This window comes from Rhizobium sp. CB2179, from assembly GCF_057653455.1.
Window position 1 is genome coordinate 168,141 of the sequence record NZ_JBYGKR010000003.1, and the last position, 52,983, is coordinate 221,123.

59 protein-coding genes and 14 pseudogenes (2 of these 73 running past the window's edge) are annotated in these 52,983 nt (G+C 58.4%); 36 read left to right on the plus strand and 37 right to left on the minus strand.

Annotated elements, in window-relative coordinates; translation table 11 throughout:
• Window positions 1–851 carry the 3' portion of a hypothetical protein gene (locus AC244Q_RS29150; protein ID WP_128407352.1) on the plus strand. It extends 55 nt beyond the left edge of the window, so 851 of the gene's 906 nt are visible here — the last part of the coding sequence; its start codon lies beyond the left edge, outside the window; it ends in the stop codon at window positions 849–851.
• Between the two features lie 408 nt (window positions 852–1,259).
• On the opposite strand, the pseudogene AC244Q_RS29155 reads toward AC244Q_RS29150, so the two are convergent.
• Window positions 1,260–1,441 (minus strand): annotated as a pseudogene (locus AC244Q_RS29155) (hypothetical protein).
• 339 nt (window positions 1,442–1,780) lie between these two features.
• On the opposite strand from AC244Q_RS29155, the gene AC244Q_RS29160 reads away from it, so the two are divergent.
• Window positions 1,781–2,200 (plus strand): hypothetical protein, encoded by a 420-nt coding sequence (locus AC244Q_RS29160; protein WP_245460587.1) that lies wholly within the window; start codon window positions 1,781–1,783, stop codon window positions 2,198–2,200.
• Between the two features lie 921 nt (window positions 2,201–3,121).
• Here AC244Q_RS29160 and AC244Q_RS29165 read toward each other — a convergent pair.
• Together AC244Q_RS29165 and AC244Q_RS29170 are read right to left on the minus strand one after the other, a co-directional pair.
• Window positions 3,122–3,256: a YHYH domain-containing protein gene (locus AC244Q_RS29165; protein ID WP_128407353.1), complete on the minus strand. Its 135-nt coding sequence runs from the start codon at window positions 3,254–3,256 to the stop codon at window positions 3,122–3,124.
• A 491-nt stretch (window positions 3,257–3,747) separates the two neighbouring features.
• The gene (locus AC244Q_RS29170; protein ID WP_003553092.1) at window positions 3,748–3,942 is read right to left on the minus strand and encodes a hypothetical protein; all 195 of its coding nucleotides are present in this window, start codon (window positions 3,940–3,942) and stop codon (window positions 3,748–3,750) included.
• Between the two features lie 89 nt (window positions 3,943–4,031).
• Here AC244Q_RS29170 and AC244Q_RS29175 point away from each other — a divergent pair, with 89 nt between their 5' ends.
• Entirely contained in the window at window positions 4,032–4,268 is a 237-nt protein-coding gene (locus AC244Q_RS29175) for a spike base protein, RCAP_Rcc01079 family (protein WP_017996650.1), read from the plus strand.
• A 41-nt stretch (window positions 4,269–4,309) separates the two neighbouring features.
• Window positions 4,310–4,709: pseudogene (locus AC244Q_RS29180) on the plus strand (DUF1515 domain-containing protein).
• 1,084 nt (window positions 4,710–5,793) lie between these two features.
• Here AC244Q_RS29180 and AC244Q_RS29185 read toward each other — a convergent pair.
• Complete coding sequence (locus AC244Q_RS29185; RefSeq protein ID WP_003553088.1) at window positions 5,794–6,084, minus strand: hypothetical protein; 291 nt, start codon at window positions 6,082–6,084, stop codon at window positions 5,794–5,796.
• A 109-nt stretch (window positions 6,085–6,193) separates the two neighbouring features.
• Here AC244Q_RS29185 and ligD (AC244Q_RS29190) point away from each other — a divergent pair.
• Window positions 6,194–7,232, plus strand: a pseudogene (gene ligD, locus AC244Q_RS29190) (non-homologous end-joining DNA ligase).
• Between the two features lie 59 nt (window positions 7,233–7,291).
• Here the strand turns inward: ligD (AC244Q_RS29190) and AC244Q_RS29195 are convergent.
• From AC244Q_RS29195 to AC244Q_RS29205, 3 genes and pseudogenes are all read right to left on the minus strand, one after another.
• Window positions 7,292–7,393, minus strand: a pseudogene (locus tag AC244Q_RS29195) (hypothetical protein); the annotation flags it as partial.
• 216 nt (window positions 7,394–7,609) lie between these two features.
• Window positions 7,610–7,894 carry a hypothetical protein gene (locus AC244Q_RS29200; protein ID WP_012763461.1) on the minus strand — a complete coding sequence of 95 codons (285 nt, stop codon included), beginning with the start codon at window positions 7,892–7,894 and terminating at the stop codon, window positions 7,610–7,612.
• A gap of 105 nt (window positions 7,895–7,999) precedes the next feature.
• On the minus strand, window positions 8,000–8,281 hold the full coding sequence (locus AC244Q_RS29205) for a hypothetical protein (protein WP_080518594.1): 282 nt from the start codon (window positions 8,279–8,281) through the stop codon (window positions 8,000–8,002).
• A gap of 57 nt (window positions 8,282–8,338) precedes the next feature.
• On the opposite strand from AC244Q_RS29205, the gene AC244Q_RS29210 reads away from it, so the two are divergent.
• The 6 genes from AC244Q_RS29210 (at window position 8,339) to ligD (AC244Q_RS29235) (ending at window position 14,381) form a co-directional block, all read left to right on the plus strand.
• The gene (locus AC244Q_RS29210; protein ID WP_128408204.1) at window positions 8,339–8,815 is read left to right on the plus strand and encodes a hypothetical protein; all 477 of its coding nucleotides are present in this window, start codon (window positions 8,339–8,341) and stop codon (window positions 8,813–8,815) included.
• Window positions 8,816–9,594: 779 nt separating this feature from the next.
• Window positions 9,595–9,867 (plus strand): DUF6894 family protein, encoded by a 273-nt coding sequence (locus tag AC244Q_RS29215; protein ID WP_003553085.1) that lies wholly within the window; start codon window positions 9,595–9,597, stop codon window positions 9,865–9,867.
• A 133-nt stretch (window positions 9,868–10,000) separates the two neighbouring features.
• The gene (locus tag AC244Q_RS29220) at window positions 10,001–10,726 is read left to right on the plus strand and encodes a Crp/Fnr family transcriptional regulator (RefSeq protein WP_003553084.1); all 726 of its coding nucleotides are present in this window, start codon (window positions 10,001–10,003) and stop codon (window positions 10,724–10,726) included.
• Between the two features lie 286 nt (window positions 10,727–11,012).
• Window positions 11,013–11,393, plus strand: coding sequence for a hypothetical protein (locus AC244Q_RS29225; protein WP_012763459.1), 381 nt, complete (start codon window positions 11,013–11,015; stop codon window positions 11,391–11,393).
• Window positions 11,394–11,918: 525 nt separating this feature from the next.
• Window positions 11,919–12,884, plus strand: a complete 966-nt coding sequence (locus AC244Q_RS29230) for a sterol desaturase family protein (protein ID WP_128408203.1) — start codon at window positions 11,919–11,921, stop codon at window positions 12,882–12,884.
• A gap of 444 nt (window positions 12,885–13,328) precedes the next feature.
• Window positions 13,329–14,381, plus strand: coding sequence for a non-homologous end-joining DNA ligase (gene ligD, locus AC244Q_RS29235; protein WP_003553081.1), 1,053 nt, complete (start codon window positions 13,329–13,331; stop codon window positions 14,379–14,381).
• A gap of 767 nt (window positions 14,382–15,148) precedes the next feature.
• On the opposite strand, the gene AC244Q_RS29240 is transcribed toward ligD (AC244Q_RS29235), so the two are convergent.
• On the minus strand, window positions 15,149–15,439 hold the full coding sequence (locus AC244Q_RS29240; RefSeq protein WP_003554378.1) for a hypothetical protein: 291 nt from the start codon (window positions 15,437–15,439) through the stop codon (window positions 15,149–15,151).
• A gap of 299 nt (window positions 15,440–15,738) precedes the next feature.
• Between AC244Q_RS29240 and AC244Q_RS29245 the strand changes: the two genes are divergently transcribed.
• Together AC244Q_RS29245 and AC244Q_RS29250 are read left to right on the plus strand one after the other, a co-directional pair.
• On the plus strand, window positions 15,739–16,023 hold the full coding sequence (locus AC244Q_RS29245; RefSeq protein ID WP_003554377.1) for a helix-turn-helix transcriptional regulator: 285 nt from the start codon (window positions 15,739–15,741) through the stop codon (window positions 16,021–16,023).
• Window positions 16,013–17,335: a type II toxin-antitoxin system HipA family toxin gene (locus AC244Q_RS29250; protein WP_128408202.1), complete on the plus strand. Its 1,323-nt coding sequence runs from the start codon at window positions 16,013–16,015 to the stop codon at window positions 17,333–17,335. Before AC244Q_RS29245 ends, AC244Q_RS29250 begins: the two co-directional genes overlap by 11 nt.
• A 423-nt stretch (window positions 17,336–17,758) precedes the next feature.
• Here AC244Q_RS29250 and AC244Q_RS29255 read toward each other — a convergent pair whose 3' ends face one another.
• Window positions 17,759–18,136 carry a response regulator gene (locus tag AC244Q_RS29255; protein WP_003554372.1) on the minus strand — a complete coding sequence of 126 codons (378 nt, stop codon included), beginning with the start codon at window positions 18,134–18,136 and terminating at the stop codon, window positions 17,759–17,761.
• A gap of 473 nt (window positions 18,137–18,609) precedes the next feature.
• Between AC244Q_RS29255 and AC244Q_RS29260 the strand changes: the two are divergent.
• The 5 genes and pseudogenes from AC244Q_RS29260 to AC244Q_RS29280 form a co-directional block, all read left to right on the plus strand.
• Window positions 18,610–18,999, plus strand: a pseudogene (locus AC244Q_RS29260) (glycosyltransferase family 2 protein); the annotation flags it as partial.
• Window positions 19,000–19,214: 215 nt separating this feature from the next.
• Entirely contained in the window at window positions 19,215–19,484 is a 270-nt protein-coding gene (locus tag AC244Q_RS29265) for a hypothetical protein (RefSeq protein ID WP_012763454.1), read from the plus strand.
• 447 nt (window positions 19,485–19,931) lie between these two features.
• Window positions 19,932–20,682, plus strand: a pseudogene (locus tag AC244Q_RS29270) (IS5 family transposase).
• Between the two features lie 239 nt (window positions 20,683–20,921).
• On the plus strand, window positions 20,922–21,167 hold the full coding sequence (locus tag AC244Q_RS29275; RefSeq protein ID WP_003554365.1) for a hypothetical protein: 246 nt from the start codon (window positions 20,922–20,924) through the stop codon (window positions 21,165–21,167).
• Window positions 21,164–21,403: a DUF2934 domain-containing protein gene (locus tag AC244Q_RS29280; RefSeq protein ID WP_003554363.1), complete on the plus strand. Its 240-nt coding sequence runs from the start codon at window positions 21,164–21,166 to the stop codon at window positions 21,401–21,403. The genes AC244Q_RS29275 and AC244Q_RS29280 overlap by 4 nt, the downstream gene beginning before the upstream one ends.
• A gap of 16 nt (window positions 21,404–21,419) precedes the next feature.
• On the opposite strand, the gene AC244Q_RS29285 is transcribed toward AC244Q_RS29280, so the two are convergent.
• Together AC244Q_RS29285 and AC244Q_RS29290 are read right to left on the minus strand one after the other, a co-directional pair.
• Window positions 21,420–22,031: a PAS domain-containing protein gene (locus AC244Q_RS29285; RefSeq protein WP_003554362.1), complete on the minus strand. Its 612-nt coding sequence runs from the start codon at window positions 22,029–22,031 to the stop codon at window positions 21,420–21,422.
• A gap of 184 nt (window positions 22,032–22,215) precedes the next feature.
• A complete protein-coding gene (locus AC244Q_RS29290) occupies window positions 22,216–22,398 on the minus strand; it encodes a hypothetical protein (protein WP_003554361.1) in 183 nt (60 codons plus the stop codon).
• 412 nt (window positions 22,399–22,810) lie between these two features.
• Here AC244Q_RS29290 and AC244Q_RS29295 point away from each other — a divergent pair, with 412 nt between their 5' ends.
• From AC244Q_RS29295 to AC244Q_RS29310, 4 genes are all read left to right on the plus strand, one after another.
• Complete coding sequence (locus tag AC244Q_RS29295) at window positions 22,811–23,131, plus strand: hypothetical protein (RefSeq protein ID WP_003554359.1); 321 nt, start codon at window positions 22,811–22,813, stop codon at window positions 23,129–23,131.
• A complete protein-coding gene (locus tag AC244Q_RS29300) occupies window positions 23,124–23,447 on the plus strand; it encodes a hypothetical protein (protein WP_003554357.1) in 324 nt (107 codons plus the stop codon). The genes AC244Q_RS29295 and AC244Q_RS29300 overlap by 8 nt, the downstream gene beginning before the upstream one ends.
• A gap of 358 nt (window positions 23,448–23,805) precedes the next feature.
• Window positions 23,806–24,006, plus strand: a complete 201-nt coding sequence (locus tag AC244Q_RS29305) for a hypothetical protein (protein ID WP_003554355.1) — start codon at window positions 23,806–23,808, stop codon at window positions 24,004–24,006.
• A gap of 1 nt (window position 24,007) precedes the next feature.
• On the plus strand, window positions 24,008–24,214 hold the full coding sequence (locus tag AC244Q_RS29310; RefSeq protein ID WP_003554353.1) for a hypothetical protein: 207 nt from the start codon (window positions 24,008–24,010) through the stop codon (window positions 24,212–24,214).
• 50 nt (window positions 24,215–24,264) lie between these two features.
• Here the strand turns inward: AC244Q_RS29310 and AC244Q_RS29315 are convergent.
• Window positions 24,265–24,546 (minus strand): annotated as a pseudogene (locus AC244Q_RS29315) (MOSC domain-containing protein); the annotation flags it as partial.
• A gap of 156 nt (window positions 24,547–24,702) precedes the next feature.
• Between AC244Q_RS29315 and AC244Q_RS29320 the strand changes: the two are divergent.
• The gene (locus AC244Q_RS29320; protein WP_128408201.1) at window positions 24,703–24,951 is read left to right on the plus strand and encodes a hypothetical protein; all 249 of its coding nucleotides are present in this window, start codon (window positions 24,703–24,705) and stop codon (window positions 24,949–24,951) included.
• A gap of 236 nt (window positions 24,952–25,187) precedes the next feature.
• Here AC244Q_RS29320 and AC244Q_RS29325 read toward each other — a convergent pair whose 3' ends face one another.
• The gene (locus AC244Q_RS29325) at window positions 25,188–25,475 is read right to left on the minus strand and encodes a hypothetical protein (RefSeq protein WP_003554348.1); all 288 of its coding nucleotides are present in this window, start codon (window positions 25,473–25,475) and stop codon (window positions 25,188–25,190) included.
• 109 nt (window positions 25,476–25,584) lie between these two features.
• On the opposite strand from AC244Q_RS29325, the gene ligD (AC244Q_RS29330) reads away from it, so the two are divergent.
• The gene (gene ligD / locus AC244Q_RS29330; RefSeq protein WP_128405701.1) at window positions 25,585–26,649 is read left to right on the plus strand and encodes a non-homologous end-joining DNA ligase; all 1,065 of its coding nucleotides are present in this window, start codon (window positions 25,585–25,587) and stop codon (window positions 26,647–26,649) included.
• Between the two features lie 375 nt (window positions 26,650–27,024).
• Here ligD (AC244Q_RS29330) and AC244Q_RS29335 read toward each other — a convergent pair whose 3' ends face one another.
• From AC244Q_RS29335 to AC244Q_RS29370, 8 genes are all read right to left on the minus strand, one after another.
• Entirely contained in the window at window positions 27,025–28,095 is a 1,071-nt protein-coding gene (locus AC244Q_RS29335) for a GlxA family transcriptional regulator (RefSeq protein WP_003554342.1), read from the minus strand.
• A 319-nt stretch (window positions 28,096–28,414) separates the two neighbouring features.
• Complete coding sequence (locus AC244Q_RS29340; RefSeq protein ID WP_012763450.1) at window positions 28,415–29,140, minus strand: CbtA family protein; 726 nt, start codon at window positions 29,138–29,140, stop codon at window positions 28,415–28,417.
• Between the two features lie 11 nt (window positions 29,141–29,151).
• On the minus strand, window positions 29,152–29,340 hold the full coding sequence (locus tag AC244Q_RS29345; protein WP_003554337.1) for a CbtB domain-containing protein: 189 nt from the start codon (window positions 29,338–29,340) through the stop codon (window positions 29,152–29,154).
• 56 nt (window positions 29,341–29,396) lie between these two features.
• Window positions 29,397–29,723: a nitrile hydratase accessory protein gene (locus AC244Q_RS29350; RefSeq protein ID WP_012763449.1), complete on the minus strand. Its 327-nt coding sequence runs from the start codon at window positions 29,721–29,723 to the stop codon at window positions 29,397–29,399.
• A gap of 10 nt (window positions 29,724–29,733) precedes the next feature.
• Window positions 29,734–30,351 carry a nitrile hydratase subunit alpha gene (nthA, locus tag AC244Q_RS29355; RefSeq protein ID WP_017996632.1) on the minus strand — a complete coding sequence of 206 codons (618 nt, stop codon included), beginning with the start codon at window positions 30,349–30,351 and terminating at the stop codon, window positions 29,734–29,736.
• A gap of 27 nt (window positions 30,352–30,378) precedes the next feature.
• On the minus strand, window positions 30,379–31,119 hold the full coding sequence (nthB, locus tag AC244Q_RS29360) for a nitrile hydratase subunit beta (RefSeq protein WP_003554331.1): 741 nt from the start codon (window positions 31,117–31,119) through the stop codon (window positions 30,379–30,381).
• A gap of 29 nt (window positions 31,120–31,148) precedes the next feature.
• Entirely contained in the window at window positions 31,149–31,646 is a 498-nt protein-coding gene (locus tag AC244Q_RS29365; protein WP_003554329.1) for a DUF1097 domain-containing protein, read from the minus strand.
• 33 nt (window positions 31,647–31,679) lie between these two features.
• On the minus strand, window positions 31,680–32,654 hold the full coding sequence (locus AC244Q_RS29370) for a CobW family GTP-binding protein (RefSeq protein WP_003554327.1): 975 nt from the start codon (window positions 32,652–32,654) through the stop codon (window positions 31,680–31,682).
• 110 nt (window positions 32,655–32,764) lie between these two features.
• Between AC244Q_RS29370 and AC244Q_RS29375 the strand changes: the two genes are divergently transcribed.
• Window positions 32,765–32,947 (plus strand): hypothetical protein, encoded by a 183-nt coding sequence (locus AC244Q_RS29375; protein WP_128405702.1) that lies wholly within the window; start codon window positions 32,765–32,767, stop codon window positions 32,945–32,947.
• 228 nt (window positions 32,948–33,175) lie between these two features.
• Window positions 33,176–33,562 (plus strand): DUF983 domain-containing protein, encoded by a 387-nt coding sequence (locus tag AC244Q_RS29380; RefSeq protein WP_003554325.1) that lies wholly within the window; start codon window positions 33,176–33,178, stop codon window positions 33,560–33,562.
• 797 nt (window positions 33,563–34,359) lie between these two features.
• On the opposite strand, the gene AC244Q_RS29385 is transcribed toward AC244Q_RS29380, so the two are convergent.
• A complete protein-coding gene (locus AC244Q_RS29385) occupies window positions 34,360–34,674 on the minus strand; it encodes a BrnA antitoxin family protein (protein ID WP_003554323.1) in 315 nt (104 codons plus the stop codon).
• Window positions 34,671–34,916 (minus strand): BrnT family toxin, encoded by a 246-nt coding sequence (locus AC244Q_RS29390; RefSeq protein ID WP_128405703.1) that lies wholly within the window; start codon window positions 34,914–34,916, stop codon window positions 34,671–34,673. The genes AC244Q_RS29385 and AC244Q_RS29390 overlap by 4 nt, the downstream gene beginning before the upstream one ends.
• A 95-nt stretch (window positions 34,917–35,011) precedes the next feature.
• Here AC244Q_RS29390 and AC244Q_RS29395 point away from each other — a divergent pair.
• Window positions 35,012–35,084: pseudogene (locus AC244Q_RS29395) on the plus strand (spike base protein, RCAP_Rcc01079 family); the annotation flags it as partial.
• Window positions 35,085–35,371: 287 nt separating this feature from the next.
• Here AC244Q_RS29395 and AC244Q_RS29400 read toward each other — a convergent pair.
• Both AC244Q_RS29400 and AC244Q_RS29405 read right to left on the minus strand, forming a co-directional pair.
• Window positions 35,372–35,581, minus strand: a complete 210-nt coding sequence (locus AC244Q_RS29400; RefSeq protein ID WP_003554319.1) for a hypothetical protein — start codon at window positions 35,579–35,581, stop codon at window positions 35,372–35,374.
• Window positions 35,582–35,600: 19 nt separating this feature from the next.
• Window positions 35,601–36,297: pseudogene (locus AC244Q_RS29405) on the minus strand (SOS response-associated peptidase).
• Between the two features lie 401 nt (window positions 36,298–36,698).
• On the opposite strand from AC244Q_RS29405, the pseudogene AC244Q_RS29410 reads away from it, so the two are divergent.
• Window positions 36,699–37,130 (plus strand): annotated as a pseudogene (locus AC244Q_RS29410) (hypothetical protein); the annotation flags it as partial.
• Between the two features lie 84 nt (window positions 37,131–37,214).
• Here AC244Q_RS29410 and AC244Q_RS29415 read toward each other — a convergent pair.
• Window positions 37,215–37,541, minus strand: coding sequence for a hypothetical protein (locus AC244Q_RS29415; protein ID WP_128405717.1), 327 nt, complete (start codon window positions 37,539–37,541; stop codon window positions 37,215–37,217).
• Between the two features lie 104 nt (window positions 37,542–37,645).
• On the opposite strand from AC244Q_RS29415, the pseudogene AC244Q_RS29420 reads away from it, so the two are divergent.
• Window positions 37,646–37,771 (plus strand): annotated as a pseudogene (locus AC244Q_RS29420) (ATP dependent DNA ligase); the annotation flags it as partial.
• Window positions 37,772–37,928: 157 nt separating this feature from the next.
• Here AC244Q_RS29420 and AC244Q_RS29425 read toward each other — a convergent pair.
• On the minus strand, window positions 37,929–38,168 hold the full coding sequence (locus tag AC244Q_RS29425) for a hypothetical protein (protein ID WP_003554314.1): 240 nt from the start codon (window positions 38,166–38,168) through the stop codon (window positions 37,929–37,931).
• Between the two features lie 198 nt (window positions 38,169–38,366).
• Window positions 38,367–38,615 carry a hypothetical protein gene (locus AC244Q_RS29430; protein ID WP_003554311.1) on the minus strand — a complete coding sequence of 83 codons (249 nt, stop codon included), beginning with the start codon at window positions 38,613–38,615 and terminating at the stop codon, window positions 38,367–38,369.
• A gap of 134 nt (window positions 38,616–38,749) precedes the next feature.
• On the opposite strand from AC244Q_RS29430, the pseudogene AC244Q_RS29435 reads away from it, so the two are divergent.
• Together AC244Q_RS29435 and AC244Q_RS29440 are read left to right on the plus strand one after the other, a co-directional pair.
• A pseudogene (locus AC244Q_RS29435) lies at window positions 38,750–38,973 on the plus strand (spike base protein, RCAP_Rcc01079 family).
• Window positions 38,967–39,236, plus strand: a complete 270-nt coding sequence (locus tag AC244Q_RS29440; protein WP_245460408.1) for a hypothetical protein — start codon at window positions 38,967–38,969, stop codon at window positions 39,234–39,236. Before AC244Q_RS29435 ends, AC244Q_RS29440 begins: the two are co-directional and overlap by 7 nt.
• Before the next feature lie 540 nt (window positions 39,237–39,776).
• On the opposite strand, the pseudogene AC244Q_RS29445 reads toward AC244Q_RS29440, so the two are convergent.
• From AC244Q_RS29445 to ku (AC244Q_RS29455), 3 genes and pseudogenes are all read right to left on the minus strand, one after another.
• A pseudogene (locus AC244Q_RS29445) lies at window positions 39,777–40,374 on the minus strand (SOS response-associated peptidase).
• Between the two features lie 28 nt (window positions 40,375–40,402).
• Window positions 40,403–41,230, minus strand: coding sequence for a non-homologous end joining protein Ku (gene ku, locus AC244Q_RS29450; protein WP_003554302.1), 828 nt, complete (start codon window positions 41,228–41,230; stop codon window positions 40,403–40,405).
• 9 nt (window positions 41,231–41,239) lie between these two features.
• On the minus strand, window positions 41,240–42,133 hold the full coding sequence (gene ku, locus AC244Q_RS29455) for a non-homologous end joining protein Ku (RefSeq protein ID WP_003554301.1): 894 nt from the start codon (window positions 42,131–42,133) through the stop codon (window positions 41,240–41,242).
• Between the two features lie 76 nt (window positions 42,134–42,209).
• On the opposite strand from ku (AC244Q_RS29455), the gene AC244Q_RS29460 reads away from it, so the two are divergent.
• The 3 genes from AC244Q_RS29460 to AC244Q_RS29470 all read left to right on the plus strand — a co-directional run bounded on the left by AC244Q_RS29460 (window position 42,210) and on the right by AC244Q_RS29470 (window position 44,032).
• Window positions 42,210–42,464, plus strand: coding sequence for a hypothetical protein (locus tag AC244Q_RS29460; protein ID WP_003554299.1), 255 nt, complete (start codon window positions 42,210–42,212; stop codon window positions 42,462–42,464).
• 354 nt (window positions 42,465–42,818) lie between these two features.
• Complete coding sequence (locus AC244Q_RS29465; protein ID WP_012763447.1) at window positions 42,819–43,133, plus strand: EamA family transporter; 315 nt, start codon at window positions 42,819–42,821, stop codon at window positions 43,131–43,133.
• 149 nt (window positions 43,134–43,282) lie between these two features.
• On the plus strand, window positions 43,283–44,032 hold the full coding sequence (locus AC244Q_RS29470) for a sulfite exporter TauE/SafE family protein (RefSeq protein ID WP_128405705.1): 750 nt from the start codon (window positions 43,283–43,285) through the stop codon (window positions 44,030–44,032).
• A gap of 501 nt (window positions 44,033–44,533) precedes the next feature.
• Here AC244Q_RS29470 and AC244Q_RS29475 read toward each other — a convergent pair.
• The 6 genes and pseudogenes from AC244Q_RS29475 to AC244Q_RS29500 form a co-directional block, all read right to left on the minus strand.
• Complete coding sequence (locus tag AC244Q_RS29475) at window positions 44,534–45,976, minus strand: DUF1254 domain-containing protein (RefSeq protein WP_128405706.1); 1,443 nt, start codon at window positions 45,974–45,976, stop codon at window positions 44,534–44,536.
• A gap of 30 nt (window positions 45,977–46,006) precedes the next feature.
• Window positions 46,007–46,384 (minus strand): hypothetical protein, encoded by a 378-nt coding sequence (locus AC244Q_RS29480; protein ID WP_128405707.1) that lies wholly within the window; start codon window positions 46,382–46,384, stop codon window positions 46,007–46,009.
• A 111-nt stretch (window positions 46,385–46,495) separates the two neighbouring features.
• Window positions 46,496–48,298, minus strand: a complete 1,803-nt coding sequence (locus AC244Q_RS29485) for an adenylate cyclase (protein WP_128405708.1) — start codon at window positions 48,296–48,298, stop codon at window positions 46,496–46,498.
• Between the two features lie 229 nt (window positions 48,299–48,527).
• Window positions 48,528–49,805, minus strand: a complete 1,278-nt coding sequence (locus tag AC244Q_RS29490) for an alpha/beta hydrolase (protein ID WP_012763442.1) — start codon at window positions 49,803–49,805, stop codon at window positions 48,528–48,530.
• A gap of 100 nt (window positions 49,806–49,905) precedes the next feature.
• Window positions 49,906–50,923, minus strand: a pseudogene (locus tag AC244Q_RS29495) (Lnb N-terminal periplasmic domain-containing protein).
• 51 nt (window positions 50,924–50,974) lie between these two features.
• Complete coding sequence (locus AC244Q_RS29500; protein WP_012763440.1) at window positions 50,975–51,241, minus strand: hypothetical protein; 267 nt, start codon at window positions 51,239–51,241, stop codon at window positions 50,975–50,977.
• A 189-nt stretch (window positions 51,242–51,430) separates the two neighbouring features.
• Between AC244Q_RS29500 and AC244Q_RS29505 the strand changes: the two genes are divergently transcribed.
• On the plus strand, window positions 51,431–51,769 hold the full coding sequence (locus tag AC244Q_RS29505; RefSeq protein WP_012763439.1) for a DUF2147 domain-containing protein: 339 nt from the start codon (window positions 51,431–51,433) through the stop codon (window positions 51,767–51,769).
• A gap of 207 nt (window positions 51,770–51,976) precedes the next feature.
• A protein-coding gene (locus AC244Q_RS29510) for a DUF1254 domain-containing protein (RefSeq protein WP_128405709.1) crosses the window boundary here: on the plus strand, window positions 51,977–52,983 show its 5' portion. The gene runs 511 nt beyond the window's last position; the window shows 1,007 of its 1,518 coding nt (coding positions 1–1,007); it begins with the start codon at window positions 51,977–51,979; the stop codon falls past the right edge of the window.

Sequence of the window (52,983 nt, forward strand, 5' to 3'; positions counted from 1 at the left end):
TGGCCTTCGCGTTCGACCGTATGACCGTCGCCAGGTTCCGGGAAGTCTTCCCGAACGCGCGGTGGAGCGACACACTCCAGGCATGGACGGTGCCCGGCAAGACGGCGCGCCGCCGCATCGATCGCTGGCTTGCCTCGGAAGATGCTCGGCACTCGCCCTTCGAACAAGAAAGGGGGCGCGACGCCTATCAGTTCGAACCGATCCTCAGTTCATACCTGCAGGTCTACGACCGCGGCTTCCGAATCAAGACGCCGTTCTCCCGGACGGTCGTTGACGAGCTCCGTCAGATACCTTTCGCTCGCTGGAACGGCGACGACAAGGTTTGGGAAATTCCGTTCGCATCGTACGACGATCTTCAGCACCGGTGGGAGGCGATCGAAGAGGCGGCCAGGAGGGCAGAGCCCGAGGAGCGGCGCAAGCGTGCCGAAGCGCGTAAGGGCACCGAAGAGGAGGCGAAGGCACGGCGTCGCACTCAGGAGCGAAAGAAGCGTCGGTTGCCGGTGTCGAGCGACGACCTTCCTCCCATCAGCAGGCCCGTCGCGACCTCGGCATTCGGAATCGTTGTCATCACCGAAGTGACGGGCGAGATCGTCGATCCGGAAGAAGTCGTTGAACACCACCCCGATGCGAGCGATGAACACGTCTGGGCCGAATGGCGCGCCGCCACGCTCGAGGAACTGGTGCACACCTGGCCGCTACGAGATCCACCGGGAGAATATGAGAAGATCCGTGGCTGGTGGCAGCCGACGCTAGACGAACTGCGGGATGCCAGAAGAACAGCGAAATCCCGCGAGCGACGAAAGTCCGTTTCCCTGAGACCTGGCGAGGAAGCGTCCACAGGTCCTGAGTAACGTATCTTTCCCAGGCCTTTCGGGAAGCGACCTTCGAGGTCCGCCGGCCGCTTCCCGACTCCGAGCGTCCCGTCGCCTGGCGCTCAAGGAGTTCGTCACGATACGCCTCAACAGCACATCACTGTATCGGGGTGATGAAACTCGTATGAAGAGTTGCAGTACGGCCGCACCCAAAGTTCGTTTGATCGGGTGAAAAGCGAGACGGTCCGGGCGGTTAGGCTGTGGGCGGGCTGTGGATATCCTGTGTGCATAGAAAGATGAATGAACCCGTCGTTCCGGCTCCGTTCATGACGCGCTTGCTCGACCACTCCGACTCGGACGAAGTTCTCCTCAACCAATCTCTGGCCTCCGCCGCAAACGTCGCCGGGATGGTTAGGGCGCTCCCCATCGGGTCGAGCGCCCCTTTTTTTAACCGCTTCCTGGTGACACGCTCTCGTCGCACTTGTCGGGCAATGCTCCGGCGCCGGGCGTCTTGCTCTCGTCTTGCAAGTGCTCCTTGTCATGAGGACCCGCAGCCGGTTGATCCTGACCGTCGACTGGTTCTCGCCGGTCTCCTCGATCGCCTGCTGGGCTTTCGTGTCCTTGTCCATCTCGCTCTCCTTGCCGTGGTTAGAGAAAACCCGCCGCGCCAGAGAGAGTTCCTGTCGACAAGCAAAAGCGCGCGTATCGACGGTTAAATGAACGCGGATCGGCGCCTTGACGCCCGCCGGTTCGGGGAGGTGGGACGTTCCCGCCGGACGCCGCTTCAGTCACGCGGTCGGCGGTTGAAGGCTCGCGCTTCAACCTTCTTGACGAATACCCGAATTCACTCTGATCTGAGCGTATCCGATATGAACGAGATGCGCGGACCGCGTCGGAGGACACAGCCTCGCCGGCCGAACTGTCTAATTCCCGGCGAAACGGAAGGCCCTGACTGAGGACGCCCCGAGTTGACGCCGGGAAGTTTGCTCGCGATTGAACGTTTCTTCCCCTTGCCCCACCTTGCTTGGTTTCCACGGGCCACAACACTATCATTGTTGGTGCGACATCATGTTGGACAAAGTCAAGGAACCCGCAAAACGAAAACGGCTTTCGACATGTGGTGGTCGGCGCTTCCGTTGGAGGTCCGGCAGATCAACGACTTGGCATTTGCAAGACGTTGCTTCCGCGCCGGTCACGTCGCAGGAGCGAAGCCAGGCAAAAGTAAATTTACTTTTCTTGCGGGCCGGCTGGTCGTCTCCGTGTGGGCGACGAACAGCAAAGACGCGGCGAGGGACGCCGCCATCGAACTTGACTACCGGATGGCAAAGGCTGGCAAGCGGCCGCCAGCGACCGGTTGGAAGTTGACGCCCGTCGCTGACAACGCCTGAAATCCATCCCTTCAAACGCTTACGGCTCTGGACGGTAAAAGCCGCGGCCGATCAGGGACAGGTTCTCGTCGTGACCTGCAACTTATGCAGGGTGACACATAACTATCTGCCGGCGGATATCGAGGAACTATGCGGCAAGGTGATGCCATTCGGGATGATACAGGTAGAGGTTGACCATCGGGCCCCTGGCTTCTCGCAGTTCTTCCTCCCATCCCGACTTATGAATTATCAGCGTTTGTAGGACGCTTTCGGAAAACCCAAGATCGACGGCTAGATCAAGATCACTGTCCTCCCGTGCGGTGCCTCACTCGACTATCGAAGAGGTGGACGGCTTCTACGAGTGGATTCCGTTCGGCCCACCGTGCAACAGCGGCGAGCTGTTCGTCGTTAATGTCCATGTCCGCCCCCTGCTGAACTTAGCTGCCCGGAACGGGCGAATTGCAAAGGGTGCCCATTGCTGGGCACCCTCCGGTTACCAGAAAACGTGAAGGATAGCTGCTATACCGAACAGGCAGGCTGCTACGTTCACGTTGACCTTCACAGTCACAGAGGTGCGTTTCCACATGGGAAAGCCCTTTCTGGACCACGCCGGCGCAGCCCATGAGGGTTGCGGTTAAGCACCGTCGAAAGACTTGTACCCGGCTTTCACGGCAGCATCGGTCCATCGTAGACGACTGCAGACCGTCTCAGATGGGCCGCGTTCGACCTGGCACGGTTTCACTTGGCTGTCGGGCACCGCCCAAGGGAGCTGCTACATCGGACCAAACGGCCCCTGCGGTGGTGTCCAAATCGAGTATCCACCTGGTCGATCAGGACGGGGTCGGCATGGCGGCAGGGTGAAGATGTAAGGTATCACGGCAGTTCCGAATCGCGGGTCGGATTCAGACTGCCGGCAAATTCAGGCGCTGGACGCTTGCCACATCAATGGCAGTGATAGTCGCCTGTCTTGTGGTTGGTATGGCACCCGTTCTTATCGAGGCCGCCGCCGTGCGCAAAAGCGCTGACTGAAGACAAAGTGATTGCGGTCGCCGCGAGAGCGATTTTTAACGTTTTCATCGGTTGAGTTCCCCACCCAGTTACACCTTCAGTGAAGCACGCGCTCGACTAGAAGTCGAATCGATATCAACCGCTGATACACGGTGTGTTGATGGATGGTAAACGGTCGGCGGAGAAGATGCCCCGCTATCTCATCTGCCTGAAAGCTGCCCACCCGCACGCCGCACCAACAGCTATTCCCATCGCAAGGCCGATCCGACTAGTGCCGAATAAAGTTGTTCCGAGAACCACACCTAGACCGACGCCTATACCAATACCTAAAGCCATCGTTCGTTGCGGTTATTGGCCGCCCTCACTTTCGGTTGGTGATCTCGGCGGTCCTGGCTCGACTTGCCCCGGCGTAAAGAAAGCCATGTACGCCACCGCTATGATCATCGCGACAACGAAGATAGTCAGCACGAATTTGATCATGCCGTGCGTGGCTTTTTTATCTGTGTTGCTCATGCGACTACAACATAGCCGCAGTATAGAAGTTCCGGCCGTTCGACATGCTAGCTGGTTAGCTGCTTAACGACGTCATCGATCGACTCCCTGACGGGATAATAGCTCGGCGAGGCATCTTTCCCCAGCACACTGACGTAAATGTGGGTGCTGCTGGTGAACGCCCTGATGGCGACCACATGCTCCGGATTGATGAAGATAATCGGATCGTTAGTGCCCGCGTAGTGGAACGGCACAAGTCTCATCTTGTCCTCCCCAGGTTAGCCCCATCCGCACTGAACGACCAAATGCACTGTTTGTTGCTGCGCATCTGAATTTTAGAAGGACAAAAATGATGGACCCTTCGATTGCTCCGGCCTCGCGGGCCGCAGTGGTGACGCCGAACGATACCGCCATGGTCGGTGCGCGCGCCCTCTACATCGGTACGGCGGGTGACGTAGCCATTGCGCCGCGTCGGGACATGGATCCTGTCATCTTCAAGAGCGTGCCGGCCGGGACGATCCTGCCGGTTCACGCTGCCATCGTGGCGCTGACCGGGACTACGGCATCCAACATCATCGCGTTATTCTGATGGAGAACGGCAAGAACGTCCCGCTGAACGAGATCGGGATACTGGGTAGCGCCGCGAAGGTGTCGCGATCCATCTTCATCACCAACCATCCCGCCGATCAGAGGGCAGGGGCTCATGACAGGCAGACCAACCGAAAGGAGGGCGGTGACCATAGGCGGCTCGACGAGCAGGCAAAGCAGATCCATCTGCTCGACATGACTGTAACAGTCAGCAGCAACGTCGATGGGCAGATCCGCGAGGAAATCAAAACCCTAAAGGACACCGTCGAGAAGAACCACGAGGCTGTCGCCCCCACTCTTGAGGAGTGGAAAAAAATGAAGACCCTCGGCTATGGCATTCCAGGGGCTGATCGCGTTCGCGGGCCTGACCATTGGCGGCATCATTTCCTATGCCAGCGATGGGGCAGTGGCGGCGCTTCGGCATTGGTTGAAGATTAACTGATTGCTCGCGATTTGCTCGGCGGATCAAAAAGAAGCTCCGTCGAAACGGGGCAGTTTGGGAAAGGGCGGATCGCACAGGCTGAAGGAAGGGATGGCGGCCGGCCCCGGGATTGGGGCCACCTGTGCGATCCTGTGGCCTAACAATAAATTGCCGGAAATGTTCCGGTGCGGTTCCGTACAAGAGTTAGAGAGCGGATCACCCCCGACCTGGCGTGGCTGAGGTTTATTCCCGGGGCGCTGTTCAAATCATACGGTTGTGGTGATTTTTGTTTAAATGCACGGGAAGAACCGACGGCTGTCCCGGCGGTGCAGCTCATTGGGACGCCCGACCGCCTGATGCTCTTGCGAATGCCAGGCCGCACGGGGGGAGAACCCTTATGCCTAAAGGGGGTTACATCAGCGCGGAGGAGCCATGGCTCGGTAAACGAGTTTGATCTCGTTGATCAAAAAATGCCCCGCCGAGGCGGGGCAAGTTCGGTGGCCTTAGAGGAACACACCATTGCGTTCCTTCCAGTCTAACAACCAAGGGGCACGCCCGGTTCCCGGTACGCTTTTGTACCGATCCTCCAGGGCTTAACTGCCCAGAGAAAGAAAATCCCCGAAAGAACGGGGCTTAGGTAGGGGTGTGGTTTCTAGGCAGAAACGCATCGTGGCGTTGCTACAACTACATTGCATGATCGGGGTATTTTAGCAATTAATAATACTTCGATTCCCCAGCTCTTCGCTGAAATTAAGCATAATATGTGCGGTTGCGCGCTGAAGGAAAAAGTAACTTCAAATTACAGTTATGCTGAGTATTATTCGGTAGGCCCCTCAGCGATTACTTGCTAACCCCAAGCATAATGTCTCCTGTGCGTTGGGCGGCCTCCTACATCGCCTCGGGCTCCGTGCGGTCCCTTATCGACCATGTTTTCGCCGACCATGCAATTCTACCGTTCAAAAAAGCCCCGCTTTAGAGCGGGGCTAAGGTTGAGGTTTACGACCGGCCGCACGGCGAAGTGTCGGTGGCTGGAGTTATAACAAATCTCCGCACGGCCTACGCTCCTACGATCAACACCTGCCATTTGTTCCCGCCCCGACGATTTTTATCGGCCTTTTGGCCGACCATGCAATTCCAACAATTTTTCGTAGTGCTCCTCGACCCTCCGGCATGCCTCCCGGGATGTTGTCTCCCATCCGCTGTGAGGCACGATATGCTCTCGCACCCAAGGGACGTGAGTGGCGTTCCACTTCCACATCCCCATCTCGCCGTGGCTCGTTTGGTCTAGCTGGATGCGGCCGAAGGACTGCTCGCCGTCGAACCCGCTGAAGTCTTGGTGTCCTTCTCCCGGCCAGGTCTCGCGCCATTTGTATTTTGGTTGATACTGATCTGGCACCGGGTAGCCTCCGACCGTCGAGCGTGTCGCTAAATGTTCTCGACTTAGGCGGAGTCAATAACACGAATTGGGCAATTGCTTTTTAAGGCATTGCTGATGGGATGGCGGCATGACAAAGCCGCCGAAACCAAAGCCGCTCCTGCAGCATGCTGACAAGCCGGTTCGATCCCGGCCTCGCAAGCCACGAAATCCCGCACAGCCGAACCTTCCCCTCGACCCCATGCCGGATCGCATCGATCCATGCCTTGCTCTCCTGAAGCCGAAGCCGCCCAAAGGGCCGCAATGGGCCTTCGAAGTGAAATGGGATGGCTATCGCCTGGCAGTGCACATCGAGCCGACGGGCATTCGCATCTTGACGCGCGGCGGCCACGACTGGACGGATCGCTTCCCGGCAATCAAACAGGCGGCATTGTGGCTTCCCGTCGGTTCTGCAATCCTCGACGGGGAGGCTGTGGTTTGAGAAAGGCCGGTCGGATTTTGGCCTGCTGCAACAATCGCTCGGCGGGCGGGGCGGCAAGAAGAGCTCAAGCGACGCCATCTTCATGGCCTTCGATCTGCTCTATTTCGACGGCCATGATCTCAGAAATTCCGAACTCGACGTGCGCCGGCATCTGCTTGAGGATCTGGTGCCCGCCGGCGAGCAGGGCAATATCCGGCTCTCGGAGGAGATCGTGGCCGATGGCGATCAGCTGCTGGCAACGCTTGCGAACACGGGTTGGAAGGGATCATCGCCAAGCGGCGGGACGCACCCTATCGCTCCGGCCGGCTCGGTGACTGGCTGAAGATCAAATGCATGCAGAGCGACGGCTTCGCAATCGTCGGATACGAGAAGTCAACGGGATCGTTCGGAGGCATCGGCCGATTGCTGCTCGCCGCGCGCCAGGGAAACGAGCTCGTCTATTTCGGGGGAGTGGGGACCGGCTTTAACGAAACGATCCGCCGCCGAGATCCGCGAGCAAATGGACAAGCTGATCATTGGCAAGCCCGCGGTCGATACCGGCAGGAAGCGAAACGCAGTCTTCGTCCGGCCGGAGCTTGTTGCCGAGATTGAATATCGAGCCTGGACCCACGACGGCAAGCTCTGACATGCGTCATACAAGCGGCTGCGCAACGAGCAGGATTATGCGGCCGTTTATGAGATCGAATAAGATGTGAAGCAGGGCGATTCGATGGGCTGCGCCGTGGGATCACGAGGGAACAATCTTTACCCCCACCACATGGCGCGGAGCCGTGCGTCTTCGGCAAAAGCGGGAATGGCGCTTCCGGCACCAAGGGCGAGACCGGCGGCCGCACCGGCTGAACCAATCAGGAATGAACGGCGATTGACCTAAATTGATAATCCTCCTTGTCCCGATTCCCCGCTGCCATCCTCCAATGGCGTTATCGGGCACTTTGTGGAGATTACGAAAAAAAATTCGGTGAAAGCAAATGTGGATTGCCGGAGCAATAGGACGTTAATGGCCACATCCAGAGGCTGGGGAGTATGGCCAAGCGCATTTATGCGTAGCGATGTGATTTCATTGTCTCAAGTCCAATTGCTCGAGGCAAACGGCCGCAGCGGCTTGAATTCCACCGCCTGCACAGCGCCCGACGAGGTCATCATCTTCGCCCGCTTTTGGGCGAGATTCGCCCACCACTTCGAGGTGGTCCGGATCTGATCAATGCCATCAAGTATACGAAGCATGTGCCGGGCTTCCGCAGCCTCCATTGTTACGAGCGGTATGCCATCCAGTCGTGCCGGTGCATCAGTTGCATTATCGATTATGGCCCAACTGGTATCACTCGCGTTCAAACGATAGTTGCTCGCCATTTTGTCCCTCCGGTGAAATGGCAAGATTGATGCAAAATTCCCGATGCGCACATCTGGCAAAAGGGATTGGCTCCACCACCAAAAGGTGAATCGGCTGTTTGAACGTTAAATCGCCGGTCCAGCAGGGTCTCGTTTCAACCCGCGACGTGATGCGGTGCCGCGCAGTCGAAATGGCTCCGCACCGCAACCCGCCGCTAGCGAACCAACAACAGCAACCAAAAACCGCTGGAGCGAACTCAAAACTGGATAAAACTTGGGGGCAAGGTCAACGACAATCGCGAATTGGCTGACAACCACGCGCTCATGCTTGCCGCCAACGCCGACTTCGACAGCGGGCTGACGGTCCTGAAGAAAAAGCGCCCTTGACTCCTTCACCAAAAAGAACAAAATAGCAACATTCCTGCGGCAACCTGATATTCCTATTCCAGCGTGGAGTGATTTGGCATGCCCACCATTGTGTACAGAAACGATCAGAAAATCTCGCCACGCGATGTCATGAGATTCGCGGTCTACGCGGAGCACGTCAGCAGACAGTGCTATGACGTTTTCGAGGAAGACGGGTCGATGTCTCGATCAGAAGCTCTTTCCCGTCGAGCGCAGGCCGTGTCTGATTCACTCGATTTTGGAGATGAACCACACTTCTTGGCGGAGGCGACGAAGAAGGTTCTCGCCCTTCGAGATATGGTCTCTGGCATGTGCTTCGATACGTTCGGAGAGCGCGGCCATATGGGCAAGTCCATGGACCTTCTCGGCATGGCCCGGGACGTGGACGAAGTGCTTGAAAAGCTCGTTATCTACCATCTTTCGCCGGAGGAGTTGGAAGCGGCAGAGACGGAATGGGCACATGAATCCCAGTTCCATGCGAAGATCGAAGGGGACAATTTGACGCGCGATGGGCCGGGCACCGGGGCGAGCGCTTGAAATCCTGCCGCCTCATGATCCCCAGACTTTCGGCATGAGAGCGGCGGCCGGCAGTATGGACTGCAGGGCTGGCCAGAAAAGCCCACAGATATCAGCTGGCCGTGACGCGAAGGGGATCTCTGTAATAAAAAAAGCCCCGCCTGGGCGGGGCAGTTGACGGGCCTTAGAGGAACACACCATTGCGTTCCTTCCAGGCCAACAACCAAGGGGCAGGCCGGTTCCCGGTCCACTTTTGTACCGATCCTCCAGAGCTTAACTGCCCAGAGCAAGAAAAATCCCCGCAAGAGCGGGGCTTAGATAGGGGGGTGGTTTCTAGGCAGGAACGCATCGTGGCGTTGCTACAACTACTTTACATGGCCCTCCTACGTGAGCAATGAATAATATTACTTTCCACAGGTTCGCTCAGAAATTAATCAAATATCGTACGATTTCGCTCAGAAGGACAAAGTCTCTTCAAATTACACGCGCACTGAGTATTATTCGGTAGGCCGCTCAGCGATTACTTGCTAACCCCAAGCATAATGTCTCCTGTGCGTTGGGCGGCCTCCAACCTCTCGATTGGTTCCGCTGTCGCGAAATCCATGCCTTGACCTGGCCTTCCTTGAGTAGCTTCTGACGGATCTCTTCATCATTCGCTCGCAGTGACGCCGATGACCGCGCGCAATGCGCCTTCTTTAGAACGTGATTACATGCGATGATGGGACATCATCCGCCATCGACCCAGGCGCGGATGGCTAAGAGAACCCGATTGCTCTTGCCTGTACAGGAGCAATGGTTGGATGGCTCGCTACTTTTTCAACGTTCATGACGGTATCTCGATTCCGGACACTCTGGGCTCGGAGCACCCGGACCTGCAGAGCGCCCGTACCGAGGCTGTGGAGACCATAGCCGAGCGGCTGCGGGGCGCTCTGTTGACGAAGGGTGACGTTTCTGCGTGGCTTATGAACGTCACCGATGAGCGCGGCTTTACCGTCATTGTTCTATCCTTCACGGCAGCCGTCCAAATCGTGGATCATGTGAATGTCGCTGGGCAAGTGCCCGGCGCATTGTAGAAATGTCAAAACCGCACAGACGGCTCAGCCCCTCTTGGCCTGTACTAGTGCTTTGACCCATAAGCTTAACATTGCTGACGCGTCCCCGTGACGTCGACATGAGATCGGGCTCAATCCCGCCGGAGGCTGGGCCATGTCCGACTTTTCGCAGTCTGATGTTCGAAACCTACTTCTGAGAGCGCTCGAGCCCGAAGCGTTCGATCTGCTGCGGGCCGCGATGCAGCCGGTAGCGCTTCCGGCGAAATTGGAAGTTATCGCGCCGGATGTGCCAAGCGAGGCTGCCTACTTCCTGGAAAGCGGCTTGGCATCAGTTGTTGCCACCAACGCTGATGACGAATCCGTGGAGGTCGGGCATGTCGGATATGAGGGCATGGCTGGGGCTCATGTGCTGCTGAAGGTCAACCAAACTCCGAACAGGACCTTCATGCAGGCCGAGGGGCACGGAATTTCGGTGCCGGTATCCGCGCTTCTTTCCATGGCGGAACGGGTTCCGTCGGCCAACGACCTGCTTCTGAGATATGCGCATTGCTGCGATTTGCAGCTTGCCCATTCCGCCCTTGCCAATGCCCGCTACAACATGCCTGAACGGCTGGCGCGATGGCTGCTGATGTGCCACGACCGGCTGCGGGACAAGAATCTGCCTCTCACCCACGAGTTCCTCTCGCTTATGCTCGGCGTCCGGCGTGCGGGGGTCACCAATGAAATTCACATCCTCGAGGGCGTGCACGCCATCAAGGCCACGCGCGGGAATATTCGGATCCTGGACAGGCCGAAGCTGGAGGACATAGCCGGTGGCTCCTATGGTGTTCCTGAGCGCGAATACGAACGGCTCGTCGGATTTCCCATCAGGCAGGCTTGAGCTCAGAAAAAGCTGCAGCTTCTCTCATGCGTCGCTGCGACTGGTTAGGTGGGATTGCGATTTGGACCCGCGGGACGGGGACGAGCTGACATCAGCCATAGCAGATAGTTCAGCGATAAACATTTCCCGAAGTTCGCAATGCCTCGATTTGATATCTCTCTCAGAAGTACGCCGCCGTCTTGTTATAGATGTAGCGGCCACAAAACTGGGACGTGACAGCCGCCAACTTGTGGTTCATATGAATTGGATGACAATGTTGCTTGTCAAAACTCGGAGAGAATGGCGCATGCGTAGAATTCTATTAACTGGACTATCCGTATTGTTTCTCGGAGCGCAAGCTATTGCTGCTACCGCGATGACTGGAAAAGAGCTTCAAGCTCTGCTTTCGGACGGCAAGGTGATTGTGCTGGGCGGGCCAAAAGAAGGCTACAACGGCGAGCTTTCGGTTCTCAAGGACGGTACCGCACATGGTTCGGTCAAACTCGATTCCGGAGATGTGATCACCATTGACGGCGTGTGGCAGATTACTGGCAACAAGTTCTGCCGCACGTGGAAGGGCGGAACGGACGCTGGGAAAGAGGTATGTGAGACCTGGAATAAAACAGGTCCTAAGTCGGTTACCGTGTTGAACGGAAAAGAGAATATCGGCAAGAACTCCTGGAAGTAGTGTCGAGCAAAGGCGCGATCAAAGCTCGGCCGCCTCTAGCTCCACCTGAGCACCTGTTCCTGTTCGTAAGATTATGAGGGAAGTGCTCTAAGCACCACCAGCGACTCGGCACAGAAGGGGGCGGGATTGTCGGTGTCGCTCATCCAACCTCCTGGAATGTCGAAGCCGATGGGCCGAAACGCCAAAAAAAGCCCCGCCTTAGGTAGGACGGGGCGAGTTTGGGTTGCGGTGGGCCGCGCATTGAAGTGTAGGGTGGCTGCCATATCAAATCTCTGCACGACCCGACTCCTTACGATCGGCGGAGCCGAATTGTTCCCTCCCGTAGATTTTTTATCGGCCTTGCGGCCGGCGATGTGATTCCAGCAGTTTTCATAATGCTCCTCGACCCTCCGGCATACCTCCCGGGACTGCACTTCCACCGCTGGCAATACATCAAAAGGACGCCCCCTGATCGTCCTTTGAGCAATCTGGCAAACGCGCATCGTCAGGACTAAGCTGTACGAGTTCGTGTTTTGGAGCAGCGCCATGGAGCTGGTCGTCGAATACTGCCTGCACAAGCTTGGAGGCTTTTTTTACAAAACTTACTATCTGAATGGTGAGGCAATGGCGCTCAGCTTCGCCATTTCCATTGGCCTGGTTCTGACGGTTTTCGCGGTGGAACTCACCTATGTGGGGTTCGGCAATTCCGGTTTCCGTCGGGTTTTCTTCGAACGCAGCAAATCCACAATCACCGATATCGTCTATTTCGTCCTTCAGGCGACGGGAATGATTACGCTATTTGCGGCGCTTGCGTCATTTGGTCTGTCCTATGCCATCACCCGCGCGGCTCAGGATGCCCCCCACCTGGACCTTGCCGGGAGGCTGCCAAGCTGGGCACATGTTCTCTTGTTCCTAGTCCTGTCGGACTTCTTGAGCTACTGGCAGCATCGGTTGATGCACCGGCTGCCCGTACTATGGCGGCTGCACGAATTTCACCACGCAGCCGAAGAATTCAACGCGCTGACTTCGTCGCGGGAGCATCCGCTGGAGAAGGCCATAAACATGGCCATCATGGTCGTTCCGGCGCTGCTTATCGGCCTGCCAACGGCCGAATTTGCCTTCGTGACCATCACCTTTGGCGCCATTGGTCTGGTCAAGCACAGTGCCATTCCCTGGCATGGCTGGTTTGGCAAATACGTGATCCAGTCACCACGCGACCACTTCATCCATCACTCTCGAGTGCGGGAACATCACGACAAGAATTTCGCCAATTATTTCCCGATCTGGGATCATTTGTTCGGCACCTATTACGAGGGCGATGCAGACGGTGCAAAGCTCGGTCTGGACCGCGACTACTTCAACCAAACCGATCCGTTCCGCGAAAGCATCGCCACGGAAATCCGTTTCTTCCAACGCGCGGGGCAAGCGGTCAAGGCCAAGTGCGGCATAAGCCTCATAAGCGGAAAAGCTGCCTCGCCGCAGGGGCTGTCGGGCACGGAAGAGCGCCGGTAGCGCGAAGTTGGCATCGCTCTGTTGTGATAAGCGGCAGCTTTCGGGAATCCACGAACTGGCTCCGAATGACAGAAATGGGTCGATTCCAGCCGCCGCTTCCGCTCCAACGAACCCGGGTTTAATGCGTTGATGTGGAGCCGATCGCAAAGCCGTTAGAAGGGCCCGCATAATAAATACCCGTGCAGAAACCTATAGCCGATAAACTGTCGGCCCTCGGGCTCAAACATATCAACATGGTCGGTAGATACGCACCACACTGCCGGATTTGTCGCACGTGGGGAACTCCGACCGCTGCGCGATCCGTCAATCCCCGATGGGCATGGCGCGTGAAATCTTATGCAGGTATCTGCTCCGTTGCTACTCAGACCCCTTCTCGTCTTAGCCGAATGTCAATAACACTTATTAGGCAATTGCTTTTTAAGGCATTGCTGATTTGATGGCGGCATGACAAAGCCGCCAAAACCAAAGCCGCTCCTGGAGGATGCTGACAAGCCGGTTCGATCGCGGCCGCGCAAGCCGCGAAATCCTGCCCAGCCGAACCTCCTCCTCGACCCCATGCCGGATCGCATCGATCCATGCCTTGCTCTCCTGAAGCCGAAGCCGCCCAAAGGGCCGCAATGGGCCTTCGAAGTGAAATGGGATGGCTATCGCCTGGCAGTGCATATCGAGCCGACGGGCATTCGCATCCTGACGCGCGGCGGCCACGACTGGACGGATCGCTTCCCGGCAATTCAACAAGCGGCCCTGTGGCTTCCGGTTGGCACGGCAATCCTAGATGGCGAGGCCGTGGTTCTCGACGAGCAGGGCCGGTCGGATTTCGGCTTGCTGCAACAATCGCTGGGCGGGCGGGGCGGCAAGAAGAGGTCAAGCGACGCCATCTTCATGGCCTTCGATCTGCTCTATTTCGACGGTCACGACCTCAGAACTTCCGAACTCGACATGCGCCGGCATCTGCTCGAGGATCTAGTGCCGGCCTGCGAGCTGGGCAATATCCGGCTCTCGGAGGAGATCGAGGCCGACGGTGATCAGCTGCTGGCAAGCGCCTGCGAACACGGATTGGAAGGTATCATCGCCAAGCGCCGGAACGTGCCTTATCGCTCCGGCCGGCTCGGCGACTGGCTGAAAATCAAATGCGTCCAGAGCGACAGTTTTGTGATCGTCGGCTATGAGCGATCCACAGTTGCGCGAGCTGGGATCGGGCGGCTGCTGCTCGCCGCGCGCAAGGGAAACGAGCTCGTCTACGTTGGGGGCGTTGGAACCGGCTTCAACGAACGTTCCGCCGCGGAGCTCCGGGAGCAGATGGACAAGCTGATCATCAACAAGCCCGCTGTCGATACCGGGAGGAAGCGAAATGCCGTCTTCGTCCGTCCGGAGCTGGTTGCCGAGATCGAATATCGGGCCTGGACGCATGACGGGAAGCTACGGCACGCGTCTTATAAGGGGTTGCGCGAAGCCGCTGATCAACTGGCGATTTATGAGTTGGACGACATACGCTAAGGTCCAACACCGGCCAGTCGAATGCGTCTCGTCGCTCGGCAAACAGCCCCTCAGTCGTTGCTAGTAACTTCCACTTGATCGCTTCTGTTCGGCCTTTTGATTCTCTTGGCTAGCAAAACGGTCGACGAGATCCCACCGCTCAGCATCTTTAGAAAAAGTATATTGAAAAAGGTGAGGGAATACGCATTTCCGACAACTGTTGTCGAAGCGCCTGCACCGTAGATCGGCAAAGGGATGAGAATAATTAAAACAACGAAGGTGAGCAAATATACCAAGTCCGTTTTAAAAAAGTTTTTTAGATCGGCAACTATAATCTCTCGGCTCAATTGCGAGGAAATTATATAAACCGAAAACAATAGTGTCTTCACGACCGTAAAGGTGATCAGAGAAAACGAAAGACATGTGTAAAGGGCGACCTGTTCTGGATGGTTTTCGGCCAGCCATGGCAGTTCATAGTAGTATTTGGGTAGAATAACCAACATGTATCTTAGTTGCGGGGCGATGTAATCCAGTACGGATCCTCTGGTCAGCCAAAGAAACAAGATCGACATAGACAAATAGCCATATCGAGGGGCGGACCGCTAATATGGCTCTCATATCGTTTGATAAAGTTCTGATTTTGAAGGCGAAAGAAAAGATCAACCCCGGCAAAACTTTTAAACATCATTTACGTTCAGCCTTTTGCCCCGAAACAATGCCTGAAAAACTCGATCGGGGGCGGGCACTTCGTAGTGGGGGTGGGCGGATTCTGTCAAGTATAACGCCCGTCAACCATTCCCATCAACATCGCCGTCCTCGTCGAGGCTGCGCACCGGCAGATAGGTGTTCTTCTCCATCCACTCCCGAACGATAAACCTGATCGTGTCGTTGCGCGTCATGCCGAGTTCGCCGGATAGGTCTCGCAAAGCTGCGTCCGTATCATCTTCGAAGGTGATCGATCCTGCATTGCGCAATAGGAGCGCGGCGCGACGAAGCAGGATTTGTAAGTCCGGCCGGGAGATGTCCGCAATCCGGTCGGCGGCGTCCTCAAGCAGAGCAGCGGTATCAGGTGTTTTCATGTGCGCCTCCAGCCACGTCATCTTGCCGCTTGTTGCTGCCAAGCATCGAGCCCAGCCTCGGTGAGCATGTATTTGCGAGTCACGGGAGACTCCTTGCTTAATACCCGTCCATGCGCAAAATTCTGGACACAAACTGGCGATATGGCCATTTAAATGAACAAAACTTGACTTCACACCAAGCGCCATGGCATGATGTCCGCAAGGACGGGAGCAACTCTTGTCCACTCAGATGAACAACATGGGTCATAACAGTGCCCCGTCAGAGAAGCTACTCCAGAGTGACGCATCAGGCGCTCGCCATGCTCGGCAAGCTGATCCGCGTCGGGCGCGCCGAGCGCGGCCTGACCGCGCAGGAACTGGCCGACCGTGCCGGCATCAGCCGGACGACATTGTCCAGCATCGAAAAAGGTGCGCCCGGTCCTGAGATCGGCATCGTCTTTGAAGTAGCGTCCCTCGTGGGCATGCGCCTGTTCGACTATGACGAGCGCAGTCTCCAGATGCACAATACCCGTCTCGATGAAAAACTGGCCCTGCTGCCCAAGAGTGTCCGCCACACGGTGAAGGAGGTCGATGATGACTTCTAAGGCGGACGCCACGGAAGCCTTTGTCTGGATGTGGCTGCCGGGGGCAACGGAACCGGTGGTGGCGGGCCGCCTCGACCAGAATGGCGAGCGCCTGCTCTTCACCTATGGCGCCAGTTACCGCCGCCGCGAAAACGCCATTTCCGTCTATGAGCCGGAGTTACCGCTCCAGGAAGGCATTATCGCGCCGATCAACGGCCTGTCGATGGCGAGCTGCATTCGCGACTGCTCGCCCGATGCCTGGGGCCGCCGGGTTATCATCAACAGACTGACGGGCAAGAAGCCCGACGCTGCCGGCGTGCCTGAGATCAGCGAACTTACCTATCTGCTCCAGTCCGGCTCCGACCGGATTGGTGCTCTCGATTTTCAGGCCTCGGCAACTGAGTATGTCCCCCGCCATGCCGCACAGGCATCGCTCGGCGAACTCATGGAAGCTGCCGCCCTCATCGAAAAAGGCGTCCCCCTGCCATCGGCGCTCGAAATAGCCCTCAACCATGGCACCTCGATCGGCGGCGCGCGCCCCAAGGTGCTGATCAATGACGGGGCGAAGAAATTCATCGCTAAATTCTCGGCAACCAACGACACCTACAGCGTGGTGAAGGCCGAATTCATCGCGATGAAGCTGGCAGCCGCCTGCGGGCTAAACGCGGCGTCCGTGGCGATGACCCGCGCCGCGCAAAAGGACTTGCTGCTGATCGAGCGCTTTGACCGCACGCACACAACGGATGGCTGGAGGAGGCACGCCATGGTCTCGGCCCTGACCATGCTGGGCCTTGATGAGATGATGGCGCGCTATGCCTCTTACGAAGACTTGGCCGAGCTGATCCGTCGCCGCTTCACGGCACCCAAGGATACCCTCAAGGAACTCTACGGGCGGATTTGCTTCAACGTGCTGTGCGGCAACACCGACGACCATGCCCGCAATCATGCCGCCTTCTGGGACGGCCGAATGCTCACTCTGACGCCGGCCTATGATATCTGCCCCCAGAGACGCACGGGTAACGAGGCCACGCAGGCCATGCTGATCAAGGGCGATGGCCGCGCCAGCACCCTCGCCACCTTGCTAGCTAGCGCGCCGGATTATCACTTGAAAGAGGCGGAAGCTGCCGCGCTGATTGAAAACCAGGTCACGATGATTGCCGCAAACTGGCCAGCGGTCTGCGCGGAAGCCGAGCTGAGCCCCGTGGACCGCAACCTGTTCGCCGGACGTCAGTTTCTCAATAGCTATGCCTTTGAGGGGCTCGAAGGTCAAAAAGCGCTGAAGGATGCCTTTCGCGCCGCACGGGATGCGCTGATCGCGGCCGGAGGCGCTTGACGATGACAGCGCGACAGCAGCTCAAGAGAGGCGATTGGCAGGGCCTTTCTCCGCTCTCTTGGCCATGTGTCATGGGCTGCGGAGCAGACTGCCGCGGGCATCAACTTCTTGGTGGCCGCCATTCATGACGGGCTGATCGGAGCGTTCCCTCTTCCCTCGGCGCTATCTCGCTTAAATTTTCCTCACCCTTGTTGAGAGGACACCAGGGAGTTTGTTGCTGTATCCGGTCAGAACCTCCCTGGTGAATGTCGATCCATGTTGGGCGTCGTGGGGAGTTCCCCGAGGGGAGCCTTCGTTGAAAAATTCGAGCATAGCCGCTTCATATGATTGCGGAGTGGGGAGGTGCATCTTTGACCGACGAAGGAATAGTGTCGGCAGCATTGGGTTCGGGTGGAGGAAACCGATCAACCGCGCCTCAAGCGTTCAGCGGAAGGTGGGCCTGCTCGCGACGCAATGCTTTCTTGCATTCTTGGCTGCCATAGACAACGCGTCCACTATTCTTTCGGGGCTCGCCCGTTTGGTGACGACAGCTCGGCCCTCCGGGTTTTCGACAAGGCCGGGGTTCAGGGTGAAATACACCACACCAAGTCCGAACCCGGAAAAGAGGGCGCGGGCAATGGACGGCCCGGTCAGTCCATCCCCAAGCCGGATGTCGATGATGGCGATGTCTGCTTCGGAACCGAGCTCCAGAGCCTCTGACATGTTCCCCGCTATGCCAGTGATTTCGAATCCGGCGTCGATCGCGACATCCTCGATCACCAGAGCGATTCCCGGTTCGTCTTCAACGATGAGCAGACGCATGTTTCGTCTCCAGGGCGGCTACAATCGGCGCGGCGCTCTCTGGCGTCGCAAATCGAAAACACTCCCCGCTACAAGCCGTTCCATGTGTAGGACTTCAGTCTCAAGCATGCCCAACTAAGGTCCGAGATCCGGATGCCTCACCGAGATCGCGCGCCCGCTCCCCGGCAGCGACCAGCGTGAACGAAGTGTCGAAGGACCAGATCTTGACGCCAGGCCCGAACGCTTCAGTTTTTCACCAACGTGCGGCTGACAGATCTACCCTCTTCTACGAAAGTAGAGGGTCTACGTCGGATCAAAGTCCGTTTGCGCCCGCAGAACAAAGTTAGAGCGTAGGCTGGCAGACGGCGTTCCAACAATGTCGGCGGCGGGGAGTCGCGAGCTCCGAATTGAATGTACGAAACGGGAGAAATCAAAAAGCAGTCCCTTCACCTGTACGAAAGTAGCTTTCTGGATGACGTGGCGAGAGATCTGCAATGCTTTCAGATGAGGATCGACGCGACACGTTTCATTCTGACCGGCCTCTGGTCTCAGTAGTTATCCCAGCCTTCAATGCTTCCACCTATATTGAGCGCACGCTTCGGTCCGCCGTGCGCCAGACCTACGACGCCCTGGAGATTATCGTTGTCAACGGCGGTTCCACGGACCACACGGCAAAACTCCTCGAGCAGATGGCGATGTCGGACTCACGAATCCGCCTTCTGTCTACCCCCAACTGCGGTGTTGCCGCCGCGAGGAACACTGGGATCGAGGCGTCATCAGGTCGATTCGTGGCATTCCTTGATGCGGACGATCTCTGGCACCTAACGAAAGTCGAAAAGCAGGTGAGCGCTCTCAACCGGTTGCCCTCGCACTGGGCTGCGGTTTCGGCGGGCCGCATATTGAAGTGTATGGTAGGCTGCCATAACAATCTCTGCACGGCGTCGGTGGCATTCCACTTCTGAGCTCTCATGAAGCGCAGCACGCACTCTTCGCTGCGCTCCGCGCCTCCGGCCGGGCCGACAGGAAACACTACCGAACGCGTCTACTGTTCATCCGAGCAACGCCATGGCTATATTCCCTGGCATCCAGGAGACTACCAATGAGCCATAATACGCCAAATGGCGGTGCATCTGTGATCACTGCGACAGCAGTGACAGCCTTGTCCCTTGCTAACGCGATCTTCATAGCCAACACGAAGGTCATGCTCAAGAAAGGCCTGATCACAAGCCGGGAAGCCCAGGTCCTTGTGCTTGAGGTCGTAGAGCTCGTGCGGCGGTCAACGGATACGTCGCAGTCGATCGCTTTCGCGGACACGCTGTGCCGAGACCTGGAACGGTTCGCTCAGGATCTCGGCGGTTCAGACGGCTAGGTTAGCGTTAAGCGCAATTCTCAGGATCGAAGCCAGCAACAGGCGTCATCCACTCGCAAAAAATGCATATAGTTGGATGAGGTTAATGGCGCAGAGGGTGGGATTTGAACCCACGACACCCGTGCAGTATGCCGCTTTCGAGTGGGTACACTCAACCACTCTGCTTTGGTCGGTCGGCCAAAGCCGGAGGGGGCGACGTCCTGTTGCAAACCGGAGATCCCTGTAGCCTTGCCGATGATACGGACGTGAAGCAGCAACTATCCGTCTGGCGGTGAGGGACTTGGTATTGTTAAATGATCCTCCCATGATCGACTTCGTGACCATTACGGCGATTACCTGAATATGGTGTCGCAGGGATTGTTTAATTCGCGCCATCCAAACACCGCCGGCTACGGGCTGTTGAGGTTCAGGGTTTCTTCTGGGGCTTGTTTGTGATTCAAGCTGCAGATGGAACGATTTGTGCTGACGGACGCCCAATGGGCGAAAATGGAACCACATTGCCACGGCAAGCCGTCTGATCCCGGCCGAAGTGGCAGCAACAACCGGGCTTCATCGAGGCAATTCTTTGGATTGTGCGTACAGGAAGCCCATGGCGGGATCTCCCCACGGTTTTTGGAAACTGGAACACGATCTACAAACGGTATCGCGATTGGGTCAAAGCCGATGTTTTCACAAGGCTTTTTGAGGTCTGCTCAGATGAGCCTGACATGGAATATGCCATGGTTGACGCCACCATCGACAAGGTCCACCGCCACGGACAGGGCTCAAAAGGGGGACTCAGAGCCAGGCTATAGGTCGTTCGAAGGGCGGCATGACGACTAAGATCCTTGCGTTGACTGATGCACTTGGAAATCTCGTACGCTTTGTTCTTCTGCCCGGTCATCGCTTCGACACGGTGGGCATTGCTCCGCTCATCGATGGCATTGGTTTTGACGGGCTGATCGCTGACAAGGCCTTCGACAGCAACCAAATCGTCGCTGATTTAAACGAGCGTGGAGCTAAGGTCGTCATCTCCCAGCATCCACGACGAAAAGCACCTCTTCCACTCGACAGCGAAATCTACAAATGGCGGCACCTCATCGAGAATTTCTTCTGCAAACTCAAAGAGTTCAAACGCATTGCAATGCGAGCGGACAAAACCGACCAAAGTTTCAGCGCAATCATTCACCTCGCTGCAGCCGTCATAAACTCAAGATGATTCTCAACAGCCCCTAAGCAAGCATCGCGAATTTCGTCGCCGATACAATATTGCTGTTCGCTGTATAGCAACACACGCCACTTCTAAACGCCCTCTCCTTGATCGGGAGGGCGCTTTTTTCGTTTGTGACATAGCAGCCAAATGACGACATAACCGGACGAAAAAACGCTGAAAACTGGCGGAACTTCCGCCCCCATTATTTGTTCTTGCATTTGCAAAACACACTGGGGTTACTACCAATGACGCAAATCCGTGAACCGGAGCGCCGGAGCAGAATGCTGCGCGGCCGCCCCTATACCCTTGATGAATTCGCTACCAAATATGGCTTGAAGGACGAGCAGGCAAAAACCCTGTTCGCCCGATTCGGGCCGTCCTCGATCGAACTTGACTTGCTGATGGCAGCCAAGCGCCGCCTACGGGTTCGGCAGGACCGACTGGTCCCGCAGGATAGCATTGCCGAAGCATCGAATGGAATGGATAAATGAGCGACAGACGCCACGAATGGATCAGCAAAAGAGCTTACGCGATTTGGGAGGAACAGGGCCGGCCTGATGGCCGCGACGCCGAGCACTGGCGCCAGGCGGTTGCCGAACGCGACGCGCTCGAGCGCACGCAGGCTTCAGTTGATGGCCGCGAGGTGCTGGTGAAGTTTCGCCCGAAACCGCAATGTCCGGCAATGCCGCGCCATGCCTGGGGCAATCCATCGACTAAGGCCGGCTGAGCGGCGTAACGCGTTTTTACGCGGTTACTCGTGTGATCATCACACGACGAAGCACCACGCTCAAAGACGTTGGCTGTGAAACGAAGATGTCCGTCACTTCCCCGCAGGCGTTTTTTATGGGCTGGTAGACGAAGTCGACATATCTGTCGAAAGAGGCGCCGCCCGGCCCTTTGATCGTTAGAAGCGCACCGAGTGCGGAATGTGGTTCTCCGGTCTGCCCGATCTCGGTCAGAGCCGCGGCGAAGCCCTGTTCCACCGCTTCCGGCAGAACCTCTGCGACAGTCCTTCCTACCGCCTCCCGGAAACCGATCAGCTCCGAGTAAGCCAGGTTGACGTATTGGAAAACGTGTTCCGGTCCGCTCAACATCGCCATGAAACCCGGCGCGTTCTCGAACATCTGGCGATAGCGCTCGGACTCCGACACAAGGCGCTGGCGCGCTCGCACGATTTCCGTCGTCTCCATCACGGTGTCGATCATGCCGAGAACCTTGGCGTTCTCATCACGGATCGGACTGTAGCAGAAGGTGAAATACGCAGTTTCAGCCTGCCCGTGTCGCGTGGTTTCGAGCGGAAAGTCTTCGTGGTAGACGGTTTCGCCCGACATTGCCTTTTCGGTGATCGGCCGCAAATCCTCCCAGTTCTCGCTCCAGGATCGTCGAAGGACTTCACTCCCTGTTGATCTCCGTCCGCTCGATGCCAGCGGTGCAAAACCTCAACGCAGACGTCTGCAGCGCGTCACGGGGGTGTCGGCGCGATGCGGGTTTCGAAAGGCTAGGCGGCTCCGGAGGATCACCGGCGCCATCGCGCGATGGTCAGCCGCCGCCGGGAGAAACGCTTTCGTCTTCACGGTCGGGAAGTGCGCCCGTGCCAGGCGTCTTGCTTTCGTCCGTCTGTTCCTTAGTCGCGTGTGGACCGGCAGCCGGTAGCCCCTGCCCATCGACCTGCTTCTTCCCTGTCTCCTCGATCGCCTCCTGGGCCGTCTTGTCCTTGTCCATGCTTGTACTCCATGCCTCGGTAGGAGGAAATCCGCCGTGCTCTCGATGGTTCCGGCCAACGGCCCAATAGTTGCGGATCTGTTAGCGGCGTGCCAATCGGCGTCATCGGCATGGAACGTCAAGCAGGAGCTACAGAACGCCCAGTATCCGCAGGCACGGCCAGACTAGGGCGGGCAATGTGCGGCTATGCGATGATTCTTCCTTATGTCGAGCCGCAAAAGCGGTCTCTCCCGCGCCTGAGGAATTGAGACGCCCGCTGACAGGCCGACCGATCGGTTCTATGATGGCGGCGACAAGGACTGCCGCTTCCCGACCTCCTCGTCCCCCCTCCTTGGTAGACCGCTACGGTGCAGATATTGACTCCGGAGTGAATTGGAACAAATAAGGAACATTTCTTTGTCGGAGCGATGCCATGTTGGACAATGTCAAGAAACCCGCAAAAAAGAAATCGGCCTTCGACGCCTGGTGGTCTGCGCTTCCGCTGACTATTCGCGAGAGCAACGACGAGGCGTTTGCACGGCGATGTTTCCGCGCCGGCCAAGCCGTAGGCTCCCGACCCGCCAAAAACAAGTATAAGCTTCGAGCGGGCAGGTTGGTCGTGTCCGTCTGGGCGACCAACAGTAGGGACGCGGCGAGGGAAGCGGCCATCGAGCTGGATTACCGGGTCGCAAAAGCGGGCAAGCGGCCGCCGGGTTCGGGGTGGAAGTTGACGCCCGTCGCCGACCATGCCTGAGATCCATCCGGTCAAGCGGCTGCGGCTCTGGACGGTGAGGGCCGCCGCGGATCAGGGGCAGATACTTGTGGTGACATGCAATCTCTGCCGGGTGACCCACAACTATATCCCTAGGGATATCGAAGAGCTTTGCGGCAACCTTTCCCTCGACAGACTGCTTCAGAAGTTCAGGTGCGACGGCTGTGGCAAGAAGAACTACCTGCAAATGAAGCTACATTTCCCGCACGGGAGCGAGTACGGAACGCTGAAGGTCCGCAGGCTGAAGCGGATTCGCACGGTTGCGGTGCCGGTCTGGAACGACGAGTTTCTCAGCTAGCATGGACTGCACCCGACGCGCCGGATTTGCATGCGGTCAAGTGCTTTTTCGCGTAGGATGTCGTAGCCGTTCGATGCCCCCGAGATCCGGCGCCCCGTGCGCCCAACCAGCGTCGGAGATGCGACTGAAGTTTGATAAGGCCGCCGGTGTCACCTCGACGACAGGTTGACCGAGGCGATCGGAAGCCCCTTCTCGTCGAGACCTACCGCGGCTCGCCGTCGGGTGGAGGGAGGGTGATGGTCTCCTCGTTTGAACGCGACACCGAACCTTGGGTGGGCGCTCAAAGTTCCGGCGTGGCGACGAGGAGAAGGGAACATCCATTGACGACGAAGGTTACCTAGCAGAAGGAGTAAGCATCATGGGAATGAACAAGCCGAAGGACGGTGCACCGGGCACCACGGACCAGTCGCCGCGATGGGAAGGTCCCCAGGAAAACACGCCGCGAGGATATCTGCCCGCCAAGGACGATCCCGACCGTGCGGAAGACGCCAATGGCGAGACCAATGCCGACCCCGAGGTCAAGAAGATCTCGGACGGGCTGAAGCAGAAAGGCGAGTGAGATGTCCGACGTCGAGAAGGATGCCAAAGGCCAGTTCGCCAAGTCGATCGGCGACAGAAAAGCGACGGGCGTGGCCAGTGCCAAGCCGACAGTCCTCACCGGATCGGAAGATGCGACGGAGCACAAGACGCCGCCAGGTAAGAAGCCGGTGAAAGAATGGGATCTGAACTACGATCCCGGTGACATGAACGAAGGTCAGACGCGGTAGGCGAGGATGCCGGATGAGCGCGAGGTCGGGGACGACACGAAGACCCGGCGTTAAACGACCCCAAGCGGAATCAGCGGCGGGACGGGCAGCTCGACGACAACGGCGTCGCCGGGCGCGACCACGCCCCCCTTGAGAACTATCGTCATCACACCCGTCTTCCTGACGAGTTCGCCGTTCGGCCCTTTGCTGACAACGGTTTTGAGCAGCCCCGGCTGGAACGTGTCGATCTGGGAGCACGGGTTGCGCAGACCCGTAACCTCAAGTTCGACGTCCGCACCCAGCTTCAGCACCGTCCCGCGTGGAAGCCCCAGTAGGTCGACGCCGCGCGCGGTTCCGTACAAGAGTTAGAGAAGCGGATCGCCGGTGACTTGGCGGAGGTTCGCGGCAACCGTCCGCAACCGTACTGATGGTTGGCCTTGGGAGGTTAATGCACTACCGTTTCCTTATCGCGATCCGGGCGAGCTGTTGCGACGCTCAAGGAGAATGATATGGCTGACTTCAATCTCTCACTCCAGATGGACGACGTGAACGTGCTTTCGGATGCCATTCGGATTTGGTGCCGGCACAATCGCGCCTCGCCAACGGAACAATCAATGCAGCTGCTTTGCAGCGCGGCGGTCGACCTCTATAATCAAGGACACAGGACGCGCGAGGAGTTGGTCACGCTTCTGATCACGAAGTTTGATAGCCCTCACTCGCTGCAGGTAAACGCGCCAACGTCCACGTCTCATCATTGAAGGTAATATCGGCCGTGAATGCGGAACGCCGGCTTGCCGGTGTCGCTCAGCCCATCTCCTGGAACGTCGAAGCCAATGGGCCGAAGGCCAAAAAAGCCCCGCCTTAGGTAGGACGGGGCTAGTTTGGGTTCGGCGGACCGCATATTGAAGTGTATGGTGGCTGCCATAACAATCTCTGCACAGCCCGACTCCTTACGATCGGCGGAGCCAATAGTTCCCATGCCGAAAAATTTTTATCAGCCTTTCGGCCGACCATGCAATTCCAACAATTTCTCGTAGTGCTCCTCGACCCTCCGGCATGCCTCCCGTGACATTGCCTCCCATCCGCTATGAGACGCGATATGCTCTCGCACCCAAGGGATGTGGGTGATGTTCCACTTCCACATCCCCATCTTGCCGTGGCTCATTTGGTCCAACTGGATTCGGCCGAAGGACTGCTCGCCGTCGAACCCGCTGAAGTCTTGGTGTCCTTCTCCCGGCCAGGTCTCGCGCCATTTGTATTTTGGTTGATACTGATCTGGCACCGGGTAGCCTCCGACCGTCGAGCGTGTCGCAAAATGTTCTCGACTTAGGCGGAGTCAATAACACGAATTGGGCAATTGCTTTTTAAGGCATTGCTGATGGGATGGCGGCATGACAAAGCCGCCGAAACCAAAGCCGCTCCTGCAGGATGTTGACAAGTCGGTTCGATCCCGGCCGAGCAAGCCACGAAATCCCGCACAGCCGAACCGTCCCCTCGACCCCATGCCGGATCGCATCGATCCATGCCTCGCTCTCCTGAAGCCGAAGCCGCCCAAAGGGCCGCAATGGGCGTTCGAAGTGAAATGGGATGGCTATCGCCTTTCGGTTCATGTCGAGCCGACGGGCATTCGCATCCTGACGCGTGGCGGCCACGACTGGACGCATCGCTTCCCCGCAATCCAACAAACGGCCCTATGGCTTCCTGTTGGCTCGGCAATCCTCGACGGCGAGGCTGTGGTTCTCGACGAGAAAGGCCGGTCGGATTTCGGCCTGCTGCAACAGTCGCTCGGCGGCAGGGGCGGCAAGAAGAGGTCAAGCGACGCCATCTTCATGGCTTTTGATCTGCTCTATTTCGACGGTCACGACCTCAGGAATTCCGAACTCGACATGCGCCGGCACCTGCTCGCGGATTTGGTGCCAACCGGCGAGCAGGGAGATATCCGGCTCTCAGAGGAGATCGAGGCCGACGGCGATCAGCTGCTGGCAAGCGCCTGCGAACACGGGTTGGAAGGGATCATAGCCAAGCGCCGGGACGCGCCTTATCGTTCCGGGCGGCTTGGAGACTGGCTGAAGATCAAATGCATCCAGAGCGACAGTTTTGTGATCGTCGGTTATGAGCGATCCACAGTAGCGCGCGCCGGGATCGGCCGGCTGCTGCTCGCCGCGCGCAAAGGAGACGACCTCGTCTATGTCGGAGGAGTGGGGACCGGCTTCAATGAACGATCCGCCGCCGAGCTCCGGGAGCAGATGGACAAGCTGATTATTGGCAAGGCTACTGTGGATACAGGACGGAAGCGAAATGCAGTCTTCGTCGATCCGAAGATTGTTGCCGAGATTGAATATCGAGCCTGGACCCATGACGGGAAGCTGCGGCATGCGTCGTACAAGGGGCTCCGCGATGTGCAGGACAATGCGATTCCTTACCAACCACGCGGACGCCCGGGCGACCGTGGTTGAGGAATTCGATCCCCTCTGCTTCGAGGACGCGTTGAACGACCTGAACGTTTGCTGCACGACCGGCGATCGGTCCGTTTCCCAAACTCTCCATGTTCCGAATAGTGTTGACGTTCAAGCCGGTCTTCTCTGCGAGCTCTTTCTGCTCAATTTCCGCTGATTAATGACGGGACGAAGAAATTCATCGCTAAACTCCCGGCAATCAACGACACCTACAGCGTGGTGAAGGCCGAATTCATCGCGATGAAGCTGGCAGCCGCCTGCGGGCTTAACCTCCTTAAGCAGAAGGGTTCCTGTCGATGTTCAACGGCGGCGTGAATATCAGCCTGGATTTGAGCTCGATCGGCCCGGACGGAACCGGACGAAGGCGAGCTCGCCTCAAGTGTGTCGGCTTGCGCTCGTTGATGCCTCTTGAGGATGCGAGATTGCTAGTGCGAGGTCCATGGCTATCGTTTGTCGAGCAGGGCGCCGGTCGGAGGCCGGCTGGGAAATGGTTTTGGATGATACCTGGAAACGGCTTCGATAATCGTTCGGGCTCACGCCGATCGTCTTGGTAAAGACCCGCCTCATCGCGTTGACGTCTGCGAACCCGCAGATGGTGGCGATCCTCTGTAGCGGATGGACGGTGTCCTCGAGCAGCCGCCGTGCGGCGTCCGTCCGAGCGGCCGCGACGAAATCGGCCGGCGTGATTCCAAGCTCCTTGCGAAAGACGCGTGCAAAATTACGGATGCTCATTCCAATCTCTTGCGCCAAACTCTCGACGTCGAGGTTGCCGTTCAGATTTGCGAGCACGAACTCCTGAGCCTTCTGTATCAACGTCGTCTCGGACATCTGCCCGACAAGGTGCGCGCTGAACTGCGATTGGCCGCCAGGTCTTTTCATGAACATGACCATGTAACGGGCGACGATCATTGCTACGTCCTTGCCGTGATCCTCTTCAACAAGCGAAAGGGCGAGATCGATGCCGGCGGTGACACCGGCGGCGGTGATAAGCGACCCGTCCCGTACGTAGATGGCATCGGCGTCGAGATCGATCGCCGGATACTCGCGGCTAAACTTCGCCGCGCATTCCCAGTGTGTCGTCACCCGCTTTCCATCGAGAAGCCCGGCTTCGGCAAGCAGGAAAACTCCGGTGCAGATCGAGCCGAACCGCCGCACGCCTGGAACCCGGCGCCGAAGCCATGCAGTGACTTCTGGATCGATCTCGAGAAAAGCAGGATCTCCGGCGACCAGCAACGTGTCGATCTCCTCATCTTCGTCGAAGATGGTGCGATCCGCCATGAACCTCAGCTGACCGGTTCCGGCGATCGAGCGCGCTCCGGTTGACATGACCTGTATATCGTAGGCGCTCATGTCGCCCAGCCTTCGCGCAGCCTCCCAGAAAACTTCAGCAGGGCCGACGATGTCCAGCGACTGCACGCCTGGCGGCGCGAGGATGACAATCCGCATGACTACTCCGCTCCTAGTTGCCCGTCCAATGTCTGGTCATGCAAGATTTCTGCCAGTCTCGTCATGACTAGCCAGCGCCTGATCTGCCTGCTGTTGAGGTGGAAACTCTGACCGTCGCCTATGCGATGTTCTTCGATCTTCTCCGTCGCAGCCGCTTGGAGGGTCGCCTGGTTCACCGCGTAGAAAGCGATACAGTCCTCCATGAGCGGAGACTTCCGGAGCACGGCGCGAAACGCCCTTCGATGAACGAGGCAGTTCCCGCCGTTACAGGCGGTGAACTGCAACGCGTCGAGGTCCGCGTTCCAAAACGTGCCGGAGCTCATGCGGTACGTTCAAATCGACGGAAAAGCGCCCCGCTCACGGACCCAAGCAGAGCCCAGAAGACGAGGCTCGTCATCACCGCGGCAGCTACGAACTGATGCTCGAGGGACTCCGGGGCCAGCGGGTGCATTCCTTCCGGTGCGACCGGAGCGCCGATCAGGTGAGGGGCCGCGATGGTCGCAATGGCGACGGCTGCCGCCCATGGCTTTCGCTGGAAAGCAATTAGACCGATACCGACTGCTGTAGCCAACGCGGTTCCAATCCACCAGAGCTGACGGTCGGCCAGGGGCGCGGAAGGCGTTCCGGGTAACTCAGGCGGCAGACCTATCAAAGGCGCGAGCATGACGCAGGCGAAACCGGCCAATCCCCACAGCAAGCCGTCGCGCCAGGTGACGGGCTTCCCACGCATTGCGATAAGTCCGCACAGGACCAGGGCGTAGCCGATCGCGGTCAGCATGTTTGCTGCAACCGTGAAGGTCATCCGCTCCAGTCCGTCTGACGGCTCCCAGCCTGCTTCGTTGTGATCGTGATCGGCTTCGTGGGGGTGCGGTGTCGTCATGGGCGAAACGACTTCCGGCGTTTCCGTGGCTTCGCCCGCCTTTTCATAGACCTCGGCCTTGGCGATCAACTGGCTGGTTCCAGCGAATTGGGCGGCGCTGACGGCGCCGCCGACGATGACGCCCGTAAGGGCCGCCGTGAATACGATCGAGCGAAACAGCGACATGAGATTAAACCTCAGTGGCAGGGAAACGCATTGGCGTGACGGGTGTCATGCGCTGCGTTGTGAACGATTTCGATGTGCGAGAACCCGACGAATCCCACGATCACCAGACCGAAGAAGACCGCCGTCGCAGCCTGGAGGATTTTCGCGGCCGACGTCGTGAGGTTTGGCGCCGCGATGGCAGTGGAGGCTGAGATTGACATCCTGATACCTTTCAAGTGTTTGAGTAGAGCGCCAATTTGGCAAGTTTTGACTGGGATCAGGCCGCCAGAGCGGCCACGATCTCTTCAGGGTCGACGACACCAGCTTTCACGATGGCCTTCTCAAGGGCTGTCAGGAACTGGTCGTAGTAATTCCAGCTCGAGCGATCGATGGGATGCGCATCTTCCCAATCCTTGATCGTCGCGATCAGTTCGTCTCGGAAATCGTCCCATTCGAAGGCGCCGCTCTTTGCGAGGGCAAGCGCCATTCCGAACGAGGACCGTTCCCATTGAGAACCGAAGCAGAGGGAACCGTTGGCGCGGGGAGGGTTGTCGGGCTCCCCCATCATTTCCGTAACCGCGAAATGTTCGAACTGGGTCAACATCGCATCCGCCTCAAGCGGCCTTGGCGATGGCGACGCCCATCATGGCTTCGGGGGTTACGAGAGCCTCAAGCTCCGTCTCCGTCAGCCCTTCGGTGCCTGGCGGGCGTTCCGGGATAACGAACCAGCGGATCTGCGCGCTGGAATCCCAGACTTTGATCTCGATGGTCTCCGGCACGGGCAGACCGAACTCGTTTAAGACCGCGCGCGGCTCGCGAGCTGCGCGGCTGCGGAATGTCGGATCCTTATACCAGTACGGCGGCAGCCCCAGGACTGGCCAAGGGTAGCAGGAGCAGAGCGTGCATATGATGAGGTTGTGGACGTCTGCAGAATTGGCGACTGCGCGCATATGTTCGCCCTCCGCGCCCGCCATCCCTTCGGGAAGCTCGAGTTCGGCGATCGCTGCGGGGGTATTGGCCACCAGGCGGTCCTTGAAGGCGGGGTCGAGCCATGCGCGGGCGACGATCTTGGCGCCGTTGAACGGTCCCATCTTCGTTTCGAAGAAATCCAGGATGGTATCGACGGTCTTGTCCGTGATGATGCCTTTCTTGATCAGGAGGGCCTCGAGAGCTTTAACGCGCGCGGCACTGTAGGCTTCGCGATCTTCGCGGTATTTGAAGCGGTCGATCATCTGAGTGTTCTCCTATTGCTTTGCGCGTCAGGCGGCTTGGGCGGCGACGGCGCGTGGGGATTCCACGTAATGGGCGTAGAGATCCGCGTAGAGGCTGAAGTTCGTCTCGGCGTTGGTGGGCCAGAGTTCCTCGGGCTCGAAACGGATGCAGTAGACCGGCATCGCCGCGCCGATCCCGTCCGTTCCCGTGTCACAGAGGTAGACGTAGGCGCCGTCGTAGACAGTCTCGACGGTTCCCGTCTTACCCCGAAGAAAGCCAGGCAGCCTGGTGTGCTCGACCGATGGGACATTCCTGATCGAGACGAGGTCGCCAACGGTGAAATCGAAGGATACCTCCGCCTCGCGCTTGGGGCTGTCGCCTTCGACGAGATATTGAACGACCCGATCGTCGATCGCCTGGTCGCCGGCCGTCGGCACGGGTATCGAGGGATCAGCGTAGTATTCCTCCGTCAGGGCATCGAGTTCCTCGGCGGTGATGTAGCCCTTGTCGATGAAGTAGCCGGAAATGCCGCCGAGCCATTTCTCGTAGTATCGGTATTTGAAGTAGTCGAAGGGGTTGAGAGATTCCGCACCCTTGCGCAGGTCCGCCCAGGTCCAGATGCTTGAGAATGCGGACGGCGTCGCCGGAAGCGAGAGCTGAGAGGACAGGGCCATCATTGCGGTGTGGATACCGAAGATGCGGGTCTCCCATGTCTCCACGAAGACACGTGTTTCCGTGCTGACCGGGCCAAGGCCTTCAAGGCCGCCGAGATAGTGTTGGAGCTTCATCGAAATTTCCTCTTGAGCGATTGGTGTGGCTACGCGGTGGCGGGCTTGGTGGAGAGTAGCGACGTGCCGATTTCCGACAGAAGGCCAAAGGCGCCGCCGAGCAGCATTGCGGCCATGGCGACGAGGGTTGGATGGTTCATTCCTGACGTGACGACAGATGTATTGGTGGCGGCCGTCGTGCCGACCAACGACGCGAAGCCAAATACGATGGCCGGCGGGAAGTTCAGTATCTTGATGGAGGACACCATCACCATGGCCGAGGTGCCGAGGCCGACGAGTAAGGCGACAAAGATCGGATGCTGCGGTCCGTATTGGATCACCAGCAGCGTTAGCGACGCGATGATGATACCGGTCCAGTTGGACACGATGCTCTTGACGAGGCCATGCTGCCCGCCGCCGCAGGCATAAAAAGACGCCCATGCAATGAACGTCACCCACACCGGAACAGGAAAGACGGTAGCGGTGATATAGGTGTCTATGGCGCCCAGGACGCCAAGGCTGATCATTGCTGCTACGAGAGGGGGCATGTCGTGTCTCCTTGTGTGAAAGCGGGGAATGGGTCAGGACGCCAGGGCTTGGCGTGGTACGATGCAGCGCTCGAACCCCGCTCGCAGCATCTCCTCGTCAAGGTTGCGACCGATGAAGACGATGTCGCTTGAGCGAATCTCGGACGGTTGCCAGACCTTTCCCGGCCGGCCTTCCAAGGTCATGTGGATGCCATGCAAGACATATCGCCTGGCTTCCCCAGCGAAGCTGAGCACGCCTTTCATCCGAAACAGGTCGGCTCCGATGTCCTGCACCAGGCGGGTCAGCCAGCTATTGAGCGCCACCGGATCGAGAGGCTCTGGCTCGCGGAAAGCTACGCACCCGATAGTTTGATCGTGCTCGTGCTCCTGTTCTTCCAGGATCTGCGGATCGATTTCGAGCACGTTCTTCAAGTCGAACGCGCCGATGCCCACGACATCTTCAAATGCGACGCCGCAATCCTTGGTCGGGATGATCCGGGCCAGGGGATTTCGTCGCCTTAGATCCCGCTCGACTTGTAGAAGATGATCCTCGTCGACGAGATCAACCTTATTCAGCAGCAGGACGTCGGCAAAGCTGATCTGTTCGACTGCTTCTTCTTGCGCGAGTTGTCCTTCTATGTGTCGGGCGTCGACTACGGTGACGATCGCGTCCAGTTCCAATCGGGCGGACAGGACGTCGTCGAGGATGAAGGACTGGATGACGGGCGCCGGATCGGCTAGTCCCGACGTCTCGATGATGAAACGATCGATCTGGCGGCCCGACTGAAGCAGGGCTCTAATCGCCGCGATGAGGTCGTCGCGGACGGTGCAGCAAATGCATCCGTTGTTCAGTTCCACGATCTGATCGTTGGTCTGCACGACAAGTTGGCCGTCGATGCCCACTTCTCCGTATTCGTTGACGATGACGGCGACGCGCTCGCTGCTCTCGAACGAAAGAATCCGATTGAGTAGCGTCGTCTTACCGGCTCCGAGGAAGCCCGTGAGTATGGTGGTTTTCAACTTCGACATGGCTGCCGTCTCCGCGTCTGGCACAGCTTCGCCACTCCCGCGATTGCAGGCCGGCAGAGGGGTCGCTATGCAAGTTTTCGGTGTTACGAAGGGTGAATTGTCCCGATCGCTTGACCGGCATTACAGGTAAACTTGCGAAATTGCGCAATGCGGCGAGGGTTTCAATTTCGGCCAAAGGAATCGCAAAAGCTGCCAAAAAAAGCCGCTTTTTGCGGTTTGCTGATGAAATAATCAGCGTGCCTAAAATACATACAGGTCATGCCCTGGAGATGTTCAAGCGTTGGTGGGCTTAGCCAATTGCTCAAAATTAAGGGCGCGCTGGCAAAACCAATCGACACAGTGAGACGAGCGGACTCCGCTGTTCGTTCCCATGCAAGCTCTCCGGCAACCCTCGGCGGATCGAAGACCTTCTACGAAATGATCGATTGGAACCCGACGTCCCGCCAAGAGTTCGCTTCTACATTACCGCCTAAGTAGGGGGCACTAACCGCCTTTGACCGCGCGATCGAGGGAATCCGGAGATGAAAACGGAATACGACGAAACGACAGTCCCCGCTTTAACTGGTATCAAAGGGCGTTGCCCACGTTGCCAGCGGGGACATCTGTTCAATGGCCTTCTATCCCTCGCTCCGGCCTGTGAAGTCTGCGGCTTGGACTACTCCTTCGCGGACCCGGCGGACGGGCCGGCATTCTTCGCCATGAGCATCGTCGCGGTTCCCGCGCTTGCCTTTGCTCTATGGCTTCAGTTCACCTTCGACGTTCACCTCTGGGTCCATCTGGTCCTGACGGTTCCACTGACCGGGCTGGCATGCATATTGTTGTTGAGGCCTCTGAAAGGATGGCTGGTCTGCTCGCAGTACTTCCACAAAGCTGAAGAGGGTCGGATCGATCGAGAGTGGGGCAAATGAAGGCGAGCACGATCGCGAACCGCAGGGCTCCGTCGCAAGGTCGGAGTCTACGCTCGCCGTCGCCGCGATCCTCCTGATCGCCTTGGCGGGCTGGATCCTTCTCAGGCCGCACCCAGCGGCCGCACCTGCGAACAGGTTCCTTCTACTTGCCCATCCTCGACATGTTCCTATAACGAGCACAGCCGTGCTCATCGATCTGCTGGCTGGGCAAGAGCAAGAGGAAATCGGCTAATGAGGTCAGCAGTGGCCGGAAGATACTCGATGCTCGCACGAAAATGATAGTCCATCATTCCTGATTGAACTTCCCGCGACTCAGCAGGAGCCCGGCTAGCGAAGTGACTATGATGGCCGCGGCGGCGAATACCGTGCCGGGGCCAGTCAGATGATAGCTGCCAATGAATGTGCTCATTTGAAGAGCGGCACGCGCGGCATCGGCGAAATCGGAGTATCGATGAAGTTGACGCGGTCGTTGCCAGCCACGCCACCCCATGAACCCAGGCTTATCGTCATCACTTTTGATCGGCACTTCGCCGTCGAACGAATCGTGAAGTTTGCGAGCGATCAGCAGATGACCATCCCCTGTCTGGTCAGTACGTCCTATGATTGGGATTCAGGGCTCTTGTCAGAGCCGGCGCGGAAGTCGCCTTCCCTGAAAATCTCGCAGCCGGTCTTGCGCTCGATGATCAATCGCTTTTGCCGTGTGGCCTCACCCAGGAAGAAGCAGGACGGGTTATTACCACCCTTCGCGCCGAGCTCAAGCCTGCATTTGCGGGGCAATGATAAACGGCCGCGGAGTGCTATAGCCCTACCGCCTTCCGCAGTGTCTCATTTATCCGGCTTTGCCAGCCTTCGCCTTTGGCCTTGAAAGCATCGACGACTTCTGGATCGAGCCGAATGCTCACGGCGACCTTAGGATTATTGGACTTAGGCCGGCCGCCCAGGTTCTTCCTGATGGACTCGGCCAACTCGGGAAGGGCTTCGGCAAAAGGTTTGGCCTTGGCCAACTGTTCATCCGTCGCCTCTGGGGCGTCGGGATCGCTGGCGATTTGCCTCTGGATCTTCGCTTCTTCAGCGTCGGAGATTTTCAGAACACTATCTGCGATGCGGGTCATAGGATGCTCCTTTCCTTACGGCTGGCTTTGCGCATGGAGATTACCGAAATGGCTTCAGAGCCGAGGGTGACGAACACGACGGCAATCACGCCATCACGAAAGACACCGATGGCCATGAGGCGTTCGCCTTTGGCCGGGACGACAACGGAGCCTGCAAAGAAAGGCAGATCGAGATCGGCAAAGTCGAGCCCGTGCTTTTCGATATTGGTCCGGCGCTTTGCTTCGTCGTAGGTGATCTTCATGGATATTGTATATACGGAAACAGACCTAATTTTACAATAGGTTCCTGCATATACGGAAACTGGTTCTATATACGGATCTCGCAAGGAAAACTGCAATGGACCCTTCGATTGCTCCGGCCTCGCGGGCCGCCGCGGTGACCCCGAACGATACCGCCATCGCTTCCGCGGAATCGATCAAGCGCCGCCGAAGCGGCAATTTGGAATGGCGTCGACGCAGAATCCCTTCAGCCTCGAGGAGGTTAAGGCTGCGCAGAGGATGCATGACCCGCTACTATTTCGACATGCGTGCTGCAGAAGAGGTAATAACTAAGTGTACGTCTTTGGCAGTATTTGTGAATTTACACTGGAGTTGTCTTTGGTATTGTGCGCCCGGCCGCTCGGCGATGTTGCCTAACCCCAAGCAATCGAACTCCTGTGCGCCGGGCGGTCGTCCGACCTCACATATTCGAATGACGCTATTCTTTATTATCCATCAATTTCTCGGAAAGATGATGCACCAAGGCGTCATGATTCGGTGAGCTCTGGAGCGCATCGACAGCCGCAGCGAGGGCGAATTGCCCGCGACAGCTCTGAATGTCGCAATGATGTTGCGAACACCATTCGGTCACCGCATCGACCACAGTTTCGATATCGTGATCGGAAAGGGAGGTTAGCGCTTGAAACATCTTGGTGATCCTTTTCGTTTTAGACAACCTCTATCGCAGCAATCGTCTCTGGCCCGCCTCTTTTGTCATTGTTCAGCCGTCGCGCCACCGGCCACTGGCTCATCAGTGCGGCCGGAAAGGGCTTCATGAGGTCTGCAGGGTCTGGTTCTGTCGATAGCCAGCGGGCATAGTCGTTCCGATGCAGGATAACCGGCATACGATCATGGATCGTCGCCATCATCTCGTTCGGTGCGCAGGTCAAGACGGCGAAGTTGAGGATATCGATGCCTGATGGGTGGCTCCAGATCTCCGAAATACCGGCCAGAGCGAAGGGCAAGCCATCCTTCATGGCGATGGCGTATGGCTGCGACCGACGACCAGTCTCCAACGTCTCCCACTCGAAACCCGTTGACAGGTATCAGGCATCGGCGCGCCTGATAGGCGAGACCAAACTTTGCATTCACAGCAATGCCTTCGCACGGCAGATTAGCCGATGGCCTACGTTGGGATGGCTTCATCCAAGACGGTGTGAAATCCCAAACGGCCATCACAAAAGTCGACGCCGAGGCTCCCGGCTTCTGCGCGCTGCCGCTGATGATGATTGGATAAACTTCCTTGGGATAGCCGTTGTAGCGAGGGAAGCGGTCATCCAAGCCATCAACTTCGCCGCGATCAGCAAAGGTGAAATGGCCGATCAGCTCATCTAAGGATGAATCTACAAAAATACGGCGACACACAATGTTCAGTCCCTGTGATAGCCATAGGCTGGCCGCGCGGCGCGGTAGCAGCCACGCTTGCTGCGGCAGCCAGTGTCATGAGCTTCATGCCTTGGACTCCTCTTTCCGGATGCCAATCAACAAATACTGGTGGACTAGTTTCGGCCATCCATCCTGAACCTCAGATGAAAGGCAACGGGGAAAGGGAGGGACGCTCAAACACACCAGTCGTTGCGCCCCTTCTGGTTCCAGGTCGTGGCGAATCCCTCCCGAAGCAACGTCTTTCATGCGCTTCGCAGGGGCCCTGAAACGAGTGTCGCCTTTGTTCATCCCTTCATTCGGTGGGTTTCACCGTTCGCGCCGTAGATGAACAAGGGAGGGTGTCATGGGTTTCGTTGCATCGACCAAGTAATTTAAGCACTATGCACAAACTGCTTCTCTCCGCCGCCGGCTCGGTGGTCGCTGCTTTCCTCATGTCGTCGCCGGCGCATACGTTGACGATGAAGGAGTGCAGCACCAAGTACCAAGCCGCCAAGGCCGACGGCTCTGCCAAAGACGTGAAGCGCAACGAAATCCGCGCAAAGTTCTGTGGCGCCGACGCTGCTGCTGCTGACAAGGCTGACGAAGCAGCGTCACCGCCACAAGCGAGATGGAATCGGCAAAGCCGACGACCGCAGCGCCGAAGTGCGTCAAGTTTCCGAGGGAGATCGATAAGAAATATTCTAGCGAGACGGCCGATAAGCCCGCCTGCAGACCTCCCACCATCCGCCAAGGACGCCGGCACGCTCGGCGAGCTGAAGTGGATCCAGAAGGGCGTCGGCTATTGGAGCCTCGGCCACGCGAGCATCGAGGCGCCGCTGGTTGAGCTCAGGCTCTTTCCCGTTGCGCGACAAGCCAGCCGGCACATAAGCCGCCTGGTGACGAAACCAAAACAGGCGCTATTCCACAGTAAATGTCCCGCCCCTCTTGGAGTATTTCTTACCTCCAAGCGAATTGATCGTTGCACATTTTTCCTTACCGAACTTCTCGCACATCTTATTATCTTTGATGCTCCATGTCCCCTTGTAGGTGGCCTTGTCCCCGTCGACAGTCGCTTCAATCGTCCCGTCTGGTTTATAAGTTGTGACGCCCGATTGCGTCTTTGACTTCCAGTGAATTGGGTGGCCTACCAACTCGCTTTTCAACTGCTCCGCCGTCATGGTTGCGGCATATGCACCGGATGCGAAGGCTAGCATAATGAGGCCAGAAACCGTGATCGCTTTCATCGTGCACTCCCTTCTCCTTAAGCGAATATTGTAGCCGCTATAGAGCACCGGGAATATCCATCCAAAATGCTTATCTCGACATTCAAACCTGCTGGAGCCCGCCCGTCGAGCGCAAGGGAGCGATATTCGTGAAGCCGAAGCTGGTCGCCGAGATCGAACACCGGGCGTGGACGGATGACGGAAAGCTGCGGCACGCGTCCTATAAGAGGCTGCGGGAGGAGCAGGAATAACGCGGCGGTTAATAACTTGGGGTGACGTTCAAGAGCTACCCTCCGCAATCGGCACAATGTTTGACAATTCCCATCAGACCCAAGGCAAAAACCATTGTCAAAAAGGAGCTTACCGCCAACGCAATGGGCACAGCGATAAAGAACTTCGCCTTTGGCTTCACCAGGAGAGCGCAGTGGAAGCTTTCAATCGCAACGCGACAGCAAGCCTCCTGAAACCAATCGACTTATCGTAGCGCGCCGGCTCGCTTCGAAGGAGAATGGCCACGAAGATGCACCGCACGCCGTTGTTGAGGATCACGATAACGATGTGGCTGTCGAGCTCGGCATCGTTGCCATTGAGCTTTCTGAAAGACTTTTCTCCTCGTGATTCGGCCACCGTGAAGCGCTTCAGTGACAATGATAGTCACCGGCCTCGTGGTTCGTATGGCTCACCGCCATGAGCGAAAGCGCCGATTGCTGACATAGCGAATACGGTCGCTGCGAGAGCGATTCTAATGATTTTAGCGGTTGAGTTCCCATCCCTTTACTCGCAGTAGCGCGTACCCTTGCAATGGGTTAGGGCGTTTCAACTACAAGTGTATGTGGTAATGGCCCGTCATCTGCAACCATTTGACTTTCCTATTGGGCCGCCCGTGGTCCAGTTTGTGATTTGGGATAGCCGTTCGAGTTCGACGTCCAGTAGCGTTCGGATTTCTTCCGGAGACTGATCGACGAAAACCAGTCTGGCGTTCTCTCTGACCAAAAATAGTTCCGTTTGATGTTTGTCCTCATCGAACCGCATCTGGATCACGGCGTCCATGTTAATCCAGCGAGTAATCGTGCCGTCGGTCAACTTCACGAACATCCCATCCTCCCAAAGGTGGCACTCCCGAACCGAACCAGAAAATCTAGGGTCGGTTCCAACCATATCCAGGTGGGGAAGGCGAGATGTGAATGCTTCCAAAAGCTGCGTCGCATGCACCGAGTAGGCAGTATTAGTTGGATCCCTCGATTGCTCCGGCCTCTCGGGCTGCCGGGCGATACTGCCATCGTCGGTGCGCGGGCCCGCTATATGGCACGGCCGGCGATATTGCTATCGCGCCGCGTCGAGACATGACCCTGTCATCTTCAAGAGCGTGCCCGCCGGAACGATCCAGCCGGTTCACGCCGCCATCTTGGCGCTGACCGGGATCGCGGCCTCCAACATCATTGCATTATGCTGATGGAGAACGGCAACAACGTCTCGCTGAATGAGATCGGGATACTGGGTAGCGCCGCCAAGGTGTCGCAGTCCAACTTCATCACCACCTATCCAGTAGATCAGAAGCCGAGCACCATCTGGCGGCCAATGAGGCAGGCGGAAGCGTGGGAACTATGCGAGTCGCAACCGATTTGGGGGAAGAGTCCGACGATGATGGCTGGATTTGTTGCCATGGGCTTCCCGTCGCAACAGAGCGACGGGTTTAAGGCGGCGGCTTCTCTCTGACGGTCAGGGCGAAAGATAGCCGTGATGTATGCCATAGCGAATTGCAATCAAAAAGGAGCCGCCAATTAAGAAGGCGAGCATAAGCGCTTTACGTGTTTCACTCTGTAGCAATTTTGCCCTCCACAAAAGCGGGGAAGTAGGCCTTCCTCGGATTTTGGCAACGAACTTCTGCTGAAAATTCACAACCCGGAGCCACTCCGTGTTCGTCCATAACTGGCGCAAGGTCCTGAAGCGCGCCTGGAGCATCCGCCTCATGGTGCTCGGGCTTCTCTTTTGGCGGCGTTGATGCGGCCCGTCGCGAGGAGATCAAGAGCTTTACGAAAACCGTCGAGATGAAGGGTTGAGCCTTGCGAGTAAGGGGTTGGGAAGGGTCGCACTTGCGGTGTGCCTCGCCGCGTCATCGAGTGGTCAACTCTCGGCCCAGGAGTTCGCGAGGCCGTCGTCCACGCCACCATCGGCGAATGGCTTGGCGATGGATCGACATTCTGGATGGCCTCGGAGATTGCAATGCTGCGCACCTGCATCTCGGTGAGGCGAGCGTCAGTCGCTTCCAGCTCGCACCTGCTCCACCGAGAGACTTCCCGCAGGCAGCGGCTTGAGTAGCTGATCCTGGGGTTTCGACAGCGCCAGCCAGTGTCTCCAATCTTCAGGTTTCAGGATAACAACCTGTCGATTATGGATTGGCGCGACATCCGGGCTCGGCTTCGTCGTGAGCATCGTCATCGACGCCGGCTGGTTGCCTTCGCCTTCGCGCCACAGCCCGGCAATAGCGAATATCGCACGGTCGGCGAGCGTAAACCTGTGCTTGGCCTTCGGGTATTTCGTTCCGGTAAACTCGAAGAAGGCCGACGCCGGGGATGAGGCAGCGTTTGCTCTCAGAGAAATCCCGGTTTTCCGAGACGAAATTAAAAACCGGTCCGCCTTTGCGTCCGGCAGACGGCGGAAACCCGAACTTGGCGGCGAAGAGTTCGAACTCATCGCCAGATGTCCGGACCACCGGGGCGATATCACCGATTTTGATGTCATCGGCCGTGGGTAGATCGAGTTCAGACTGGTGCGCCGGAATGCGCAGGGCGAGAGACTGCATCATCTCGCAGTACTCTTTCCAGCGAATATGTTGTTCATAGTCATTGCACATAGCGGGACCGCTCGTCAGCCAGGGAGGATTATCGGCCCGCCTTCTTTCGACCTTTAAGGTCGGCTTCGACGCTCTTCTTGAGGGCGTCCATGATGCTGATGACGTTTGATGGCTTCGCGTCGTCGTCTTTTTTACTGTTGGCCGCCTTGGACGATTTGGAGGGCTTTAGAGCCTTCTTCTTGGTCGCTATCAGCTTCAGCAAGCTCTCCTGGATCGGATCGCTGACCATCGAAGGCGACCATTTATCCATGCGCCGCTTGATCGTTTGGGTGATGGCAGCGACCGTCGAGGTGTCAGCCTTCTTCTCGATCCCCTGGAAGTACTCCTCCTCAGGGCGAACCTCGTCACCGAAGCGCAGGGTCCAGACAACGATGCCCTCATCGCGCGGTTCTAGGACCACCGCACGTTCTCGCCGGCCGATTACTACCCTCGAGACGCCAAGGACCTTTTCTGCCTTCATCGCATCCCTTATGACGGCAAACGCCTCGTTGCCGATCTTGTCGTTAGGAACGAGGTAGTGGGGTGTTTCAAGGTAGATCCACTCGATACTTTCGCGCGGAACGAACTTTTCGATATCGATCGTCCGCACGGTCTCCAGATCAATGGACTCGAGGTCTTCGTCGGTCAGCAGAACGTAGTCGTTTTCACCGCGCTCGTAGCCTTTGGCTTCGTTTTCATCCTTGACGGGCTTTCCAGTCACGGAATCGACGTAACGGGACAGGACGCGATTGCCGGTCTCTTTGTTGAGCGTGTGGAAACGGACCTTCTCGCTCTCCGATGTCGCCGGGCTCATTGCCACGGGACACGTGACAAGCGAAAGCTTGAGGTAGCCTTTCCAGTATGGACGGGGTGCCATTGTTGTTTCCTAGCTGGCTTTTTTGTGAGTGGTCTTGGCAGCTGTTTTGGGAGCGGCCGCCTTGGTCTTTTTCTTCGCGTTCGCGTTTGCAGCCTTAGTCTTGGATTTGGCAGCGGGCTTGGCGTTCCCCATTCCAGCGCTTTCGCGCAGGGCCTTCAGAAGGTCGTTGGGCTTTGACACCTGAACTGGCTTCGGCTTGGGTAGTGAGCGGCCCTCCGACTTCGCTTTCACCAGATCGGCGAGGGCGGCCTCATAGCGGTCATCGAACGTCGCCGGATCGAAATCACCCTTCTTCGTGCCGATGATGTGCTTGGCGAGGTCGAGCATTTCTCCCTCTACCTTGATCTCCGGGACCTCCTTGAATGCCTCCTTGGACGGCCGCACCTCGTAATCGAAATTGAGTGTCGTCGCGATCAGGCCGCGCCCGTGGGCGCGGATAAGAACGGTGCGCATCCGTCGAAAGAGAACCGTTCTCGCTATCGCGGTGACGCTGGCCTTGCTTAGGGCATCGCGAAGGCCTGCAAATGCGTCTTCTGAGACTTCGTCTGTCGGTACAAGATAGTACGGCTTGTCGAAATAGACATCGTCGACCTCGGAGCAGGAAAGGAACGCTTCGATCTCGAGCATCTTATCGGAATCCGGGATGACGGCGGTCACCTCTTCCGGGTCGATCATGATGTATTCGCCGTTCTCAACCTCGAACCCCTTCACCTGGTTTTCCCGCTCGACAGTCTCCTCCGTCTCGCTGTCCACGAACTCGCGGCGTACGGGGTTCCCGGTTGCCTTGTTGATCGTCCGGAAGGAGATGCGATCCGAGGTCGACGCAGCAGTATAAAGCCCGACGCCGCAGGTGATTTCCCCGACCTTGATGTGGCCTTTCCATTGAGCCCTATGCGCTGCCATGATTTTCCCTCCGGGCGGAACTTTCCAATTAACTTGTCGTTCGGCCTTTCGTTCCGAAACTACGGGGGAGATGTGCATGTCAGCGCCGCATGAAGACCATAGCGAAGCCCTTCAGGACGGAGAGGCGATCCTGCTCAATGCCGTTCTCATGTGGTTTCGGTTTTATGGTGTCCCCTTCGATGAACGGACAGCCGATGTCTTGTGCGAACGGGCGATGTTGCTCTACGCAGAGGGGCGAGGCCAGCGTTACATAGAAGGTGACCTCATCCGGACGTTTTCAGGTCTGATGGCCATGAGGGTCAACGCTCCGTCTTCGGCTCTAAGCCATTGAGCAATTCGTTTTCGCTGATCCGAACGGTGATGCTATCGTCCCCAATCCTCCGACAAGGCGACTGACGCCATAAAGTCCGATTTCAAAAGCTGCTCGGGATCGTCCGAGTACTATCTCCACTGCTTCACGATATGTCCGGCCAATTCGTGCCACGCGTTTTTTGGCATGTTTTGAAAGCCAGAGTGGCGGTTGAAGGGCAACCCTCGGAAAGCCCGAGCTTCGAAACGCGTCGAGTTGGGCGTAAGTCGACTGATCACCAACCAGGGTGTACGCCGAGATCAAGGACGGGGGATAGTCTCTGATGGACTGATGGTTCGCCCGGCGTTAGACAAGCGCGTCAGCAGGAGTTTACCGATGCGTGTTGCCGTCATCCTCTTCATAGCCGTGTGCCTATTCCTGGCGGGAGCGACTGCTTCGCGCGCATACGTGGGCAACTCTAACTTTTGGCTGCTCGCAACCGCGCTTGTCCTCTATACATTAGGCAATCTTTCGATGATCGCTCTCATGCGGACAAGCGGTCTTTCCCTTGCTATTTCGTTGTCGTCGGTTGCGCAGCTCATCGCCATCAACGCGATCGCCGTGTTGGTTTTCGACGAGCGGCTCGGCTGGCATCAGGCGGTTGGCGTCCTCCTCGGGATAGCATCGGTTACGCTTATGGTGATCGGATGAATGGCTCTCAATTGCGTTTCCTTGACTACGGCTAATGGCAGTCGTGGGGTGGGCTCTTCCGGACGCGCAACGGCGTGCAGCGATTTGACGGCGGTATTTGGACAACGGGCTCGGCCGAACTCAGGCTTGGGTGCTAGGGCGACCTGAACATGTACGATGCAATGCTTCTTTTCCTTGCTGGCCTGTTAGCAGGCAGCATGAATGCGTTGGCGGGCGGCGGGTCATTCGTATCCCTGCCTGCGCTGATATCGGTCGGAGTGCCGTCGGTATCCGCAAACGCGACAAGTACCCTGGCCTTGTTTCCCGGCGGCATGGCGAGCTCGTGGGTCTATCGTGACGGGGTTAGGAGTGTGTGCGGCGTCAAGGTGATGCCCATTGCCATCGTGACGGTGATGGGTGGCGTGGCCGGCAGCATTCTATTGCTGCTAACACCATCGAGGATTTTCGATGGGATCCTGCCATGGCTTTTGCTGGTGGCGACATTGATGCTCGCTGCAGGTCCGAGGCTCAGCGCCCATTTGCAGACGCGGGCACGTCCGAGTATTCTGGCATTCGCAGCGGTTCAATTCTTTCTCGGTCTTTATGGCGGCTATTTTGGTGGCGCCGTGGGTCTCATGATGCTTGCGGCATGGAGCGCGCTCGGGGGCGGGGACATCAAGAGCCTGAATCCGACAAGAATGGTGATGGTCACTGCCGCCAACGCCGTCGCCGTCGTCGTCTTCGTACTTGCCGGGGCAATCGTATGGCAGGAGTGCATTCCCATGACGATTGGAGCCGTTATCGGCGGGTGGATCGGAGCGCATATCGGACGAAGGCTGCCATCACCCGTCGTCCGGATGCTAACCCTCGCGGTCGCCTTTTTAACGACCGCAGTGTTCTTTTCGCGAGCTTACCTTTGAGCGAAGGTCCCGTACCCCTCAGGCTCTCAGTCGATAAATTGCAGTTGAAGGAGCCGAATTCCTCCAAAATGCTCAAGGAGTTGGACGAATTGGATCGCGGGAAAGCGTCGATCCAGCGGATGTGATTGAAAACGCACGAACGATCGTCATTGCCGCCGAACATTGAAGGCACGCCGATGAGCTGGTGCCCGGTGTTCGCCTTTCCAAATTCCATGACGTCGCACCACCGTTGAGCCTCCGGTTCCTGCGGCAGCCGCACGAGATCGTCGATCTTCTGCGGTCGCGGAGCCTCCTGAGCGTGAGCAAAGGCAACATCGTTAGGGCCAGAAAGCCCGGCGATCTATTTCAAACTCTTGTCCTTCCGGCTAGTTTTCGAAAGCGAGGACTGGTCTACAGCCCAATTTCATGTCGATGTCCAGCCGGTCAAGGCGCTCCGGCTCGCGGAGCGCCCTGTCGACCCTGGCCGATCGCGGAAAGATTCCAGTCGACGTTCAGCGCTTTCTACGAGACCCGCTTCACGCCGGGCGGCTGCCACGTACCTTTCCCCGCAGGCAGGATCGAAGGCGCCTCCGTCTTTGGCCAGTACAGGCGCATCACGAGATAGATCGTGCCGTCCGGGGCCGGAAGCCAATTGGCTTCCTTGTCCGCTCCGGGGCTGTCCTTCTGGATGTGCAGCGTCAGCGAACCGTCCGCATCCTTCTTCATTCCCGGCAACATCGGAGAGTTGACGAGGTAGCGATTGATCGGGTTCTTGACCAGCAACTGGCTCTTGCCGTCGTACATGGTCACTGACCAGAACGAATGCACTGGCGGCAACTGGCCCGGCGGGAAGGTAATCGTGTACTTGTGCTTGCTGCCGTCGAGCGGCTTTCCGCTCGCATCTGTTCGGGTGAAGGGGTACATGGCCTCTGCTGCATCGTTGCCATAGAGGCCTGCCTTGGCAGCGCCTGAGCGCAGCAACCAATCGCCGTTGTAGAAGGCCTCGTCACCAAGCAGCGAGCTGACGTTCCAGCCGTTGATGGGCTTGTTTCCGCTGGCCAGCCACTTGTCGATCTTGTCGTCACCCTGCTTCATGCCGACCAACAACTCGGCCTTATGCTCGAGCGGCAGATCCTTGAATTCGAGGGTCTTTCCGGGCCCGATGCCGATCCTTGCAAGCTTCGCACGGATGACCTTGTCCCTTGACGTCTCCGGGACGAATTGCAGAGCCACGTCGAGATATTCGAAGAAGTTTTTCTTGATGCCGGCGGTGGTGGCGGGAAGGAACTCGATCGTCGGTGCGGCGGGCGGGGCGGGTTGCTTGAGGAAGGCCGAAAGCGGTTGCGCCTTATAGCCGGTCTGCACCTTTTCCACATTCGCCATATCGTCGGCGTCGATAAGCTGTGTCCGGAAGTTGGCGAATACGAACGGGGTGCTCGAGGTGAAGACCTGCTTGACGCCGTCGGGCTTCGCGCCTTTCCAGTCGGGTCCGACGACGAGATAGGAACCCGGCTCGGTTCCCGTGGTGCGCGAGCCAATATAACCGAAATTGTAGGTGTTGCCGTCGATAAGCTGGACCGAGTAGTAGCGTTCCTTTTCGACCGTCGGCACCGAGATCACCATCGGTTCAGCACGCAAGTCCAGCCAGAGGATCGAGTAGGGCGTGTCACTGTTCGGCGTGATGATTGCCGTGTCCGCCGGGCTGGCGACCTGATGCATGTTGTTGATGTCGTTAAACGGCGCCTTGAACTGTCCGGAGTTCCTGGCCACGGCGAACTCGTTCATGACCGCATAGTTCATCACGAGCGGCAGGCCGTAGATGAAGCCTTCCTCGGCGATATCCTTCGCCTCCAGCAGGCTGGGCCATTCTTCTTTGTTCTGCGCAAGCACCGGGGTAGACTTGGCCGTTGCGGCAACGAGTGCGGCCATCGCAGCGGAGCGGAGCAGATCGCGTTTCGTAAGCATGTGAACGTCCTTTCGGTTCGCGGCGTGCGATCAGGCACGCTGAGGTGACAGGGTAGCGTCATGCGGCCGCGGACATCGAGCGAACAGAGCCGACCTAGTCCTGACCATGAGGAGGTATGCGCCTACTTCGGAAACAGGAACGGTCAGCCCGACTTGGACGCCGTGCCCTTCGGGGCCGTCGTCTGGAGACGCTGCCCAGTTTCGAAGCTCGCCCGTCAGGCTGATCGGCTGTTCGTTGACCTTGACCAGCTTTCTGACGAGGGAGGCGATGGGATTCGACAGATTCTTGGCGAGATCGGTGCACGAACCCTGGCCGTAGACCGGCGCCCCCACGCCGAGGGCCGCGGCGACGGCGAGCGTCAGGGACCTCTTCGCCGGCAGGGCGCGGGTCGATGCGGCATTTGCCATTTCTCTCTCCATCCGATGCTCAGGCTGGCGGCGAGGCAGTCTGGGTCATGCGCCGCAAGAATGACGGAACGGGCCGGAGGAAGAAACGTATGTTACTGTAGCGTACAGCCTTCACGGGCGATATGAGGCGTCGGAGACCCTGAATTCGGCTTCGATATCAGTCGTGCTGGGCACTGGCAGTCCAGCGCGTCGTAGCGCTGCGATCATGCGCATGCTGTCCTTCGGCGGCAGGTTTCTCTTCCGATTCTCGGCCACGATGTTGGGCAGATAATCGGGGCGCATTTTCATAAACACCTCGCCCTCGTGCTTCGCTTCTGCCAACAGCCCGGCCTCGGAGTAGATGACCGCCGCAACGCCATGGAAGAGCGGAAATTTCTGCAGGTCGGCTTTACGGATCAGCCGCACCGCCATCTCGTGATCGTCGAGCATGCAGGCGATCAGGGCGCGCGTCCCGAAGTAATATCCAGAGCCGCCCGGATTGAGCTTGATCGCACGATCCAGCAATTCGCCGCCGCGCTTCCATTGCCCCGAGAATGCGACACGCGTTCCGAGCTCCCCCAGGAACTCCGTGTCGTTCGGGTTGGCGGCGAGCGCCGCTTCGCCGACATCGAACGCCTCTTTCGTCTCGTTGTTGAAGAACAGGGCCGTCATGAGCGCCTGCAGGGCGCGCGTGTTGTCGGGCTCGAGCGAGACTGCCCGCCGCGCCGAACTGAGCGCGCGCTCCATCGCGGGACCCTTGTCACTCTGCGGATTGAACTCGAACCGACCCTCGTCGAGTTGGATGATCGAGAGCATCGACCAAGCCGTCGCGTAGGCGGGGAAAAGCGCCACGGCGTTCTGCAGGCAGTCGCGCGCGACCTGATGCTTTTCCGGATTGAGCTCCTCGCGGTATGCGTAGTAGCGCAGGGTGCAGTCATGGACGCTCATATCGTCCGGCGGCGGGTTGGCCGCTATCGATTTCGCGATGATGCCGTAAGGCTGAGCGATCGCCGTCGCCACCTTGCTTGCGACATCCGCCTGAATGAAGAAGAGCTCGTGCGTGTCCAGGTTCTCGTCGTAGTCCTGCGACCACAGGATGGATCCGTCGGAGGTGTCGACGAGGCGCACGGTCACACGGACCTTGTCGCCCGCGACGCGAACCCCGCCTGCGACCAGGTAACGGGCGCCAAGTCCTTCGCGCACCTGCGACGCCTCGACGCCTGGGGGCAGTGCCTTTGATGTCTCGCGGCCGAAGACGGTAATCTCCTTGAAGCGGGGAAGGGCGGTTAGAAGCTCCTCGGTCAGTCCGGCTGCATAACGTGCAGCCTGCGGGCCGTCGCCGAGGTCCGCGAAAGGTGCGATCACAAGGGTCGGCTCGCCCGGAAGTTGCTCGGCGGAACGACCGGGTGCCGGCCCCTTCAGAACGCCGGCGTAAAAGCCAAGCCCCGCGAAGACGAATGCCACGAGCACGGCCAGCACGGGCCAGGCGAGACGCCGCCACGCGAAAGCCCGGCGCTCGGAGACGTCTTCCTTCAGCGCATCCCCGGCCGCTTCCATCGGCGCCCCATTCCACGTAAAGGTCGGCACATAACCGCCCTTGGGGATGTCGATGCGGATCGGATCGCGCTGGCCTGCGACGAGATAGTAGCGTTCGATGACCCGGCGCAGACGTCCGGCCTCGATGCGAACGACGGGATCTTCCTGAGAGAAGCCCGCGCTTCGGTTGAACACTTCGATGGCGATCGAATACGCCTTGAGGCGCGGTGCCCGGCCTGCAAGCGTCTCCTCGGTGACATATTTCAAGAAGGCAGCGCCACGTCCGGCGCTCGGAAACTCGCCGCTGGACAGAATGCGTTCAAGCTGCGCCCTGACCTCCTCATGGGTCGGACAGGGGCGCTCGGCCCGATCGTCGGGCAAAGGCACCGAGGTTTGCATTGCATCCTCCCCCTCGTCACACATATGCGCGACAGTTAAAGCTTGTATTCAAATCCCCTTATGCAACCTATTCCCCCAATAGCCCTTCGTCTACCTGAAAGAAGTTTCAAGGCGGATCACGTATGGGCCGGGCAACCGGTACCGGACGATGATGGCGATGAACAAGGGCCTGGAGGGGCATATGAAGACGAGCGTGCCAGGCGTGGCGAACTCAAGCGGGCGCCTACCCCTATCGCTGCTTCCGGCATGCCGGGTCGGCCGGCGTCGCCGCGCAGTTCTTGACCGCGATCTTCTGCGTCCCGCCGTCTTGTCCGGTCAGACCGCCGACATGATTGGCGTAGTTGCTGCGAGTATCGGCGTCGAGCACCGCGACCGGGGCGGTCAGTACGAGGCCCGCGGCGCTTCCGGCCGCCGCCGCCACGTTCGTTGTCCCCGCAAGGATCGTGTCGCCAAGGCCGACCCGGCTGTCGGTCAGGGTCTGCCCTTCGGACAACCGCTGGCCGATGAGCTGGACGACTTGCGGTGATTCCGCGAACTTGCTGTGATTGAGGTCGTCGCTGACCTTGATCTTGGTCAGATCGATCACCGATACCTTGTAGTCGGCGAGTTCGGTCTTGTACGGCGCGGTTTCCGGATCGATCGAACCGAGGCGCGGGATGTTGCCCCAGACCCGCCGCGAGAAGGCAAGCGCCTTGTCGTCGCGCGAGACGAAAAGCGTGAATTGCGGATGGGGGTCGCCCATATCCTCGATCTGCGACCGGAAGACGTCCACGTCGACGTCCGGAGCGGCCAGCATGACGTTCTTGAACTTTGCCGGGAGACCGCCGTTGCGGATCGCCATCTGCCGGAGCGCTTCCAGCGCCAGCCAGTTGCCCATCGAGTGGGCCAGCACGTTGACTTCCTTCACGGTGCCGTCTTTGGCGAGATACTGAAACAGGGTCTCGAGCGCGTTGCGCGTGTAGTTGGTGCTCTCGCGGTCATAACCATAGGCGAGCAGGCTGCCGCGCGATGGCCAGGTCACAAGGACCGGCGTGCTGCGGACATTGGAATCGTGGACGATCTGAGCGAAGCGGTAGACACTGTCCTCGAAGCGGTTGTTGAAGCCGTGGATGAAGACCAGGACGCTGTGGTCGCGGTTCCTTCTGACCGAGGCGTTCAGCCAGCCTTTCGCCGCTTCGAGACTAAGCGCGTCGGCCTTCAGCGTGGCGAAGTCGGTCTTCGGATTTGAAGGCAGCCTCTTGGGCCAGGCGACGTCGCCCTCGTTGCGGACCTTGGGCAGCGAAACTCTCATCTGTGCGAAGGACGGCGTGCGGGCGCGCTCGCCCGTGAACATCTCGCCGGAAACAGTCGATCGGGCACGCGTGGTCGCGACAAGCATGTCGACGCGACTGGTATCCGGCACGGTGTCCGCAACGGGGAACAGCACGTTCTTCGGATGTCCGCCGCAGCCCGCGAGCACGACCAGCGCGAGGCATGGAAGAAGTCGCCGGATAGGACCAGCAGTCATCAAACGAAACAAGCCCAGTCCCCCATCCGCATTCCGGCTACATCCTGACAGGACGGACCATGCCTCAACCCGTGCGTATCCCGTCGTATGTTACTGTACGCTACGGCCCAGCGACGACGACCGGGAAGGGCACGCCGAGACGGATCGCCTTCGAGAAGTCGGGCGACAAACCATCCGCCCGCGCCCGCACATCGATCTTGGCAATCTCCCGCAAGCGGTCGAGCGGCATCGAGGTGTCGCGCGGCTCCCCGGTCATAGGCGTAGTCGGGAAGATAACCATTGACGATCAGTCGCCAGTCGAACGGTACCTTGTCTCCAGCGACCCGCATCAGCTTGGCGACGGTTGTCGTGCAGTTCGTCGTGATCGAGTTGTAGAACCGCGGCGTCCGGGCGAGCGCGTTGGCCTCGGCGACGTACTCGAGCAGCAGGTTGCGCGCCTGCTCGGGACTGGCTCTCAGCCGGTAGATCTGGACGTCCTCGCCACGCACGTTGGAACGGACGCCGACGACGTCGCGTTCGTCCGCGGCAACAACCACCAGCGGGTCGTTCTTGAAGAGGTCGGCAAGGGGAGAAAACCCGCCGCCGACCTTGTGGCGCACCTCGATCGACCAGGCGAGCTGTTCGCCGCCTTCGAAGCCGAAGCTGAAGATGACATGCGCGATCTTCGGCCCCGCCCAGTATGACATGAACAGGTCGACCGTCCTCACCTTGCTCACATCGTAGGTTCGCGTCGTCCAGCGCTCGGTAAAGTCGGAGTTGCTTCGCCACTCGAAGTCCCGGACATCGGTCAAGGTCAGCGAATTTCCGTCGATGCGACCCGTGACCTGGCGGGCGACGTCAGGAGCCCATGCGGCGTTGGCTTCCGGCTTGATCGAGCTCCACCAGAAGAGAACCAGCGCGAAGGCGACCGCAAATGAAAGGATGGCTCTCCTGCGCAGCCGGCTGGCAAGCGCCGCTACTGTGAGGAGACCGAAGGCGAGGAAGACGCAGGCGCCGATCGCCCGGCCGGCATCGGGCAGGGGCAGGCGATACCAGAACGCCAAGGAGCCCCAGGCTGTCAAAGCCGCCACGATCAGGGCGACCGCGAAGATCAAGATGATCGCCATCAGTCGAGGCATGTTGTTCCTTTCCTGTAGCCGCCGTGCCACCACGACGGGGAGATCGCGACTTCATCGGGCTGCAGGGAATGGCACGACCTTGGCAAGATCCAGCATGGTGTGAATTTCCTTGCCGAGCCAATCCATGAGTTCGAGCGCCTCGGCGTAACGTTCATGTTGCCCCGGGGCCGTCGACGACTCCCAGTCCCGCACGAGCTGGTCCGCGATGGAAAAGTCGTGGCACAGTTCCCGGAAGCTTTCATTGCGGGAGGCGAGCGCTTCGATCTCCAGCGCCTGCTCGGGAAACCTGCGCTTGGCGAACTCCGTGTCATATTGCATTGCATCGCTCCCGCCCAGGCGAGGCGAAGGCTCCCGCACATCCGCGTAGTCGCCGTGAAGATGGCACAGAACCCGGCCGACACCATGTAGGTTACAGTAACACACCGCGAGTTTCTTGCGGTCGGCAGCGCATGTGTGGTCCATTCGGTCACCGGCCCGGCGGCGGGCCAGCCATGCGAGGACCTTACCATGAAGCCCATTCTAGTCTCCGTCGCAGCGCTGCTGATGTCGACCGGACTGGCGAGCGCAGCCGAGCCGATCGTCGGAAACTGGAAGACGACGCTCGGAGACACCGCCGCGATCGAGCCGTGCGGCGGCGGTTTCTGCATCACGCTGAAGAGCGGCAAGCATACCGGCAAGAAGATCGGCGCGTTCGAAGGCAACGGCGGCAGCTATTCCGGCAGGATCACCGACCCCGACGCGAACAAGACCTACGACGGCACCATCAGCGTCTCCGGCGACACGGTTACCCTCAAAGGCTGTGTGATGAAGGTCGTCTGCGAGTCGCAGAAGTGGTCACGCCAATAGTCCGGGGGAACAAGCGGATACGGTAACATACGGGTGTTTCCCCCGTGATCGGCTATCACTGCGGCGGCAATCATTTCCGGCAATCGCTGCCGGAACGACTTCATCGCCTGGTCGAGTTCGCTGCGCGTCATGCCGCGCGCGCCCGAATGCACACAGATTGGCGACCTCATGAAGAACGGCCGACGGGCGGTCGACAAGGAGAGTGAAATGAAACGCGCGACGAGACAGTTTTACGCTACTGCCGCGGTGCTGCTGATGGGCTGGGGGGCGGCGTACGCCGAAGCACCGAAAACCAAGATGGCGACGCCGATACCCGATTCGATCGTCACGCCGGAGAGCGTCGACACCAGGATTGGCAAGCTGAATTTCTTCGACGGCTTTCCGGACGACGCCACTTCGGAAAAGATCTATGACAACCTCGATTTCATGCGCGGCGTCGACGCTTTTCTCAACGCCATGCCGGGTGCCTCCGTCGAAGCCCTACGGGTTGGACTGGCCGGCCAGGGCGCCGACAACAATCAGACCATCCTGATCTTCGAAAATCTCATGGATTCGCATTCGCTGTTCCTGACCGGGAACACCGAAAGCATCTACAATCTCATGTGGCTGGATACCAAGGCCGGTCCGCTGGTCATCGAGACGCCGCCCAACATCCTGGGCATGATCGATAACCACTGGTTCGAATATGTCGGCGATGTCGGCAATGCCGGTCCGGACAAGGGCAAGGGTGGAAAATACCTGCTGTTGCCGCCGGGCTACGAGGGCGTGGTTCCCGAAGGTTATGACGTATTGCGGTCCTCGACCTATGGGAACCTGTTCTTCTGGCGCGGCTTCCTCGAAAACGGCAGCACGACGACGGCCGTCGAAAACACCAGGAAATTCGCCAAGGTCTATCCGCTTTCGGAGGCCGGCGATCCGCCGCCGATGAAGATCGTCAACGTCTCCGGCAAGGAGTTCAACACGATCCATGCCAATAATTTCCATTTCTACGAGGAAGTAAACGACATCGTCCAGTACGAGCCGAACGAAGCCTATCATCCGGAAGTGCTGGGACAGCTCGCGTCCATCGGCATCGTAAAGGGCAAGCCCTTCGCGCCGGATGCGCGGATGAAGAAGATCCTCACCGAAGCCGTGGCCGTCGGCAATGCGACGGCGCGCACCATCACCTTCAAGACGCGCATGAAGGATGCCTATTATTATCCGAACAGTGCCTG

Excerpts from the sequence above, each read along its gene's own strand:
- AC244Q_RS29165 (WP_128407353.1), bottom strand. The coding sequence starts at position 3,256 with ATGAAAACGTTAAAAATCGCTCTCGCGGCGACCGCAATCACTTTGTCT.
- AC244Q_RS29170 (WP_003553092.1), bottom strand. The coding sequence starts at position 3,942 with ATGAGACTTGTGCCGTTCCACTACGCGGGCACTAACGATCCGATTATC.
- AC244Q_RS29175 (WP_017996650.1), top strand. The coding sequence starts at position 4,032 with ATGGACCCTTCGATTGCTCCGGCCTCGCGGGCCGCAGTGGTGACGCCG.
- AC244Q_RS29200 (WP_012763461.1), bottom strand. The coding sequence starts at position 7,894 with ATGGCGAGCAACTATCGTTTGAACGCGAGTGATACCAGTTGGGCCATA.
- AC244Q_RS29210 (WP_128408204.1), top strand. The coding sequence starts at position 8,339 with ATGCCCACCATTGTGTACAGAAACGATCAGAAAATCTCGCCACGCGAT.
- AC244Q_RS29215 (WP_003553085.1), top strand. The coding sequence starts at position 9,595 with ATGGCTCGCTACTTTTTCAACGTTCATGACGGTATCTCGATTCCGGAC.
- AC244Q_RS29220 (WP_003553084.1), top strand. The coding sequence starts at position 10,001 with ATGTCCGACTTTTCGCAGTCTGATGTTCGAAACCTACTTCTGAGAGCG.
- AC244Q_RS29225 (WP_012763459.1), top strand. The coding sequence starts at position 11,013 with ATGCGTAGAATTCTATTAACTGGACTATCCGTATTGTTTCTCGGAGCG.
- AC244Q_RS29230 (WP_128408203.1), top strand. The coding sequence starts at position 11,919 with ATGGAGCTGGTCGTCGAATACTGCCTGCACAAGCTTGGAGGCTTTTTT.
- ligD (WP_003553081.1), top strand. The coding sequence starts at position 13,329 with ATGACAAAGCCGCCAAAACCAAAGCCGCTCCTGGAGGATGCTGACAAG.
- AC244Q_RS29240 (WP_003554378.1), bottom strand. The coding sequence starts at position 15,439 with ATGAAAACACCTGATACCGCTGCTCTGCTTGAGGACGCCGCCGACCGG.
- AC244Q_RS29245 (WP_003554377.1), top strand. The coding sequence starts at position 15,739 with ATGCTCGGCAAGCTGATCCGCGTCGGGCGCGCCGAGCGCGGCCTGACC.
- AC244Q_RS29250 (WP_128408202.1), top strand. The coding sequence starts at position 16,013 with ATGACTTCTAAGGCGGACGCCACGGAAGCCTTTGTCTGGATGTGGCTG.
- AC244Q_RS29255 (WP_003554372.1), bottom strand. The coding sequence starts at position 18,136 with ATGCGTCTGCTCATCGTTGAAGACGAACCGGGAATCGCTCTGGTGATC.
- AC244Q_RS29265 (WP_012763454.1), top strand. The coding sequence starts at position 19,215 with ATGAGCCATAATACGCCAAATGGCGGTGCATCTGTGATCACTGCGACA.
- AC244Q_RS29275 (WP_003554365.1), top strand. The coding sequence starts at position 20,922 with ATGACGCAAATCCGTGAACCGGAGCGCCGGAGCAGAATGCTGCGCGGC.
- AC244Q_RS29280 (WP_003554363.1), top strand. The coding sequence starts at position 21,164 with ATGAGCGACAGACGCCACGAATGGATCAGCAAAAGAGCTTACGCGATT.
- AC244Q_RS29290 (WP_003554361.1), bottom strand. The coding sequence starts at position 22,398 with ATGGACAAGGACAAGACGGCCCAGGAGGCGATCGAGGAGACAGGGAAG.
- AC244Q_RS29295 (WP_003554359.1), top strand. The coding sequence starts at position 22,811 with ATGTTGGACAATGTCAAGAAACCCGCAAAAAAGAAATCGGCCTTCGAC.
- AC244Q_RS29300 (WP_003554357.1), top strand. The coding sequence starts at position 23,124 with ATGCCTGAGATCCATCCGGTCAAGCGGCTGCGGCTCTGGACGGTGAGG.
- AC244Q_RS29305 (WP_003554355.1), top strand. The coding sequence starts at position 23,806 with ATGGGAATGAACAAGCCGAAGGACGGTGCACCGGGCACCACGGACCAG.
- AC244Q_RS29310 (WP_003554353.1), top strand. The coding sequence starts at position 24,008 with ATGTCCGACGTCGAGAAGGATGCCAAAGGCCAGTTCGCCAAGTCGATC.
- AC244Q_RS29320 (WP_128408201.1), top strand. The coding sequence starts at position 24,703 with ATGGCTGACTTCAATCTCTCACTCCAGATGGACGACGTGAACGTGCTT.
- ligD (WP_128405701.1), top strand. The coding sequence starts at position 25,585 with ATGACAAAGCCGCCGAAACCAAAGCCGCTCCTGCAGGATGTTGACAAG.
- AC244Q_RS29335 (WP_003554342.1), bottom strand. The coding sequence starts at position 28,095 with ATGCGGATTGTCATCCTCGCGCCGCCAGGCGTGCAGTCGCTGGACATC.
- AC244Q_RS29340 (WP_012763450.1), bottom strand. The coding sequence starts at position 29,140 with ATGTCGCTGTTTCGCTCGATCGTATTCACGGCGGCCCTTACGGGCGTC.
- AC244Q_RS29345 (WP_003554337.1), bottom strand. The coding sequence starts at position 29,340 with ATGTCAATCTCAGCCTCCACTGCCATCGCGGCGCCAAACCTCACGACG.
- AC244Q_RS29350 (WP_012763449.1), bottom strand. The coding sequence starts at position 29,723 with ATGTTGACCCAGTTCGAACATTTCGCGGTTACGGAAATGATGGGGGAG.
- nthA (WP_017996632.1), bottom strand. The coding sequence starts at position 30,351 with ATGATCGACCGCTTCAAATACCGCGAAGATCGCGAAGCCTACAGTGCC.
- nthB (WP_003554331.1), bottom strand. The coding sequence starts at position 31,119 with ATGAAGCTCCAACACTATCTCGGCGGCCTTGAAGGCCTTGGCCCGGTC.
- AC244Q_RS29365 (WP_003554329.1), bottom strand. The coding sequence starts at position 31,646 with ATGCCCCCTCTCGTAGCAGCAATGATCAGCCTTGGCGTCCTGGGCGCC.
- AC244Q_RS29370 (WP_003554327.1), bottom strand. The coding sequence starts at position 32,654 with ATGTCGAAGTTGAAAACCACCATACTCACGGGCTTCCTCGGAGCCGGT.
- AC244Q_RS29380 (WP_003554325.1), top strand. The coding sequence starts at position 33,176 with ATGAAAACGGAATACGACGAAACGACAGTCCCCGCTTTAACTGGTATC.
- AC244Q_RS29385 (WP_003554323.1), bottom strand. The coding sequence starts at position 34,674 with ATGACCCGCATCGCAGATAGTGTTCTGAAAATCTCCGACGCTGAAGAA.
- AC244Q_RS29390 (WP_128405703.1), bottom strand. The coding sequence starts at position 34,916 with ATGAAGATCACCTACGACGAAGCAAAGCGCCGGACCAATATCGAAAAG.
- AC244Q_RS29400 (WP_003554319.1), bottom strand. The coding sequence starts at position 35,581 with ATGTTTCAAGCGCTAACCTCCCTTTCCGATCACGATATCGAAACTGTG.
- AC244Q_RS29415 (WP_128405717.1), bottom strand. The coding sequence starts at position 37,541 with ATGAAAGCGATCACGGTTTCTGGCCTCATTATGCTAGCCTTCGCATCC.
- AC244Q_RS29430 (WP_003554311.1), bottom strand. The coding sequence starts at position 38,615 with ATGTTCGTGAAGTTGACCGACGGCACGATTACTCGCTGGATTAACATG.
- AC244Q_RS29440 (WP_245460408.1), top strand. The coding sequence starts at position 38,967 with ATGCTGATGGAGAACGGCAACAACGTCTCGCTGAATGAGATCGGGATA.
- ku (WP_003554302.1), bottom strand. The coding sequence starts at position 41,230 with ATGGCACCCCGTCCATACTGGAAAGGCTACCTCAAGCTTTCGCTTGTC.
- ku (WP_003554301.1), bottom strand. The coding sequence starts at position 42,133 with ATGGCAGCGCATAGGGCTCAATGGAAAGGCCACATCAAGGTCGGGGAA.
- AC244Q_RS29460 (WP_003554299.1), top strand. The coding sequence starts at position 42,210 with ATGTCAGCGCCGCATGAAGACCATAGCGAAGCCCTTCAGGACGGAGAG.
- AC244Q_RS29465 (WP_012763447.1), top strand. The coding sequence starts at position 42,819 with ATGCGTGTTGCCGTCATCCTCTTCATAGCCGTGTGCCTATTCCTGGCG.
- AC244Q_RS29470 (WP_128405705.1), top strand. The coding sequence starts at position 43,283 with ATGTACGATGCAATGCTTCTTTTCCTTGCTGGCCTGTTAGCAGGCAGC.
- AC244Q_RS29475 (WP_128405706.1), bottom strand. The coding sequence starts at position 45,976 with ATGCTTACGAAACGCGATCTGCTCCGCTCCGCTGCGATGGCCGCACTC.
- AC244Q_RS29480 (WP_128405707.1), bottom strand. The coding sequence starts at position 46,384 with ATGGCAAATGCCGCATCGACCCGCGCCCTGCCGGCGAAGAGGTCCCTG.
- AC244Q_RS29485 (WP_128405708.1), bottom strand. The coding sequence starts at position 48,298 with ATGCAAACCTCGGTGCCTTTGCCCGACGATCGGGCCGAGCGCCCCTGT.
- AC244Q_RS29490 (WP_012763442.1), bottom strand. The coding sequence starts at position 49,805 with ATGACTGCTGGTCCTATCCGGCGACTTCTTCCATGCCTCGCGCTGGTC.
- AC244Q_RS29500 (WP_012763440.1), bottom strand. The coding sequence starts at position 51,241 with ATGCAATATGACACGGAGTTCGCCAAGCGCAGGTTTCCCGAGCAGGCG.
- AC244Q_RS29505 (WP_012763439.1), top strand. The coding sequence starts at position 51,431 with ATGAAGCCCATTCTAGTCTCCGTCGCAGCGCTGCTGATGTCGACCGGA.